Below are 57671 nucleotides of genomic sequence, written 5' to 3'. Positions count from 1 at the left end.
CGACTTCCAGCAGGTTCTGCAGCTCCAGCGCTTCGATACGCGCGGTGTTGAAGGCCTGGGACTTGTCGTTGATCTTGACGTTGGCGATACGCTCGCGCAGGCCAGCCAGTTGCTCGATACCCTTCTGCATGTATTCGCCAGTGCGGAATACACCGAAGTAGTTCTGCATGCAGCTCTGCAGCTCGCGACGCAGGGTAGCCACGTCTTCACCGGTGTTGCGCTCGTTGAGCTTGTTCAGGCGGCTCAGGGCAACATCGATGTCGGTATCGCTGGCGTCGAGGTATTCGATACCGTCGCTCAGCGCTTTTTCCAGGTGCAGGCCGGCAGCACGACCGAAGACCACCAGGTCGAGCAGCGAGTTGCCGCCCAGGCGGTTGGCACCGTGAACCGATACGCACGCCACTTCACCTACCGCGAACAGACCCGGGATGATGTGATCAACGCCATCGGCGTCCTGGGTCATCGCCTGACCATGGATGTTGGTGGCAACGCCGCCCATCATGTAGTGGCAGGTTGGGACAACAGGAACCGGCGCGACCACAGGGTCGACGTGAGCGAAGGTCTTGGACAGTTCACAGATACCTGGCAGGCGGCTGTGCAGCACTTCTTCACCCAGGTGGTCAAGCTTGAGCATCACGTGGTCGCCGTTAGGGCCACAGCCGTTGCCGGCGATGATCTCTTTAACCATGGAACGGGCCACAACGTCACGACCAGCAAGGTCTTTGGCGTTAGGCGCGTAACGTTCCATGAAACGCTCGCCGTGCTTGTTGATCAGGTAACCGCCTTCACCACGGCAACCTTCAGTGACCAGTACACCAGCGCCGGCGATGCCGGTCGGGTGGAACTGCCACATCTCGATATCCTGGACCGGAACGCCTGCACGCAGAGCCATGCCGATACCGTCACCGGTGTTGATCAGGGCATTGGTGGTGGAGGAGTAGATACGGCCTGCACCGCCAGTCGCCAGAACGGTGGCCTTGGCTTTGATGTACAGGGTTTCGCCGGTTTCGATGCAGATTGCAATCACACCGACGAACGCGCCTTCCTGGTTCTTCACCAGGTCAACGGCGTAGTACTCGTTGAGGAAGGTGGTGCCTGCCTTCAAGTTGCCCTGGTACAGGGTGTGCAGCAGCGCGTGACCGGTACGGTCGGAAGCGGCGCAGGTACGGGCGGCCTGGCCACCTTTACCGAAGTCCTTGGACTGACCGCCGAACGGGCGCTGGTAGATACGGCCTTGTTCGGTACGCGAGAACGGCAGACCCATGTGGTCCAGCTCGAACACGGCAGCAGGGCCTTCCTGACACATGTATTCGATAGCGTCCTGGTCACCGATGTAGTCGGAACCCTTGACGGTATCGTACATGTGCCAGCGCCAATCATCGTTCGGGTCGGCCGAAGCGATGGCGCAGGTGATGCCACCCTGGGCCGATACAGTGTGCGAACGGGTCGGGAAGACCTTGGTGATCACGGCAGTCTTGTGACCGCCCTGGGCCAGCTGCAGCGCAGCGCGCATGCCGGCACCGCCGCCACCAATGATGATGGCGTCGAATGTAATCGTAGGAATGTTAGCCATGAATCAGATACCCCAGAGAATCTGCACACCCCAGACGAAGTACGCGAACATCGCGACACCACATACCGCCTGGAACAGGAAACGTACGGCAGTCGCCGACTTGCCCAGCGCCATCGGCGTCAGGTAGTCGGTGGCAATGGTCCACATGCCGACCCAGGCGTGAGCGCCCAGGGCCACAAGGGCCAGCAGACTGAAGATACGCATCGCGTTGTTGGAGAACAGAGCGTGCCACTGGGCAAACTCGATGCCCGGGTGCGCGATCAGGTATCCGATCAGGAAAATGAAATAAGCCGCGAGAACGACCGCAGAAACGCGCTGCGCCATCCAGTCATAGAGGCCCGAACGCGAGAGGTTCGTGACGTTGGTTACCATATCCAAACTCCTGCCAGCACAATCACCACCACGGAAACGGCGATGATAATTTTCGAGCCCAGTCGGCCGCCTTCCAGCGTTTCACCGATGCCCATGTCCATGATCAAGTGGCGCACACCGGCTACCAAGTGATACAGCAAGGCGGACAGGAGGCCCCATGCCACGAACTTGGCCAGCGGACTGGTCAAGCATGCCTTCACCTCGGCGAAACCTTCCTCCGAACCCAGGGATTTGCCCAATGCATAAAGCATGAAGCCAAGGCCCAGGAAGAGGATGATGCCGGAAACACGGTGAAGAAATGACGTAACGCCGGTAATGGGGAGTTTGATGGTCCTTAGGTCTAGGTTTACAGGTCGTTGGCTTTTCACGGCTTTTTTCACACTGAAGAGCCCCTAGCAAGCAGGGCAAAGTTGTTGGTAAGTGTACTGGTCAGGTACCCACCACCCAGGGAGTGACGACCCCAGCAACACGGGCTTGCAAGCCCCTGGCGGTCGGGGGCCGATTATAGACAGTTAGGCTACTAATGACAACGCAGACACCTAGCCCAAATAGCGCATTGCCTTTAATGAACAAAAGGCGTAAACGGGCGGTAATTTCGAGGAAAAACAGCGCCCAAAGCCCTTTACAACCGTGCTTTAGGCAAATTGACATTCGAATTTATCTCACTATAGTGGTGCGGGCCCTGCGTGGGGGGTCTGTCTGATGATTTCAAGCATTAATAGGAGGCCACATGGCTGACAAAAAAGCGCAGTTGGTCATCGAGGGCGCAGCCCCCGTCGAGCTGCCCATTTTAACCGGCACCGTTGGTCCCGATGTTATCGACGTTAGAGGGTTGGGGGCCACGGGTCACTTCACTTTCGACCCTGGTTTCATGGCGACCGCATCCTGCGAGTCGAAGATCACTTATATCGACGGCGACAAGGGTATCCTGCTGCATCGCGGCTATCCGATCGAACAGCTGGCCGAAAAATCCGACTACCTCGAGACCTGCTACCTGCTGCTCAACGGCGAACTGCCGAATGCCGAGCAGAAGGCCCAGTTCGTCAGCACCGTGAAGAACCACACCATGGTGCACGAGCAGTTGAAGTCCTTCTTCAACGGCTTCCGCCGCGACGCTCACCCGATGGCCGTCATGTGCGGCGTGGTTGGCGCCCTGTCGGCGTTCTACCACGACTCGCTGGACATCAATAACCCGCAGCACCGCGAAATCTCCGCGGTTCGCCTGGTCGCCAAGATGCCGACCCTGGCGGCGATGGTGTACAAGTACTCCATGGGCCAACCCATGATGTACCCGCGCAACGACCTGTCGTACGCGGAAAACTTCCTGCACATGATGTTCAACACCCCGTGCGAGATCAAACCGATCAGCCCGGTACTGGCCAAGGCAATGGACCGGATCTTCATCCTCCACGCCGACCACGAGCAGAACGCCTCGACCTCTACCGTCCGTCTGGCAGGCTCCTCCGGCGCCAACCCGTTCGCCTGTATCGCCGCCGGTATCGCTGCACTGTGGGGCCCTGCCCACGGCGGCGCCAACGAAGCGGTGCTGACCATGCTCGATGAAATCGGCGATGTCTCGAACATCGACAAGTTCATCGCCAAGGCCAAGGACAAGAACGATCCGTTCAAACTGATGGGCTTCGGTCACCGCGTTTACAAGAACCGCGACCCGCGCGCCACCGTGATGAAACAGACCTGCGACGAAGTCCTGCGCGAGCTGGGCATCAAGAACGACCCGCAGCTGGAACTGGCCATGCGCCTGGAAGAGATCGCCCTCACCGATCCTTACTTCATCGAGCGCTCGCTGTACCCGAACGTCGACTTCTACTCGGGGATCATCCTCAAGGCGATCGGCATTCCAACCAGCATGTTCACCGTGATCTTCGCCCTGGCGCGGACCGTCGGCTGGATTTCGCACTGGAAAGAAATGCTCTCCAGCCCGTACAAGATCGGCCGCCCTCGCCAGCTGTACACCGGCTACGAGTCGCGCGACATCGTCAAGCTGGAAGACCGCAAGTAAGCCTTTGGGCCGAACACGAAAAAGGCTGCCTTCGGGCAGCCTTTTTTATTGGGGCCTGGGGGGGGGGGGACTCATCGCGGGGCAAGCCCGCTCCTACAGAACCTGTGGGAGCGGGCTTGACCCGCGATAATCTAACAGTTGACCAGCACCCTCACCCACCACAACTGTACTGACTATTTCTCAGCCCTCTCCTTCAATGCCTTCAAGGTATTGAACGGCGCATCCACCACAAACTTGTTGGCCACCATTGACGGCACGCTACCGCCCGGTTCGGTGTGCACCTGGTAAGTTACCTCAGTGCCGCCATCTTTTGGCTGCAGCCTCCAGAAACCATCAACCTTGGCCACCCGCACGAAACCCTTCTCTTCCGGCAGGTATTTCGGCACACCTTCAAGCTTGCGGGTCAGGCTGCCATCGGCGGCCTCGGTAGTGGTGACATGCATGACCGAATCACGCGCAGTGACCGGCCACGGGGTATTGAACTGGGTGTAGGTCCAGCTCTGGTCGCCTTCGGTTTTCAGCAGCTTTTGCGACTTGCACTCATGAATCCAGGCACAGGCACCGACGACATCTTCCTGCAGGGCCCTGACCTTCGCCAGTGGTGCCTTGATAAAGGTGACGCCGCGGTAGGCCTTGTAATCGGAACCGGCAACCTCGCTGAGCTCGACCTTGATCCCGTCCTCGTTCTTGGCCTGCTTCCAGTCCTCGGCATGGGCCAGCGGCACCAGTACCGCGCCAAGCCCCAACACCAGTGCCACTTGTTTAAACGATCCCATTCTCTTGTTCCTTATTGTCGAAGATCCGCGATTCAAGCTGCCGTCATTTGCTCCAGCCACCCCAGGATCCTGATTGCCTCGTCGCGGTCGTTGCCGCAGATTTCGGCCTCTGCCTTGAAACCACCGCACACCGCCGGACGCTCGGGTTTGCCGAACAAGCCACAGAGATTGGCAACCGACAGGTGCAAGCAGCGCTCGCCGGCTGGCTTGCCCTTGGGCATACCCGGTATCGGCGAGCTGATGGAGGGCGCGATGCAGCAGGCGCCACAACCTTCACGGCAGTTCATGACAACAGAATCCTCGGAGTAACAAATGATGAATGAACCCGGATAGTAACCGCTTAAACAGGCGTTTGAAATTACTGACGGGATGAAATATCAGCTGCACATGTGATGACCGAACAGTCAGTTTCGCCCTACTGCTTGAACTCGAACTCGATCGCCGCGCCCTCGACATCCTTGCGGCTTTCGTTTCGCAGCTGCAGCTGCATTTCGTTGCTGATCAGCCGGCCATTGAGCTGGAAGGGGCTGTCGGACGGAGGCTTTTCGCCGAACAGGTAGGGCAACAGCGGCTTGGGCAGCGGCGCCTGTTCCTGGGTATCGGGCTTGAGCTCCTTGACCATGCCGGAGGGCAGGCTCAGGTCCAGCTTGGCCTTGGGCAATGGCTGTGGTGCCGCCTTGACGTTTTTGCGCGTGCTGCGCTGGGCGGCCTTGGTAGTCGCCTTCTTTCTCACCGGTGCCGCTTTCGCCTGCTTTGGCTTGGCGGCAGGCTTGACGCTTTTCGTTGCAGGGGCCTTGCTCGCCGGTGCGGTTTCAGCCACTGCTACCGAGGTACAGGCCAATCCACCCAGCAAACACAGGGACAACCCGATACTACGCAACACTTTCATAGGCACCGACGACTATCCCTGAAAATGCTTATGCTCCCCGTTCCTGACACGACTGGCAAGTCTAGAAAAAAGCGCCCGAGGCAGATTCTTGGCATAACTGGCTGGCCAACATACCCAAGGTCATTACTGCCCGCTCCGCCTCACGGTTCCACGGGATGCCGCAGTTCAGGCGAATGCAGTGGTTGAACTGCTCGGTGTTACTGAAGATCAACCCCGGCGCAATACTGATGCCCTGCTGCAGCGCACGTACATGCAACTCCTGGGTGTTGACCCGCCCCGGCAAGCTGACCCAGAGGATGAAGCCGCCGGTGGGCCGGGTCATCTGCGTACCTTCAGGAAAGTGCTGCTGCACCGCCAACTGATAAGCACTGAGATTCTTCCGATACTCCTGACGGATGTAGCGCAAATGCCGATCGTAGCCGCCGTTCTCCAGATAGGACGCCACCCCCATCTGGGTCACGCTGCAGGCCGAATGGGTAGTGAAGGTCTGCAAGCGCTGGATTTCCGCCTGGTACTTGCCGGCAACCATCCAGCCAATTCGCACCCCTGGCGACAGGGTCTTGGAGAAACTCGAGCAATAGATCACCCGCCCTAGCCGATCGAAGGCCTTGAGGGACTTGGTCTTGCCTTGCTCGAACATCAGCTCGCCGTAGATATCGTCCTCGACGATCTGAATATCGAAGTCCGAGGCCAGGCGCAGCAACTGCTTCTGCCGGTCTTCCGGGATGGTGCCGCCCAGCGGGTTGCTCAGGCGCGCGGTCAACACCAGTGCCTTGATCGACCACTGGTTGGCGGCCAGCTGCAAGGCCTCAAGACTGATGCCGGTGGACGGATCACTGGGAATTTCGATGACTTTCAGGCCGAGCAAATCGGCCAGTTGCAGCAAGCCGTAGTAAGTCGGCGATTCGGCGGCGATCAGGTCGCCCGGGCGGGTCAGCACCCGTAGCGACATCTGCAGGGCATCGACGCAGCCATGGGTGACCACTACTTCGCTGGGGTCGACCACCACACCGGCATCGCGCATGCGAATGGCGATCTGCCGACGCAGGGGCTCAAAGCCCGGGCTGAACATGTAGCTGAAGGCCCGTGGGCTATGAAAGCGGGTGACCTTGGCCAACTGCTGGTGCAGCGCCCGCACCGGCAGGTAATCGACATGGGGTACCGCCGCGCCAAAAGGGAACACCCCGTCGCGCCGAGCCTCGGTCAGCACCTGCTGGATGATGCTGCTGCGCGTGACCAGGCCGGGGCGCTCGACCCGGGCGATATCCGGCGTCTGCGCGGTCAGTGCCGGGGTCTGGTGCACATAGTAGCCGGACTGTGGCCGCGCGCGGATCAAGCCCTGGTCTTCGAGGTTGGCGTAAGCCTGAAGCACCGTGGCATGGCTGACATTGAGCTGCGAGCTCATCTTGCGCACCGACGGCACGCGCTCCCCTGGCTGATACACACCGCGGCGAATATCTTCGGCCAGTTGCTGGGCGATGCGCTGATAAAGCAGCAGGTTGGTCATGATCAGTTCTCGACACGCAGGCAATGTAGTTGTTTTTGTACGGCTGTTTTGAGCAAGAATACCGGAACAGTTGCGAAGTGTACTGGGACAGATTGCAGAATAGTCGACAATACAGTTGCGTGACAGAGGCTGGCGTGTGCCATTTTTCACAACCAGGTGATCGCCCATAAAAAAACCCGGAGCTGTGCGGCCTCCGGGTTTCTTCATCTATTACTCAGCGCGCCGCGCCAAGCTTGCCCTTCTCGTCGGAAAAGACGATCTCGACCCGACGGTTCTGCGCCCTGCCCCGCTCCGAGGCGTTGGCCTCGACCGGATACTGGTCGCCATAGCCTTCGACCTGGATGCGTTTTTCATCGACGCCCAGATCGATCAGCATATCTGCCACCGCCTGCGCCCGATCACGGGAGAGCTTGAGGTTGTCTTCCGGCGTACCGGTGCTGTCGGTGTAGCCCTCGATACGCACGACCCGCTTGGGGTTGAGCTGAAGGAATTGCACCAGCTTGAGCACGGTGCGGCTGGCCGAGTTCTTCAACTCCGCATGCCCGGTATCGAACAGCACGTCGCCCAAGGTCATGACCAGGCCGCGATCGCTCTGCTCGGTGGCCAGGCTGACAATCTGCGCCTCCAGCCACTTGCCCTGCTGCTGCACGCTGGCAAGCTTGGCTTCGCGCAGGGCCAGCTGCAGGCGCTGACGCTCGAGCTCAAGCTTGGCCAGACGTTCCTGATTGAGCACCAGGTTGCTGTGCTCACGGGCGATGTCGCTGTAGCGCTGGCTCAAGTAAGCGTAATGACGCACATCGGCACCGGTGCCCAGATAACTGGACAGGCGCTCGGCACGGGCCAGGGATTCACCGGCACGAATCACGTCACGCGGCGCGCTGCGCAACACGTCGGAATCGTCCTTGACCGTCTGAAACTTGGCCGTAGCCTCATCCAGCGCCACCTCGCTGCGCTGGCTGGCACAACCCTGCAAGCCCACCACGCCGAGCAACAACAGTGCCACCAAAGGTTTGATCGAACTCACCGCTGCTCCCCCAACTGTTTACGCAGGCGATTGACCCGCGACTGCAGCAAGTCCAGCTGCTCCTTGCTCTTGACCGTCAGCACCCGCGCCTCGGCCAGACGCGCATCGAGCTCGGCCTGCTCGGCGCGCATGCGCGCGTCGCGATAGGATTCACTGGTCATGTTGGAACGAGCCCGGGCCAGTTTGTCTTCAGCCAGCTTCAGCTCGGCCACTTCATCGGTGGCACCGACCGCCTTGGCCTGCTCCAGCGCCTGCTCGGACAAGCGCAGCTGTTCATTGGGGGCCGGGTCATTGGCGCACCCGGCCAGGGCCAGCAACGCCAGAACGGCGAATAGTGAATGAGTTCTCACGCAATCTTCCTACTGTTTAGGGGCATCCAGCGGCGCCTGCATCTGCGCTTTCCAGCGTTCGACATTACGTTGCAGTACCGCCTGGGACACGCCGGAGGCCGGCAATTCTGTCAGTTTTTTTGCCAGTTGTCCGCGCAACCAAGCGTCATTGCACGCCGAATTATGCGACAGCGCCAGGTACAACCCCGGACGGTCCAGGGGCAAGCCGCGGGCAATCAACTCGTTGCTCATGCCCAGGGTCTGAGCCATGGCCATGCCGGCGTAGCGACCGGCCAGCACATAGTCGACCTGGCCGAGCAGCAGCTTCTGGAAGGCCTGGGTCAGGTTCTGTGCCGGCGCAAGCTGCAATTGACTCCTGGCATAGGCGGTAAATTCGGGTGTCATCCGCGCCTTTTCCGAGATGCTGCCCTGATGCTCATGCAAATCGGCCAGGGTGTTGTACACCAGCGTCGAATCGTGGCGGGTCCAGACTACATATTCATTGTTCAGCAACGCGGGGTGAACATAGTCGACCGTGGTCAGCTCGGCCACCGCGAAGGGTGAGTCGATCAGCAGGTCGACACGCCCGCTGCGCACCTCTTCCAGCGCCTGGCTGCGGCTGCCGCTGTCGAGGACTTCGACTTTGAGCCCCAACTCGCTGGCGACCTGCTTGAACAAATCAACGTTGGCACCCATCAAGTGCTTGGGATCTTGCGGGTCGCGCCACGAATAAGGCGGGGCATCGGGGCTGCCGGTGGCCACCAGCCGCTCGCACTTACCCACCGCCCAGGCTTGCAACGGCATCAACACCGCAGCGAACACCAGCGCCGTGTTTATCCGGCAACGCCTTCCCATGCAACGACTCCCTGATCTTTTTACCCCGAATGAAAAAGCCCGATCCGACGGGCTGTGCAAGGCAGGCCTGCACAGCCCGAACGGACCGGGCTCTTTTATAAGTGAAGCAGCTGGATTAAACCAGCTTCTCCAGCTCAGGGATGGCTTCGAACAGGTCAGCCACCAGGCCGTAGTCGGCCACCTGGAAGATCGGCGCTTCTTCGTCCTTGTTGATCGCAACGATCACTTTGGAGTCTTTCATGCCGGCCAGGTGCTGGATCGCGCCGGAGATACCGACGGCGATGTACAGCTGTGGTGCAACGATCTTGCCGGTCTGACCGACCTGCATGTCGTTGGGTACGAAACCTGCGTCGACCGCAGCGCGCGAAGCGCCAACGGCAGCGCCGAGCTTGTCGGCCAGGGCGTACAGGTGCTTGAAGTTGTCACCGTTCTGCATGCCGCGACCGCCGGAAACGACGATCTTGGCAGCGGTCAGCTCTGGACGGTCGGACTTGGCCAGCTCTTCGCCAACGAACGCCGACTTGCCCGCGTCGTGGGCAGCAGCGACGGCTTCAACGGCAGCCGAACCACCTTCGGCGGCAACGGCGTCAAAGCCGGTGGCACGTACGGTGATGACCTTGACGGCAGCGTTCGATTGCACGGTGGCAATGGCGTTACCGGCGTAGATCGGACGCTTGAAGGTGTCAGCCGATTCAACCGAGATGATCTCGGAGATCTGGTCGACGTCCAGCAGCGCGGCAACGCGCGGCAGGATGTTCTTGCCGTTGGAGGTGGCAGGTGCCAGCACGTGGCTATAGCCCTTGCCCAGCTCGGCGACCAGTGGCGCAACGTTCTCCGGCAGCTGGTGAGCGTAGGCGGCATTGTCGGCAACCAACACCTTGGCAACGCCGGCGATCTTGGCCGCAGCTTCAGCGACGCCAGCGACGTTTGCGCCTGCGACCAGCACGTGGATGTCACCACCGATCTTGGCGGCAGCAGCAACAGTGTTCAGGGTGGCCGGGGCAACGGCACCGTTTTCGTGTTCAGCGATAACCAGGATAGTCATTTAGATTACCTTCGCCTCGTTCTTCAGTTTCTCGACCAGTTCAGCAACCGACTTGACCTTGATGCCAGCGCTGCGAGCAGCCGGCGCTTCGACTTTCAGGGTCTTGTTGGTGGAGGCGGTGGAAACGCCCAGCGCGTCTGGAGTAACGGTTTCCAGCGGCTTCTTCTTGGCCTTCATGATGTTCGGCAGCGACGCGTAGCGCGGCTCGTTCAGGCGCAGGTCGGTGGTGACGATGGCTGGCAGGTTCAGCGCAACGGTCTGCAGGCCGCCGTCGATTTCACGGGTGACGTTGACCTTGTCGCCAGCGACTTCGACCTTGGAGGCGAAGGTGCCCTGGGCGTAACCGCTCAGTGCCGCCAGCATCTGGCCGGTCTGGTTGTTGTCGCTGTCGATGGCTTGCTTGCCAAGGATCACCAGCTGCGGTTGCTCTTTGTCGACCACTGCTTTGAGCAGCTTGGCCACGGCCAGCGAAGTCAGCTCTTCAGCCGATTCGACCAGGATGGCGCGGTCGGCACCCAGTGCCAGGGCAGTACGCAGTTGCTCCTGGGCAGTGGCCGGGCCGACGGTAACGACGACGATCTCGCTCGCAACGCCCTTTTCTTTCAAGCGCACGGCTTCTTCTACGGCAATTTCGCAGAAGGGGTTCATGGACATCTTGACGTTAGCAAGGTCGACGCCGGAGTTGTCCGCCTTGACGCGAACCTTGACGTTATAGTCGACCACTCGTTTGACAGCTACAAGAACCTTCATGGATTCCTCGTTACTCTCCGGTGAAAAGAATGTCGCCTGGGACAAACCCGGCGATTGCGCGTGGGTACAAGGGCACCTCTAAAAACGATCACAGGTGGACGAATTTAACCCTGACCCAGCAGTCTCGATTCGGCCTGTCAGTTGCAAAACCCGTGGGTCATTATTTGTCGTGGCGTGTAAACTCCACTACAAAGCGGGTTGTGGCGTAACTACCCTGCTTTTCGCCTGGTTTTTAGGGGTGCTCCTGCATCCGGCGGTCAGCCTACGGCGAGCGCAAAACCGCTCGTATCTTGACCGTAACGCCCAATCCGGTCAATACGGCAAACCGGTCAGCTTCAAGCCGCGCTTCTTTGATTTTACTGGGCTGGGGCAAATTCAAACAAACGTTTGTATTGGACCCCGTGAGTGGTGTAGATATAATGCGCGGCCAAGAGAAAGCGGTGTAGTCCGTCATCGCTCGAGCTACAACCCGAGCGTCTGAAAAATGACCGCCTGACACCCGCCAACAAAGAAAAACCGATGAGCCTTGAGTAGGAGAGAACCTGTGGAACGCGAATACATGGAATTCGACGTGGTCATTGTCGGCGCTGGCCCGGCTGGCCTGTCCGCCGCCTGCCGACTGAAGCAGAAGGCCGCCGAAGCCGGTAACGAAATCAGCGTCTGCGTGGTCGAGAAAGGCTCGGAAGTCGGCGCCCACATCCTCTCCGGTGCGGTATTCGAACCGCGCGCCCTGAACGAACTGTTCCCGGACTGGAAAGAGCTCGGCGCGCCGCTCAACACCGAAGTCAAACGCGACGACATCTACGTGCTCAAGGATGCTGGCAGCTCGATCAAGGTCCCCGACCTGTTCGTGCCCAAGACCATGCACAACCAAGGCAACTACATCATCTCCCTGGGCAACCTGTGCCGCTGGCTGGCCCAGCAGGCCGAGAACCTGGGCGTGGAGATCTACCCGGGCTTCGCCGCCCAGGAGGCGCTGTTCGACGAGAACGGCGTGGTCCGCGGGATCATCACCGGCGACCTGGGTGTCGACCGTGAAGGCAACCCCAAAGAAGGCCTGTACACCCCAGGGATGGAACTGCGCGGCAAGTACACCCTGTTCGCCGAAGGCTGCCGTGGCCATATCGGCAAGCAGCTGATCAAGCGCTTCAACCTCGACAGCGAGTCCGACACCCAGCACTACGGCATCGGTCTCAAGGAAATCTGGGAAGTCGATCCGGCCAAGCACGAACAGGGCCTGGTGGTGCACACCGCCGGCTGGCCGCTGGACGTGATGAGCCCCGAAAATACCGGTGGCTCGTTCCTCTACCACCTGGAAAACAACCAGGTAGTGGTCGGGCTGATCGTCGACCTGTCCTACAGCAACGCCTACCTGTCGCCGTTCGATGAGTTCCAGCGCCTCAAGCACCACCCGGTGATCAGCAAGTACCTCGAAGGGGGCAAGCGCATCAGCTACGGCGCCCGCGCCATCAGCAAAGGCGGCCTGAACTCGCTGCCGAAGATGGTCTTCAACGGTGGTGCACTGATCGGTTGCGACCTCGGCACCCTGAACTTTGCCAAGATCAAGGGCAGCCACACCGCGATGAAGTCCGGCATGCTCGCCGCCGAAGCGGTGGCCGATGCCCTGCTGGCCGGCAGCGAAGGCGGCGACCAGCTCAACAGCTACGTCGAAGCGTTCAAGGCCAGCTGGCTGCATGAAGAGCTGTTCGCCAGCCGTAACTTCGGCCCGGCCATGCACAAGTTCGGTCCGATCTTCGGCGCGGCGTTCAACTATGTCGACCAGAACTGGTTCGGCGGCAAGCTGCCGTTCACCCTGCACGACACCAAGCCGGACTATGCCTGCCTGAAGCTGGCCGCCGACTCGAAAAAAATCGACTATCCAAAACCGGATGGCAAGCTGAGCTTCGACAAGCTGAGCTCGGTGTTCCTCTCCAGCACCAACCATGAAGAAGAGCAGCCATGCCACCTGAAACTGGCTGACGCGAGCATCCCGATCGCCACCAACCTGCCGCTGTACGACGAACCGGCGCAGCGCTATTGCCCGGCCGGCGTGTACGAAGTGGTCACCCAGGAAGACGGCAGCAAGCGCTTCCAGATCAACGCCCAGAACTGCGTGCACTGCAAGACCTGTGACATCAAGGACCCTTCGCAGAACATTACCTGGGTCACCCCGGAAGGCGCCGGTGGCCCGACTTACCCGAACATGTAAGTCCGCTGGCAGCTAAAAAAAGCCCCCTCGCCGTTGTGGCCAGGGGGCTTTTTTATGCTTTGCATCAGGCCAATCTGACCTCTGCGAACAACTCAGGGTGCCCGATCAGCGGTCATTCAGCGAGTAACGATTGTCACAGCAGATGAACTCAGCAGCGTACCGCCTGATCTTCGAAGGCCAGCGCCTCGCGTGCGCCGAAGTACATCGCCGTGAGCACACCCACCGCGCCCATGACCAGACAAAAGCCGACACATACCCATGGGCTCCACGGCATCAGGGCAATCAGCAGCAACGGCGTGGTGCTCGCCCACAGGGCGTAGGCAATGTTGTAGGTAAAGGAAATCCCCGACACACGGATCTGGGCCGGGAACAGCCCGACCATCACCGACGGCACCACCCCCACCACCCCACAGGCCAGGCCTGCAAGCGCATAGGCCAGCCCGGTCCAGCCCCAACCACTGACCAGGCTGGCATAGAGACCGGCAATGCCCAGCGGCAGCAACAGGCTGTAGAACATCAGCGCCCGCCAGGCGCCGATACGGTCGACCAGCAAACCCGCCAGCACACAACCGATGTTAAGGAAGACGATACCCATGCTGCTCAAGGCAAAGGTGTGCCCGGCGCTCATGGCAAAACGCTGCTGCATCACCGTCGGGGTGATCACCACCAGCACCACCACCGCCGACGTCAGCACGCACGTCAGCAACGCAGCCGGAATCAATGCGCGGCGATGGTCACGCAGGACGGTACGCAGCGGAAAGGCCGGCGGCTGCGCACGTTGCTCGCGCAAGGCGAGAAACACCGGCGTCTCGCTCAGCCAGCGGCGCAGCCACACACCAATCACGCCAAACACACCGCCGAGCAGGAACGGGTAGCGCCAGGCGTAATCGAGAATTTCCTGCGGGCTGAACAGCTGCGCCAGCGCCGTCGCAGTCAAGGCGCCCAGCAGGTAGCCGAACGTCAGCCCCGCTTGCAGGAAGCCCAGGGCATAGCCGCGCCGCCCGGGCGGCGCATGCTCGGCGACGAAGGTCCAGGCGCTCGGTACCTCGCCGCCCACCGCTGCCCCTTGCAGGATACGCAAGGCCAGCAAGATCAGCGGCGCCGCATAGCCGATATCGGCGTAGGTCGGCATGACACCGATCAGCAGGCACGGCAGGGCCATCATCAGGATGCTCAAGCTGAACACCCGCTTGCGCCCCAGATGATCGGCAAAATGGGCCATCAGGATGCCGCCCAGCGGCCGCGCCAGGTAGCCGGTGACGAAGATCCCGAAGCTCTGCAGCAAGCGCAGCCATTCGGGCATCTGCGGCGGGAAGAACAGCTGGCTCAAGGTCAGGGCGAAGAACACGAAAATGATGAAATCGTAGATCTCCAGCGCCCCGCCCAACGCCGCCAGGCTCAGGGTCTTGTGATCGCGGCGCGACAGCTGCAACGGGCGTGCAGGGTCAGTGGCAGTCATAGAGGTATCCGCAAATGAACAGAAGCCGGCGCGACCGGGCGCCAGGGCAAACGCAAGAGGATAGCAAATGCCGACCGACCGTACCCAGCGCAAAGGCCGGGACAGGCCTAGGACTGACGGGAAAACGCGGTCTGGGCGAAGTTCATCCGCCGCGGGGCATAGCCCTGGTTGGCAGCGCGCTCGGCAACGGCGGGCAAGCGCCCAAGCACCTGCGGCGAATCGATGATGTTCATGAAGGACTGGATGGTTTCGTTGTCCGGGACCTTGGGCAGGCTGACGCTCACTGCCCGGCGCTGGCTGTCAGGAATGGTGGGGATCTTCAAATGCTGCGATTCATACAACAACGCGTGCTGAATCAACGGGTTGACCTGGCAAAAGCGCTCGAGGTCGACCCCGGCATGGCTGGCCAGGTCGATATTGCCCAGCAGCAGGTTGAACGGTTGCAATGCACTTTGCACCAGGCGCTGCAGATCTTCGAAACTCTCGACCGGGGCGATGCGGTAGTAGCCCATGCCATTGAGCATGCGCTCCAGTTGCAGCAACTGCATCGGGTGTTCGTCGGCGATCAGTATTCGCAGCGATTTGTTCGGCATTGTCTATGACCAAGGCAAACAGCGTTAGCGATGTTCCTTGACCATACTGCGCCACTCATCAATTGCAGGCTATTGGCGAGCACCCGCCAGATAAAGGGTCTGTATTGATAGTTGTCGGGAATCGGGCAGAAATCAAGCAACGTCACCACGAATTTTTCACATCCGCCCCGCGCCTGGCCTTACTGCGACTCCCATTCGCGCATCCGCACCCGGCAGTGTTTCATGGCATTGACAATGTGTTTTTCCACCAGACTGCGCGAGACACCCAGGCGCTCGGCAATCTGCGGGTGCGACAGGCCATCGAGCTTGCGCAGCAGGAAACACTCGCGACAAGGCTGGCTGAGCTCGGCCAGGGCACGCTGCATCAGGTCCAGGCGCTGGTTGAGGTCCATGTTCTGGGACGGCGCCGGAGAAAAGAAACGCTCATCGGTATCGAGCACTTCAAGTGGCTCGGCCTGGCGCAGCAGCCCGCGCCGATGACCGTCGATCACCAGGTTCAGGGCCGTACGGTAGAGAAACGCGCGCGGATGCTCTATGTCATTCCCGCCAGTGCGCTCCAGTACCCGGATATAGGCATCGTGGGCAACGTCTTCAGCGGCCTGCCGGTTACCCAGGCGGGCACAAAGGAAACTCACCAGTTCGCGATAGTAGCTTTCCAACACAACACCTGGCCGCGACATCTGCGGGAATTCCCTTGGCTCTGGGTTAAGCGGGTCTGAATGATGGCAGAATGCAATAATACAAATTATAATTATTCTCAGCAAGCACCTCGCACCCCGGTAAATTCCAACGCCTTCACCTCGTTTACCTGGGAGCCTCCCGTGCCTGTCGAGTCATACCGCCAGGGTGAAGTCACGGGCCCTACCTTCTGGCTGGAACCCCTGCATGAGACGTTCTTCCACTCGCCGCCGCGCGGCCCTCTACAGCCTCGGCCTGCTAAGCCTCGGCGCCCTGCTCGCCTGGACAACCCTGCCAGCCGGCAGCGACCCGCTCAGTACCGTGGCCGTCACCCGCGGGGATATCGAAAGCAGCGTCACCGCCCTGGGCACCTTGCAACCCAGGCGCTATGTGGACGTTGGCGCCCAGGCGTCCGGACAGATCCGCAAACTGCATGTGGAGGTTGGCGACCAGGTCAAGGAAGGCCAGTTGCTGGTGGAAATCGACCCTTCGACCCAGCAGGCCAAACTGGATGCCGGGCGTTTTTCGATCGAAAACCTCAACGCCCAGCTCGATGAGCAGAAGGCCCAATACCAGTTGGCCGAGCAACAGTACAAGCGCCAGCGCAACCTTGCCGCTGGCGGGGCAACCCGCGAAGAGGACGTACAAAGTGCCCAGGCCCAACTCAAGGTGACCCAGGCGCGCATCGACATGTATCGCGCACAAATCCGCCAGGCCCAGGCCAACCTGCGCAGCGATGAAGCCGAGCTGGGCTACACGCGCATCTATGCACCGATGTCCGGCACCGTGGTCGCTGTCGATGCTCGCGAAGGCCAGACCCTCAACGCCCAGCAGCAGACCCCGCTGATCCTGCGCATTGCCAAATTGTCGCCCATGACCGTCTGGGCGCAGGTCTCCGAAGCCGATATCGGCCACGTGAAGCCTGGCATGACGGCCTATTTCACCACCCTGGCCGGCGGCAAACGGCGCTGGGCCAGCAGTGTGCGGCAGATTCTACCGGTGCCGCCCAAACCCCTCGATCAAACCAGCCAGGGCGGTGGCAGCCCGGCCAGTGCCAGCGGCAGTGGCGCCAGCAGCAAGGTGGTGCTCTACACCGTGCTGCTGGATGTAGACAACCCGGACAACGCATTGATGGCGCAGATGACCACCCAGGTGTTCTTTGTTGCCGGGCGCGCCAGCAAGGTGCTGACCGTGCCGGTGGCGGCACTGGATGAACACGCCGATGGCAATGACCTGCGCATCGCCCAGGTACTCGACAGCAACGGCACGGTCAACCAGCGCCAGGTGCGCACCGGATTGAGCGACCGCCTGCGGGTACAGGTGCTCGACGGCTTGACCGAAGGCGAGCGCCTGCTGATCGGCGCACCCGCCGCGAGCGGGGGTTGAATGTCCACGCCCCTGATCGAACTGCGCGATATCCGCAAATCCTATGGCGGCATCGATACGCCCAAGGTCGAGGTGGTGCGCGGTATCAGCCTGGCCATCCACCCGGGCGAGTTCGTTGCCATTGTCGGCGCCTCCGGCTCCGGCAAATCAACGCTGATGAACATCCTCGGCTGCCTGGACCGCCCCACCTCAGGCAGCTACTACTTTGCGGGCAAGGACGTTGCCGAGCTCGACACTGACGAACTGGCCTGGCTGCGCCGGGAGGCCTTTGGTTTTGTCTTCCAGGGTTACCACCTGATCGCCTCGGGCTCGGCCCAGGAAAACGTCGAAATGCCAGCGATCTATGCCGGCACCCCCGCCACCGAACGCCACGCCCGCGCCGCCGCCCTGCTCGAGCGCCTGGGCCTGGCCAGCCGCACCGGTAACCGCCCGCACCAGTTGTCCGGCGGCCAGCAGCAACGGGTGTCGATCGCCCGCGCCTTGATGAACGGCGGGCACATCATCCTCGCCGACGAGCCAACCGGCGCGCTGGACAGCCAGAGCGGCGCCGAGGTGATGGCACTGCTCGACGAACTGGCCAGCCAGGGCCATGTGGTGATCCTGATCACCCACGACCGCGAAGTCGCGGCACGGGCCAATCGGGTCATCGAGATTCGCGACGGGCTGGTGCTCAGCGACTCGGCAGCGCAACAGGCCTGCCCCGAACCCGGCACTCGCGGGCTGCGGGCCGAAGACCTGCGCCAGCGCCTGAGCCAGGGCGCGACCCTGAACGGGGCCTGGAAAGGCGAGCTGGTCGAAGCCCTGCAAGCGGCCTGGCGGATCATGTGGATCAACCGCTTGCGCACCGCCCTGACCCTGCTGGGGATCGTCATCGGCGTAGCGTCGGTGGTGGTCATGCTGGCCGTCGGTGAAGGCAGCAAGCGCCAGGTCATGGCGCAGATGGCCGCCTTCGGTTCGAACATTCTTTACCTCAGCGGTAGCGCGCCGACCCTGCGCGAACCTGCCGGGGTCGTAACCCTCAATGATGTCGCCGCAGTCTCCAGCCTGCCTCAGGTGAAGATGATCATGCCAGTGATCGGCAGCAAACTGATGGTGCGCTACGGCAGCAACAACCAACAGTTCTATGTCGGCGGCAACAACACGTATTTTCCCGAGATTTTCAACTGGCCGGTGGTCGAGGGCAGTTTTTTCACCGAAGCCGACGAACAGCACGCCGCAGCCGTCGCCGTGATTGGCCAGAAAGTACGCGAAAAGCTGTTTGGCGCCAGTACCAACCCCATCGGCCACTACATCCTGGTCGAAAACGTGCCCTTCCAGGTGATTGGCATGCTCGCCGGCAAAGGCGCCAGCTCCGGGGACCAGGACAGCGACGCGCGCATCGTGGTGCCCTACTCGGCTGCGGCAATCCGCCTGTTCGGCAGCCGCGACCCGGAGTATGTGACCATCGCCGCCGCCGACTCGCGGCGCGTGGCCGACACTGAAGCGGCCATCGACCGACTGATGCGCAAACTCCACCATGGCAAGCACGACTACGAGCTGACCAACGACGCGGCGCTGATTCAGGCCGAAGCACGGACACAGAACACCTTGTCGCTGATGCTGGGTTCGATCGCCGCCATCTCCTTGCTGGTGGGTGGCATCGGGGTGATGAACATCATGTTGATGACGGTTCGCGAGCGCACCCGCGAGATCGGTATCCGCATGGCCACCGGCGCCCGCCAGCGCGACATCCTGCGTCAGTTCCTCAGTGAAGCGGTGCTTCTGTCGATGGTCGGCGGCGTCACCGGCATTGCCCTGGCGCTGTTGATTGGCGGCGTGTTGCTCCTGGCCGATATTGCCGTGGCCTTCTCCTTGCCCGCCGTGCTCGGCGCCTTTGCCTGTGCAGTGATCACCGGCGTGGTGTTTGGTTTCATGCCGGCCCGCAAAGCCGCCCGCCTCGACCCGGTCAAAGCCCTAACCAGCGAATAATCCATGAACCTGCCCTGCCGTCTCAGTTTCCTCTCGATCAGTTTGGTGCTTGCCGCCTGCACGTCGACCGCCCCTACACTTTCAAGCGGCCTGCAGGCGCCAGCGCAGTGGCAAGGCCAGGCGACCAGCACCCCGCTGCCCCACGAGAACTGGTGGCGGCAGTTCTCCAGCCCCGCGCTTGATCAACTGATCGAACAGGCCAGGCGCAACAGCTTCAACCTGGCCGCTGCCGCAGCGCGTATTCGCCAGGCCCAGGCTTCGGCGGTCATTGCCGGCGCGCCGTTGTTGCCCGAGCTCAAGTTCGGCCTCGATGCCAGACGCCAACGCCTGCTGCATGGCAACGGCTTCGACCAGCTCGATGCCAGCAGCCGCGAACGCACCAGCACCTCGTTCGGCACCCGCTTGAGCGCCAGCTACGAAGTGGACTTCTGGGGCGGCAAGACTGCCGCACGCGACAGCGCCCTGTTCAACCTGGATGCCAGCCGTTTCGATCGCCAGACCGTCGAACTGACCCTGCTCAGCGGCGTCGCCAACAGCTACCTGCAGAGCCTGGCCCTGCGAGAGCAGGTGCATATTGCCCGCCTCAATCTGAGTAATGCCGAGGATGTCCTGCGCCTGGTCGAAACCCGCTATCAATCCGGCTCGGCCACCGCCCTGGAACTAGCCCAGCAACGCAGCCTGGTTGCCGGCCAGCAACGCCAGGTACCACTGTTCGAGCAGCAGTTGCAGGAGGCGCGCATCACCCTGGCGACCTTGCTCGGCGAGCCAGTGCAGGCGCTGCCCGCCCTTGAAGAATCGATCACCCGCCTGAACTGGCCGCAAATCGGCAGCGGCGTGCCCAGCGAGCTGCTTAGCCGCCGTCCGGATATCGCCACTGCCGAAGCCAGCCTGGCCGCTGCCCAGGCAGACGTACGGGTAGCCCGCGCGGCGATGCTGCCGAGCCTGACCCTGGGCGCCGACCTGGGTTCAGGCGCCGATACCTTTACCCAGGTGATGCGTAGCCCCTACTACACCTTGAGTGCCGGGTTGGCTGCGCCGATCTTCAACAACGGCCGCTTGCGCGCCGAACGCGACAAAGCCCGCGCTAAGCAGGATGAACTGCTGGAGAATTACCGCAGCAGCATCATCAACGGCTTTGCCGATGTCGAAAGGGCCATCAATGGCATCAGTGGCGTCGACCAGCAGCGCCAGTCGCAGGATGAGGAAGTGGAGCAGGCGCAGATCGCTTTCAGACTGTCTGAGCGCCGCTACCAGGCGGGTGCCGAGACCCTGCTGACAGTACTGGAAACCCAACGCACGCTGTATCAAGCCCAGGACCAGCAGGTACAACTGCGCCTGGCCCGGTTGCAAGGCAGCGTGGCGCTGTACAAGGCATTGGGTGGCGGATGGCAGGTGGTTCGCTAAATCATTGGCCTGCCTGCACAAACCCTGTGGGAGCCGGCCTTGCCGGCGATGGCCTGCAAAGCAGGCCCAATACAAGGAATCAGGAAACAATCCCGCGCAATGACAGATGCCGCGCATACCAGGGCCGTTGCGGTACCCGGCGGACCAGGTCGCCAATCTTGTCGTCCTCACCAAAAGTGATACGCAAGGCCAGCTTCATGGTCTCTACATCCATTTCCACCGACTTGCCGGGGAACATCCCTGGCGTGGTACTGCAACCATGGGTCACTGGCCCCAGCCACGGGTCATCGACTTCGACCCAGCGTCCCGGGGCAAACCACTGCACCCCATTGACCTCAAGACGCCGTACTTGCCCGGGGTTGTAGCGCTCGTGGGCCCGGAACCAGTCCTCGATGCGGTCATCGATCCAGCCGTGAAAGCCCCAGAACACCGGATTCACATGGGACGAGAACGGGTCGCCGAGAAAGTCGTTTTCTGCTCCGAACCAACGCCCGGCAAAATCGGCCGGATCACGCGCAAAGGGAACCGGAGCACCGTTGACCGGGTCACGTGGCACCGAGGCCCAGCCCATGTGCAGCCAGTCGTGCAGGTTCATCTCCAGCTCCGAACCGAACGTGCCAAGGGTCAGCTTCGACAGGTACAGCGGGTCCTGGTACTGCGACTCCCAGACCTGAAAGTTACTGCAGAACGTCTCCCCGGCCTTGATCGCCGAGACCCACTGGCCATAAGCCTCATCGCCCGGCGCCCGCCACCCGGGCGGCACGCAGTAGCCATCGTGGTTATCGTAGTAGCGGGCAAAGCCCTGGCGGTCGTGCTCGACACTGGGTTGCGGCAAGGGGAAATGCCTCCAGGAAGGCAGGTCCTGCATGGAGCGGGCAGTGCCCAGCATGTGTCGGTGCATGAACAAAAAGTCCACCCCCGAGCCATTGCGATGCTTGCGCGGACCTCGGGCATCACGCTCCCGCTCGCGCGGGCCAGGCTGCCAGCCCAGGCCGCGCAAGGCACCGTGCTTTTCTTTCGGCAAGCGGTGCCACTTGTCACGGGTGGCATGCCAGAGTTGATGGAACAACCGGTGTTCGGGGCTGATCAGCCAGGCCTGCAATTGCGGTGTATAGGGCAACCGCTCACGGGCCTCGGGAAACAGACGTTTGACGGCGACGAAACGGCTGTCGGCCAGGGGCAACGCCATAGAACGATCCAGCGGCTGCAAGCGGCCACTGAGGGTACCGCTGCCGGCATTGCCGAAGTTGCCCCAGACTTCATCCAGGCTCGCCGAACATTCGTAGCCCGGCCCACCCAGGTTGCTCATCAGTCGCCAGCGCACCGTGGCCGTAGAGGCCGCCAGCAAGTCACCCAGCACCCGGTAAGCTGCCGGCCCATCACTGCGCAGGACGCTTTCGCGATCGACATATCCGCGCAGGCCACGGCCCTTGGTGGCGACGTCCAGGTACATCAGCACGCCTTCGCGAGGTAAGCCGGCCAGGCCGCCATCGACACCGTCAAAGCGCAGCTCCCAGACCCCACGCAACTGATCGGCCAATTGCTGGCCAGCGCTGTCGGCCAGCTCGACGCTGGCCTCGCCGGGGGTCACGATATCGTCCTCGGGATCATGGGTCAGTTGCTTGTGCGCATAGTAGGCGGCTGGCACCGTCGCGCCCGCCACTGCCAGACCAGCTATGAATCCTCGTCGCGAAATCGTCATCGTCCTACCCGTATCAGCCATGAAGCAGGCTTTATCCAAGCTAGGACGTATCCTGAAAGGGTAAATTTAAGGTTCTTCACGGAATCCTGGGGGGCTAGGATCCTTGGCTTGGCTTGGCTTGTTCCGGCTGCGAGCTTATCCATTTGCTGTGGCGCCGCTGCCAGCAGCGGCGCCACACCGAATGGATAAGCCCACAACCTCAGCATCCCAACCCAGGACTCCGTTAAGAACCATAAAAAAGCCCGGTGCACTGCACCTGGCTTTTTTCCATAACGGAGGTTTACAAGCTCGCCACCGCCGCGCCGACGGCACGGGCAAACCGTCCGGCCACTTCATCGACTTGCTCAGCGGTGATGATCAGCGGCGGCAGGAAGCGCACCACCGCCCCCTGACGGCCACCCAATTCGAGGATCAAACCGCGCTTGAGGCATTCACACTGCACCAGCGGTGCCAGACGCGGGCAGACTGGCGGATGCCCTTGGGTATCGAGCCGGCCATTGGGATCGACCAGCTCGACACCCAGCATCAAGCCACGGCCACGGATGTCGCCCAACTGCGGGAAGTCTTGCTGCAGACGCCGCAGATGGCCGGCTAGACGCTCACCCATTTCCTCGGCGTGCGCACACAGGTCATGCGCCTTGAGGAAATTGATCACCGCCGAGCCTGCGGCCATGGCCATCTGGTTACCCCGGAAGGTGCCGGCATGCGCCCCTGGCTGCCAGGTGTCCAGCCATTGGCGGTAAACCACCACCGCCAGCGGCAGGCTACCGCCAATGGCCTTGGACAGCACCACGACGTCAGGGGTGATGCCCGCGTGCTCGAATGCGAACATCTTGCCAGTGCGGGCAAAGCCGCTCTGAATCTCATCGACGATAAGCGCTACACCGGCTTTTTCAGTGATACGCCGCACACCGCGTAGCCACTCGATATCCGCCGGAATCACCCCGCCTTCGCCCTGGACCACTTCAACGATCACCGCCGCCGGCAATTGCACGCCGCTTTCCGGGTCGCTCAGCAGGTTTTCCAGGTAGTGCAGGTTGACCTTCACACCCGCCTCGCCGCCCAAGCCAAAAGGGCAACGGTAGTCATAAGGGTACGGCAGGAACTGCACGCCATTGGCCAGCAGGGCCGCCAGCGGTTTCTTCGGCCCCAGGCTCCCCATCAGGCTCAGCGCCCCTTGGGACATGCCATGGTAGCCACCCTGGAACGACAGTACGGTGTTGCGCCCGGTGGCGGTGCGGACCAGTTTCAGCGCCGCTTCCACCGCATCGGTGCCGGTCGGCCCGCAGAACTGGATTTTCGCTTCGCTGCGCAGTTGCTCCGGCAGCAGGCTGAACAGGTCCTGGACGAACTGGTCCTTGACCGGCGTAGTCAGGTCCAGGGTATGCAGCGGCAGTTCATCGGCCAGCACTTGCTGGATCGCTTCGATCACCACCGGGTGGTTGTGGCCCAGGGCCAGGGTGCCGGCACCGGCCAGGCAGTCGATGAACTGACGCCCTTCGACGTCCTCGACATAGAGGCCACGGGCACGCTTGAGCGCCAGCGGGATACGCCGCGGGTAGCTGCGGGCATTGGATTCCTGCTGGTTCTGTCGGGCCAGTAACGGCGATTCGTCGAATGCGTAAAGTGTTTCAGGAGCCAGGGTGTCCGAAGACACCGGGTGCGCCTGGGCAAGGCTGATAGCGACTGACATCGGGGAAAACCCTCGCAAGCAAGCGGATGTGCCCGTCACGCGCCTGTTACCAGATGGGTGCGGGTTGTTATCGCTTGAAAAACGCTTCAGCGCCGCGAGGATTTAGCCGCTTGGCTGTCACCGCTGAGGTTTTTTTCTGGCCCGCAGTACACAGCCCCTCATTGCGCGCGTGTGCGCAATGGAATCTGCAGCAGTACCCGCAAGCCATCGCTGCGGCTGTCAAAGCGCAAGCTGCCGGCGCAGCGCTGGACGATCGCCTGGACGATGGCCAGGCCCAGCCCGCAACCGCCACTCTGGCTGTTGCGCCAGAAGCGTTCGGTCAGGTGCTCAAGGTCCTGGTCGGCAATGCCCGGGCCGTGATCGCGGACCAGGAACGCCACCCGGTCCTGCTCCACCTGCACCGCCAACTCCACGGGTGCGCTTGCGCGGGTATGCCGCAGGGCGTTGTCGAGCAGGTTGCGCAAGGCCGTCACCGCCAGCGGCGTGGGCATGCCGAGGTAGACTAGGGCCGCACCGGGTGCCAACTGCAGATCAATACGCCGGGCGTTGTCGATGCCGGTGTCCTGAATCGCCTGGCGAGCGATCTGCTCGGCATTGCATTGCAGGCCATCTTCGAACGACAGGCGACCTTCCACCCGCGCCAGCAGGAGCAATTGCTCAAGCGTCCGATGCAGGCGATCAGCGCCCTGTTCGGCATGCTCCAGCGCCTGCTCGCGGACCTCGCCGTCGGTCATCCGGGCCACCTGCAGGTGGGTCTTGATCGCGGTCAGCGGGCTGCGCAGCTCATGGGCGGCATCATCGGTCAGCCGCCGTTCGCGCTCGATGGTCTGGCCGATGCGCAGGAACAGCTGGTTCTGGGTTTCCAGCAACGGTTGCAGCTCACTGGGCAGGCCGCGCACCTGCAGCGGCTCAAGGGAATCCGGGCTGCGCCGGCGCAAGGCATCGCGCATGCGGTTGAGCGGCGCCAGGCCCTTGCCAACCCCCATCCACAGCAAACCGAGACTGCCGAGCAAGGCCATCAGCACCGGCGCCGAGGCCGCCAGCAGGATCGAACGGTTCAGGGCCTCGCGCTCCTGGTGGCGGTCGGCGGTGGTGATGCGTACATCGCCATGGGCATAGGTGAAACTGCGCCAGCGCGCACCATCGATGGTCTGGTCGTGAAAACCGCTGCGCTGGTCGTCGAGGGTCTGTTCGTTGTTGTGGCTGCGGGCGAGGATTTCACCCCGCAGCGAGCTGACCTGGCAGGCCATGCCGTCGACGCTCAGTTGATCAGCGCTCAGGCGCGTGCCCTCGCCCTTGCTCGACAACGGCTGCGGCAACTGGTCGACGAGACCTGCGACCATGCGCGCCGAGGCCACCAGGCGTTGATCGAGGGAGAACATCATCTGCATGCGCAGGTCGCGCAGCATCCACGCCGCCGCCAGCACCCAGATGACGATGAAGGCGGTACCCAGGATCAGGGTCAGGCGCAAACGCAGGGTCATGGTTGCGGCTCCTGCGGCAATTGCGCCGGCCCCAGGCGATAACCCAGGCCACGCACCGTTTCGACGATACCGTTGCCCAGCTTGCGCCGCAGGTGATGGATATGCACGTTCAGGGCATTGCTCTCGACCTCGTCACCAAAGCCGTAGACGCTGTCCTTGAGCTGCTCGCTGGACAACACCCGGCCACGGTTGTGCAACAGCGCCTGCAACAGCGCCTGCTCGCGGCGCGAGAGGTCGACCGGCTGGCCGCCCAGGCAGGTTTCACGGCTGCTGGGGTCGTAGCTGAGCGGGCCGTGTTCGATGACGTTCACCGCCCGCCCGGCCGCACGGCGCAACAAGGTGTGCAGGCGTGCGGCGAGCTCGCGCAGGTCGAAGGGTTTGAGCAGGTAGTCGTCGCCACCGGCTTGCAGGCCCTCGACCCGATCGGTGACCGCATCGCGGGCGGTGAGGATCAGTACCGGCAATGAATGACCCTGCTGACGCAAGCGCTGCAGCAGCTTGAGGCCGTCTTCGTCGGGCAGGCCCAGGTCGAGCACCATGACATCGAATGCTGCGGCCTGGAGCATGGCCTGGGCCGCGCTGGCGCTGGCCACCCGGTCGACGGTCATGCCCTGGGCGGTCAGGCCGGCGCTGATGCCGCTGGCGATCAGGTCATCATCCTCGCAGAGCAATACGTGCATGGTCGGGTCTCGGTCATGAAAGGCCTTATTCAAGCCCAGGCGGATTAACCGAGGATTATGCCGCGCCAGGCCACAGCCGTCGCGGCCTTGGCGACAATCGTCAGGCGCCGGGTTAACTTTCGGTTAATCGGGCTGGGCCAAGCTTGGCCCTTCATCGCATTGCCAAGGCGTCGACATGCGCGTTTTTCTGTTTGCCCTGATGTTCCTGCTAAGCGGCCTGAGCCAGGCCAACCCGTTTGCCCAGAGCGACTTCCTGCCGGTCAACAAGGCCTTCGTGTTCAGCAGCGAACGCCTGGAGACCGGGCAGATGCGCCTGCACTGGCAGATCACCGACGGCTACTACCTGTACCAGAAACGCCTGAAATTCGACGGCCTGGCGCCGAAGCAGCAGCCCGAATTGCCCGCCGCCCTGCCCCACAGCGACGAGTATTTTGGTGAAACCCAGGTATACCGTGGCGAGCTGGAACTGATCCTGCCCGCCAGCGCCAGCGGTGAACTGCGCATGGGCTGGCAGGGCTGCGCCGATGCCGGCCTGTGCTACCCGCCACAAACCAGCCTGGTCAGCCTGGGCGGCACGACCGTCGACACGCAAGCCAGCGACCAGGCCCTGGCCGGTGGCCTGCAGCAGTCCACTCTGGCCTGGAGCCTGCTGGCCTTCCTCGGCCTGGGCCTGCTGCTGGCCTTCACCCCGTGCTCCCTGCCGATGCTGCCGATTCTCGCCGGGCTGGTCCTGGGCAGCGGTGCCAGTGCCCGCCGCGGCTGGTTGCTGGCCAGTGTCTATGTGCTGAGCATGGCCCTGGTGTATGCCGCCCTGGGCGTGGTTGCCGCGCTGCTGGGGGCCAGCTTTCAGGCCTGGCTGCAGCAACCCTGGCTGCTGGGCACCCTGGCCGGTTTGTTCGTGCTGCTGGCCCTGCCGATGTTCGGCGCCTTCGAGCTGCAGCTGCCGGTGTGGATTCGTGACCGCCTGGAGCGGGCCGGGCACGGCACCCGTGGCGGCAACCTGTATGGCGCCGCCTTGCTCGGGGCCTTGTCGGGCCTGCTGATGGGCCCGTGCATGACCGCACCACTGGCCGGCGCCCTGCTGTACATCGCCCAGAGCGGCAACGCCGTGCATGGCGGCCTGGTGCTGTTCACCCTGGGCGTGGGCATGGGCTTGCCGCTGCTGTTGCTGGTGACCCTGGGCAACCGCTACCTGCCACGCCCGGGCGCCTGGATGAACCGGGTCAAGGGCCTGTTCGGCTTCGTCTTCCTGGCCATGGCGCTGTATACCTTGCGCGCGGTGCTGGAGCCGTCGCTGTGGCTCGGCCTTGCCGGCGCCTGGCTGATCGCCCTGGCCTGGGCCGCGTGGCCGGCGTTGCAGGCACTGCGAGCGCTGCGCGCAGCGTCGCTGCTGCTGGGGTTCTGGGGCAGCCTGTTGATCGTTGGCGCTGCCGCCGGTGGCAATGACCCGTGGCAACCGCTGCAGCCGTTTACCGCCGGCAACGGCCCGGCAACCCTCGCCGAGCACCGCGATGCCTTCACCACCGTGAGCCAGCCAGCCGACCTGCAGCGTGAGTTGGAGGCGGCCAAGGCCCAGGGCCAGTGGGTGATGCTCGACTACTATGCTGACTGGTGCGTGTCGTGCAAGGTCATGGAAAAACAGGTCTTCGCCCGTGCCGACGTGCTGGCGGCACTGAGCGGCGTGCGCCTGCTGCGCCTGGATGTAACCGCTGATGCAGCGTCCAGCCGCGAGTTGCTGCTGCGCTACCAGGTCCCGGGCCCGCCCAGCCTGATCTGGATCGGCCCGGAGGGCAGCGAACGCCGGGCCCGACGCATCACCGGTGAAATCGATGCGGCGAACTTTCTCCAACACTGGGCCGCCACCCGGAGCCAAGGATGATGCTGACTGTCGCGCTCGGGCCGCTGACCATGGCCCTGAACCACCTGCTGCTGATCTGTGCCCTGGCCCTGGCCAGCCTGGTCGGCTGGCGCGTCGCCAAGCGTGGTGGCGACAACCCGGAATCAGTGCTGTTCGGCCTGTTCTTGCTGGGCCTGTTCAGTGCTCGCGTGGGTTTTGTCATCCGCTACTGGTCAATGTACCAAGGGGACCTGCTGCAGATCATCGACCTGCGCGACGGCGGCTTCCTGCTCTGGCCAGGCCTGCTCGCGGTCGCCATCGGAGCGTTCTGCCTGGCTTATCGCCGGCCGGCCCTGCGCCGGCCGCTGGGCTGGGGACTGCTCAGTGGCGGCCTGTTCTGGCTGCTCGGCAGCCTGGCCAGCCATCTCTATGACCAGGGCACACAACTGCCCGACATGAGCCTGCGCAAGGCCAACGGCCAGGCCATACAATTGGCCGAGTACCGCGGCAAGCCGCTGGTGATCAACCTCTGGGCCACCTGGTGCCCGCCGTGCCGGCGCGAGATGCCGGTGTTGCAACAGGCCCAGGGCGACTACCCGGACATCACCTTCCTGTTCGTCAACCAGGGCGAGGCGCCACAAACCGTGGTCACCTTCCTCGCGACCACGGGCCTGAACCTTTCCCACGTATTGTTCGACAGTGGCGGCCAACTGGCACAGAAAGTCGGCTCCATGGCCCTGCCCACGACCTTGTTCTACAACGCCGAGGGCCGCCTGGTCGGCAGCCACCTGGGCGAACTGTCGCGTGCCAGCCTCAGCCACGCCCTGCAATCTTTCGAGCGCGCGCCCGCGCCTGCCGCCCCATCCCCCACAAGGAACGTCGCATGCGATCTCTGCTAAAACTGCCCCTCACGCTGGCCCTGGGCCTGATAACCAGCCCACTGGTGCTGGCCGAAGACTTGCCCAAGGCCGTCCAGCAGCTGGAAGCCAAAGGCGCGAAAATCAAAGGCAGCTTCGATGCCCCCAACGGCCTGCGCGGCTATGCCGCCGAGTACCAGAACCGCGGCTTGGCGCTGTACCTGACCGCCGATGGCAAGCACGTGCTGGTGGGTAGCCTGTTCGACGAGCAGGGCCAGGACCTGAGCCAGGCGCCGCTGGAAAAACTGGTGTATGCGCCGATGGCCAAAGAGGTCTGGGCGAAGATGGAAAAAACCGCCTGGATCGCCGACGGCAAGGCCGATGCACCGCGTATCGTCTACCTGTTCAGCGACCCCAACTGCCCGTACTGCAATATGTTCTGGCAGCAGGCGCGGCCCTGGGTCGAGTCCGGCAAGGTGCAATTGCGCCATATCATGGTCGGCATCATTCGCGAAGACAGCCCGGGTAAATCCGCCACATTGCTGGCCAGCCATGACCCGGCCAAGGCCCTGGCGCAACATGAGCAGGCCGGCAAGGCTAGCACCCTCAAGGCCCTGGAGAAGATTCCCGAAGCCGTACAAAGCAAGCTCGACGCCAACCTGGCGGTGATGGAAGAGCTCGGTCTGTCAGCAACGCCGGCCATTTTCTACCTGGACGACCAGCAACAGCTGCAAACCCAACAGGGCGCACCGCGACCGGAGCTGCTCGGCAAGATCCTCGGCAAACGTTGAACAGCCGGCGGATGTAACAACAGGGCGGTCACGGCGTCTGGAGAATACCTGCCTCATCCAACCACAGGACCTCGCCATGACCCGCCCTGCCTGCCTTGACCGTTTCCTCCACTCCTCCCTCGACATCCAGCTGCTGCGCTGGAGCCTGATCCTGATCTTCTTCGGCTTTGGCTATACCAAGTGGTTCGACTACGAAGCCCAGGCGCTGATCCCGCTGATCGATAACAGCCCGCTGTTGTCCTGGCTGCACCTGGCCTTTGGCATCCAAGGCGCCAGCTATGCACTGGGCGTAGCAGAATGGGCGACTGGCGCGGCGTTGCTGGCCGGTATCTGGCAACCGCGGGTGGCAGTGATCGGAGCACTGGGTTCAGTGCTCACCTACACCACCACCCTGACCCTGATCATCACTACCCCGGGCGGCTGGGAGAACAGCGCCGGGGGCTTTCCGGCCATGGGTGGGGCGACGTCCTTCCTGATCAAGGACGCCGTATTGCTTGCCGCATCGGTCGCCTTGCTCAAGCACGACCTGCTGCGTACCCGCCCCGCCCCGGCCTGAAGCCCTACAGCGCTTCCAGCTCGGCCATCAGGTCACTGAGGCGGTCGACCTTGTCGTCGCTCAGCTCACTGGCCTTCAGGCCCTCGACATAGGTCGCCAGTTCCTCGACGGTACTGCACTCGAACATGGCCCGCAGCGGCACGTTCAGTTGCAGCACCTTCTGCACCCGCGAAGCGATCTGGGTGGCCAGCAATGAATGCCCGCCCAACTCGAAGAAGTTGTCGCGTACCCCGACCCGCTCAGCCTTGAGCACCTCGGCCCAGATACCGGCCAGGGTCGCTTCCAGTTCGCTGCGCGGTGCCAGGTAGGCCTGACTGTGCTGGGCGCCGATGTCGATGGCCGGCAAGGCCTTGCGGTCGAGCTTGCCGTTGGTATTGAGCGGCAGTTGCTGGAGCCAGGCCCAGTGTAGCGGCACCATGTACTCCGGCAGCTCGGCACGCAGACGCTGCTTGACCTGTTCCAGCAACACGCTGGTATCGGCACCCGCAGTGCTGGCCACCAGATAGCCGACCAGATGCTTGCCATTGACCCCGTCCTGAACCCCGACCGCCGCATCGCGAATCGCGCTCTGCTCATGCAGGCGCGCTTCGATCTCGCCCAGCTCGATGCGATAGCCGCGGATCTTCACCTGATGGTCGATACGCCCGACGTACTCGAGCACACCGTCGGTACGTCGACGCGCCAGGTCGCCAGTGCGATACAAACGTTCGCCAGGCGCACCGAACGGATGCGGGATAAAGGCTTGCGCAGTACGCACCGGGTCACCGACATAGCCACGGCCGACGCCGGTACCGGCAACGCACAGCTCACCTACGGCACCCAGCGGCACCAGTTGCTGATCGTCGCCAAGCAGGTACAGGCGGTTGTTGTCGGTCGGCGTGCCGATCGGCAGGTAGCTGCCCCGGGTCGAGGCGGCATCGACGCGGAAGAACGCCACGTCATCCGAGCACTCGGCCGGGCCATAGGCATTGACCAGGCCAATGTGCGGATAACGCTGCAGCCACTGCGACGCCAGTTCCGGCGGCATCGCCTCACCGGTCGGGAGCATCCAGCGCAAGCCATCGAGCTGTTGGTGGTCGTTGGCAAGCATGCCCTGGATCAGCGACGGCACGCTCTCCAGCACGCTGATGCCGGTAGCCTGCACATGCAGCAGCAAGCCCTGCGGGTCGTGGGCAATGGCATTCGGCACAATCGCCACCTGGGCACCAAACAGCGGTGCGGCGAGGAACTGCCAGACCGAAATATCGAAGCTCTGCGAGGCGGTCTGGGCAATCACGTCCTGCTCGTCCAGTTGCAGGTACGGCACCTTGCTCAACTGGTTATTGAGCATGCCGCGCTGCTCGACCATCACCCCTTTGGGCAGCCCGGTGGAGCCGGAGGTGTAGATCACATAGGCGAGGTTGTCCGGCCCGCTGTAGATGCCCGGGTTGCCATCCGGCCCGGCAGTTGCCTGGATCTGCTCCCAGATCAGCAGTTTCGGCCGCCCGGCACAGCTCAACTCGTCGAGCAAGGCACGCCCCTGCTCGGCACAGGCTTCACTGCACACCAGCACCGGTGTGCGGCTCAGTTCAACGATCCGTTGCAGGCGCGCACCGGGCAGGCCAGGGTCCAGCGGCAGGTAACCGGCGCCGGCCTTGAAGCAGCCGACGATCATGCCGAGCAATGGCAAGTCGCGTTCGGCCAGCAACGCCACTGGCTGATCGACCGCCACACCGGCGCCCACCAGGGCATGGCCCAGGCGGTTGGCCTGGCGGTTGAGCTCGGCATAGCTCAGCGTCTGCTCCAGGCAACGCGCGGCAATACGCTGCGGATGCGCCGCCACCCGCGCCTCGAACAGTTCGGCGTAGCTCTGCTCCAGGCTGTAGGCCTGCTCGCTGCGGTTGCAGTCATCGAGCAGGAAACGCCGCTCGGCTTCACCGAGCAACGGCAGTTCGCTGACATCGCCCTGGAAGCCCTCGGCCAGGGCCAGCAGCAAGCGCTTGAACTCGGCCAGCAAGCGCTCGACCGTGGCAGTATCGAAGTAACGCTGGTCGAACGACAGGTGCAGCCCCAGGTCGTCGCCTGGATAACAGACGGCGGTCAACGGGAAGTTGGTGTGGGTGCGCCCGGAATCGGAGCTGGCGTTAAGGCTCTGCGCTCGATCAAGTACGGCAACCTCCACCGGCGCATTCTCGAACACGAACAGGCTGTCGAACAGCGGCTGGCCCTTGGGCAGCTCGCTGCACTCCTGGATGCTCACCAACGGCAGGTACTCGTACTCGCGCAGTTCCATGTTGCGTTCCAGCAGTCCTTGCAGCCACTGGCGCACGCTGCAGCGCTCACCCGCTGCGGGCAGTTTCACCCGCAGGGCGATACTGTTGATGAACAGCCCGACGGTGCGCTGCATCTGCGGCATGCTCACCGGCCGGCCGGCCACGGTAACGCCGAAGACCACGTCGCGCTCACCACTGTAACGGCTCAGCACCAGCGCCCAGGCGGCTTGGGCAAAGGTGTTGATGGTCAGCTGATGAGCCTGGGCCAACTCGCGCAGGCGGGCACCATCGACGGCATCGAGGCGGGTGTAGCAATCGCCGACGACCATGCCGGCATTCTCCACCGCGTGGTCACGCAGCAATGGCCGGTCGCTGGGCACCGCGGTGCTGCGCTCGAAGCCTTCGAGGTTGTTGCGCCACCACTGGCGCGCCTCGTCCAGGTCCTGATGCTGCAACCAGCCGATGTAGTCGCGGTAGCGCGGCGGCACCGGCAACTGCGCCTGACGGCCCTCGCCCATGGCCAGGTAGATCTCGAAGAAGTCGTTCATCAGCAGCGAACGGCACCAGGCATCGATGAGGATGTGGTGGTTGCTCATCATGAACCAGTAGCGGTCCGCGCCCACCCGCACCAGGCGCAGGTGGAACGGCGCCTGCCGGAGCAAGTCGAAACCGGCTTCGCGCTCCTGCTTGTGCAACGCTTGCAGGCGCGCTTCCTGTTCAGCTTCGGGAATAGCGGACCAGTCCTGATAGTCGACCGGCGTCGCCCCCGGCTTGTGAATGATCTGCAGCATGGCCTCGCCCGCATTCCAGCAGAACGAAGCGCGCAAGGCCTCGTGACGGCCGACCACCGCTTGCCAGGCTGCGGCGAAACGCTGCGGGTCGAGGGCGCTGTTGATCCGGTAGCGGTCCTGCATGTAGTAGATGCCGGTGCCCGGTTCCAGCAGGGTATGCAGCAGTAGCCCCTCCTGCATCGGCGTCAGCGGGTAGACATCCTCGATCTGCGCAGCGGCGACCGGCAAGGCATCGATCTGCTCCTGGCTCAACTGCGCCAGGGGGAAGTCCGAGGGTGTGAAGCTGCCGGCGTCCGGGCTCAGGCAATGCTCGATCAGGCCGATCAGTTCCAGGCGGTAGGCCTCGACCAGGGTTTCGATGGTCTGCAGGTCGTAACGCTCGCAGCTGAAGGTCCAGCGCAGTTGCAGCTCACCGCCATAGACCTGGCCATCAACGCTCAGCCAATTAGGCAGCGGCGCCTCCAGGTCGTGGGCCAGCCCGGTACTTTCATCCACCGGCTGGTACAGCGCGCCGGCCTGGAACTGCTGGTCGAACTGGCCCAGGTAGTTGAAGGTGATACGCGCCTGCGGCAGCGCGGCCATGGCTTCGCGCACCGGGGTGTCGGCCAGGTAGCGCAGCACCCCGTAGCCCACACCCTTGTGCGGCACAGTGCGCAGTTGCTCCTTGATGGCCTTGATCGAAACGCCCTGCTCCGCAGCCCCTTCGACGTTCAACGGGCTCAGGCTCAGCGGATAGGCACTGGTGAACCAGCCGACGCTGCGGGTCAGGTCCATGTCCTCGAACAGGTTCTCGCGGCCGTGGCCTTCCAGTTGCACCAGCACCGAACTGTCGCCGCTCCAACGGCACAGCACGCGGGCCAGGGCGGTCAGCAGCAGGTCGTTGACCTGGGTGTGATAGGCACCGGGTGCCTCCTGCAACAGTTGCCGGGTGCGGGTCGCGTCCAGGCGCACGCTGAGGGTTTGCGCCTGCTGGTGCAGATTGGCCCCTTGCGGATGATCACAGGGCAGTTCGCGGCTGGCGGTACTCAACTGTGCCTGCCACCAGGTTTGCTCGTCACGCAACGAATCACTGCCGGCATAGGCCACCAGCCGCGCGGCCCAGTCGCTCATGGCGCGGGTCTTGGCCGCCAGCGACTGACCGCGGTACAGCGCCTGCAAGTCTTCCAGCAATACGCGCCAGGAAACGCCGTCGACCACCAGGTGGTGGATCGCCAGCAACAGGCGCTGGCGCCCCTCGCCGTCCTCAACCAGTAAGGCGCGCAGCAGCGGCCCCTGCGCCAGATCGAGGCTGCGCTGCACATCGCTGTACAGGGCCTGGCAGTCAGCCAGATCGGTCACCGACGCTTGCCAGAGCAACTCGCGGTGGTCGGCCTGGGCGTATTCGCCCTGCCATTGCCCGTCGGCCGGGGTGAAGCGCAAGCGCAAGGCATCATGCTGCTGCAGCAACTGCTGCAACGCCTGCTCCAGGTTCTTGCCATGCAAGCGTTCGACCGGCGCCAGCAGGACTGCCTGGTTCCAGTGCTGGGGTTGCGGCACATCGCTGTCGAAGAACCAGTGCTGGATCGGCGTCAACGCCGCGCGTCCGCTCAGCGGGCCCTGATCGACCTGAGTGGTTTCACTGCGACTGACCACCGTGGCCAAAGTCTGGACGGTCTGATGCTGGAACAGGTCGCGCGGGGTGAAGTGCAGCCCGGCCTGACGCCCACGGCTGACCACCTGGATCGACAGGATCGAGTCGCCACCCAGTTCGAAGAAGTTGTCCTGCAGACCGACCTGCTGGACATTCAGTACTTCACGCCAGATCGCCGCCAACTGCTGTTCCAGCTCGCTGCGCGGCGCTTCATAGTGCTGGCGGCCCTGCTCCAGGTCCGGCGCCGGCAACGCGCGGCGATCGAGCTTGCCATTGCCGGTGAGCGGCATTTGCGCCAGCAGCACCAGGTGGGTCGGCACCATGTAGTCCGGCAGGTGCAGGCGCAACTGCGCCTTGAGTGCGTCGCGCAGCTCGGCCTGCCCGGCGGCATCGGCCTGGGCCTGGTCGCACACTAGATAAGCGGCCAGTTGCTTGCCGCCAGGCATGTCCAGGGCCAGCACCACCGCCTCGCGCACCGCCGGGTGTTCGAGCAGGCGGGTTTCGATCTCGCCCAGTTCGATACGGAAGCCACGAATCTTCACCTGATGGTCGATACGCCCGACATACTCGACCAAACCGTCGGCACGTTGGCGCACCAGGTCGCCGGTACGGTACAGGCGCCCGCCGTTGTCGCTGAACGGGTCAGCGACAAAACGCTCGGCGCTCAAACCCGGGCGTTCGTGGTAACCCTGGGCCAGGCCGGCGCCACCGACGTACAGCTCGCCAATGCCACCTTGCGGCAACAGGGCCAGGTCGGCATCGAGGATGTACGCCGTGCGGGCCCCGACCACGCGGCCGATCGGCACACTGCCGGCGCCGGCTTCAAGTTGCTCGGGAGCCAGGCACGCCAGGGGCATGACCACGGTTTCGGTCGGGCCATAGGCGTTGTAGAACTGCTGCGGCGTGAACGCCTGGCGAATTCGCTGCAGGTGCTCGCCGGTCAAGGCCTCGCCACCGGTAATCACCAGGCGCACCGGCAGGCTTTCATTGCGGCTGGCCAGCCACTGGGCGAGCTGGCTGCCATAGCTGGGCGTAAAGCCTAAGATCGACACCTGCTGCTCGCGGATCAAGCTGCAAATCTCTTGCGCCCCCCACTGCCCTTGCCCACGCAAAACTACCCGTGCACCACAGAGCAACGGCACCAGCAAGCGCTCGGTGGCAGCGTCGAAGTTGATCGAATAAAAATGCAGCTCGCAGTCGTTGCTGCGCATGCCAAAACGCTCGATCACCGCCTGGCAGTGCATGGCGATTTCACCATGGCTGACCACCACGCCCTTGGGCTTGCCGGTGGAGCCAGAGGTGTAGATCAGGTAGGCCTGATGACCCGGCAAGGTCAGCGCTGGCAAGGCTTCGCGACTGTAGGCGGCAAGCGCATCGCGGTCCTCTTCCAGGCACCAGCGGCCGACCTCGACGGGCAACGCCCCGAGGGCCTCGAACAGTGCACGCTGGCCCAGCAGCAACGCAATGCCGCTGTCCTCGATCATGTAATGCAGGCGTTCCAGCGGGTACTCCGGGTCCAGTGGCACATAAGCGCCCCCGGCCTTGAGGATCGCCAGCAGGCCAACCACCAACTCCAGCGAGCGCTCCAGCGCCAGGCCGACGCGCACCTGCGGGCCGACGCCGCGCTCACGCAGCACGCGGGCCAACTGGTTGGCGCGGGCGTCGAGCTCAGCGTAGCTCAGGTGCTCACCGGCAAAGGTCAGGGCCAGGGCATCCGGCTGACGTGCTGCTTGTTCACTGAACAGCTGGTGAATGTTCCGCCCCAGCGCCAGGGCGCTGTCGCCCTTGAGCGAATCGCACAAGGCCCTTTGCTCGACCGCCGCCAGCAACGGCAACTCGCCCAGGCGTTGCTCGGGATCACCCAGCAGTGCCACCAGCAGGTTCTGCCAGTGGGCGGCCATTTGCGCGATGCGCGGCGCGTCGAACAGGTCGCGGCTGTAGGTCAGGCAGCAACCCAGGCGGCGGTCGAGGTCGGTGACTTCCAGGTTGAGGTCGAACTTGGTCGCGCGGGCGTCGTTGACCAGGTACTCGACCTGCATCCCGGCCAACTCGCGGCTTTGCTGGAATTCCCAGCGCTGGACGTTGCACATCACCTGGAACAGCGGGTTGTAGGCACTGCTGCGAGGCGGTTGCAGGGCCTCGACCAGTTGATCGAACGGCAGGTCCTGATGGGACTGGCCATCGATCACGGTCTGGCGCACCTGCTCGATCAACTCAGCGACGCGCATTTGCCCGTCGAGCTGGCAACGCAGCACCTGGGTATTGAGGAAGGCGCCGATCAGGCCCTCGCTTTCCGGACGAATACGATTGGCCACCGGCGCACCGATACGCAGGTCGGTCTGGCCACTGTAGCGGTACAGCAACACCGCCAGCGTGGCGGTCATGGTCATGAACAGGGTCAGACCGTGCTCGGCATTGAAGGCGCGTACCCGCGCGGCCAGCTCCGGGCTCAGGTCGAAGCGATAGAGCTCACCGCGATGGCTCTGCAGCGCCGGGCGCGGACGATCGGCAGGCAGTTCGAGCACCGGATGCTCATCGCCCAGCTGGGCTTGCCAGTATTCCAGCTGACGCTGGCGCTCGCCGTTTTCCAGCCACTGGCGCTGCCACACGCTGTAGTCCAGGTACTGCACCGGCAACGGTGGCAGCGGCGATTCGCGCTCGTCGACAAAGGCCTCGTAAAGCTCGCCCAGCTCGCGGGCGAAAATATCCATGGCCCAGCCTTCGGTAACGATGTGGTGCAGGGTCAGCACGAAATAGTGCTCTCGCTCGCCAGCCTTGACCAGGCAGGCGCGCAGCAGTGGCCCGCGCTCCAGGTCGAAGGGCTGGTGCGCCTGCTCGTCGGCGAACGCCTGCAGGCGTTGCTCGCGAACCTTCGCTGTGGCACTGGAGAAATCCAGCCAGCTCATCTGCAGGTTGCTGTCCTCGGCCACGCACTGATACGGCACGCCGTCGATGCTCGGGAAGGTCGTGCGCAGGGTTTCGTGGCGCACGATCAGCGCTTGCAGCGCCTGCTCGAAACGGCTGACATCCAGCACCCCGCTCAGGCGCGCCATGCCGCCGACGTTATAGGCCGGGCTGTCCGGCTCCATTTGCCAGAGGAACCACATGCGCTGCTGGGAGTAGGACAGCGGCACCGCCTGGCGACGGTCGATGCGCTGGATCTCGCCTTGCAGGTTGTGCGCACCGCTGCGCTGGATTGCCTCCACTGCCGCGGCAAAGGCGCCCAGCTCGCTGGCCTCGAACAAGGTGCGCAGCGGCAACTCGACGTTGCAGGCCTGGCGGGTACGGGAAATGATCTGGGTGGCCAGCAGCGAGTGGCCGCCCAGGGCAAAGAAATCGTCCTGCAAGCCGACCCGCTGGATACCCAGCACCTCGCGCCAGATCGCGGCAATCTGTTGCTGCAGGGCGGTACCCGGTTCGATGTGTTCACGCGATTGCCATTGCGGCTCGGGCAAGGCCTTGCGCTCGATCTTGCCGCTCGGGCCCAGCGGCATCTGCGCCAGGTGAACCAGTTGCGCTGGCACCATGTAGGCGGGCAGTTGCTCGGCCAGGGCTGCCAGCAACTGCGCGCTCGCGTCGATACCGCTGTAGTAGCCAACCAGCTGCGGGCCGGCGGCGCTGTCGCGAATCATCACCAGCGCCTGCTCGACGCCGGCCTGCTTCAATAGGCAAGCCTCGACTTCTTCGGGCTCGACCCGGAAGCCACGCAGCTTGACCTGCTGATCGAGGCGGCCAAGGTACTCCAGCGCCCCCAGGTCAGCCAGCCAGCGCGCCCGGTCGCCACTGCGGTACAGGCGCTGGCCGTCGCCATCGGGCTGCGGCACGAACCGTTCAGCGGTAAGCCCCGCACGCCCCAGGTAACCCCGCGCCAGGCCGGCACCGCCCAGGTACAGCTCACCCGGTACGCCAGGCGGCGTCGGTTCCAGCTCGGCATCGAGCACCCGGCACAGCACATTGGCCAACGGCCGGCCGATCGGCGAGCGCGTGCCGTCGGCAGCGCTGCATTGCCAGTGAGTGACGTTGATGGCGGTTTCGGTCGGGCCGTAGCGGTTGTGCAGGGCCACCTGCGGCAATACCTGCTGCACCCGCTCGCGCAGGTTTGCCGACAGTGCCTCACCGCCAGAGAACAACCGGCGCAGGCTGCTGCACTGTGCGGCCAGCGGTTCCTGGACAAACACCTGGAGCAAGGCCGGAACGAAATGCAAGGTGGTCACGCCATGCTCGCGCACCAGCTCGGCGATGCGTTGCGGGTCGCGGTGCTCGCCAGGGCCGGCGAGCACCAGCTGGCAACCGTTGGCCAGCGGCCAGAAGCATTCCCACACCGACACGTCGAAGCTGATCGGCGCCTTTTGCATCAGCACGTCGCTGTCACTCAATGCATAGCGCTCCTGCATCCACTGCAGGCGCTCGGCCAGTGCCGCATGGGTGTTGCCAACGCCTTTGGGTTGGCCGGTGGAGCCGGAGGTGTAGATCACATAGGCAAGATTGTCACCGTGCAGGTGCAGGCCCGGCGGCTGGCTTGGCCAGCTGTCGAGCTTGAGGCGGTCCATGGCAATGGCGCTGACCTCGGCCGGCAGGCTCAGGCGCTCGAGCACGTCGCTGTGACTGAGCAGCAGGCTCGCGCCACTGTCGGCGAGCATGTAGGCCAGACGCTCGGCTGGATAATCGACATCCAGCGGCACATAGGCCCCCCCGGCCTTGAGAATGGCCAACAAGCCAATCAGCAGTTGCGGCGAACGCTCGGCGGCAATGGCCACGCACACATCCGGGCCGACGCCCTTGTCACGCAGGTAATGGGCCAGACGGTTGGCTTGCTGGTGCAGGCTGGCGTAGTCGAGACAGCCGCCCTGCCACACCAGGGCGGTACGCTCCGGGGTCTTGCGTGCCTGTTCGTTGAGCTGCTCGACCAGCCAATGCTGCGCCTGCGGTGCCGGGGCCTGGCCCCACTCGAGCAACCGCGCGCGGCCCTCGGCATCGAGCAATTGCAGCGCGCCAAGGGTGACGTCAGGTTGCGCGCAGACCTGTTCCAGCAAGCCGGTCAACTGTTCGATCAGGCGCTGCACGGTCGCCGCTTCGAACAGTTCCACGGCGTAGTCGAACGACAGCGTCAGCCTGCCCTGATGGTCCTCTTCACTGTGCAGTTGCAGGTCGAACTTGGCCTCGCGGCTGTGCCAGGGCAGTTCTTCGGCGAGCACCCCCGGGAGGCGGCGCAAGGCGCTGAGGTCGCGCTGCTGATGGTTGAACATGACCTGGAACAGGCCCTGCTCGCGCGCTTCGGGGAAGGCCTCGAGCAGTTGTTCGAACGGCAGGTCCTGGTGGGCCTGGGCCTCCAAGGTGGTGTGGCGCACCTGGGCCAGCAACTGCTTGAACGGCAAGCGGCCATCAAGCTGTGCGCGCAGCACCTGGGTATTGATGAAAAAGCCCACCAGGCCCTGGGTTTCCAGGCGCGGCCGATTGGCGTTGGGCACCCCGACACGGATGTCGGTTTGCCCGCTGTAACGGTGCAACAGGCTCTGGAAACCGGCAAGCAAGACCATGAACAGCGTGGCGTCATGAGCGCGCGCGAGGCTGCGCAAGGCTTCGGCCAGGCTCGGCTGCAGGCGCACGCTCAAGCGCGCGGCGGCATTGCTTTGGCGGTTTGAACGTGGGTAGTCGGTGGCAAGATCGAGCACCGCCTGCTGCTCACCGAGCCGATCCTTCCAGTACGCCAGTTGCCGGGCGCTTTCGCCCTGGGCCAGCCATTGGCGCTGCCAGCTGCCGTAGTCGGCATAGTCCAGGTGCAAAGCCGCCAGCTTGGCCTCCTGGCCCTGGCAATGAGCCGCATACAGGCGCGAGAACTCGTCGATGAGAATGTTCATCGACCAGCCGTCGGCGATGATGTGGTGCAACGTCACCCACAGCTGATGGTCGTCGCAGTCCAGCCGCACCAGGGTCACGCGCAGCAGCGGGCCCTGGTGCAGATCGAAAGGTTGCATGGCTTCGGCTTCGCGCTGCGCCAGCACTTCCTGGTCACTGGCGCCAGACAGATCCAGGCGCTGCACGCTAAACGCCAGGCTCGGCAGGATGCGTTGCAGTGCCTGGCCATCCTCCTCGGCGAACACCGTGCGCAGGGACTCGTGACGCTCGACCAGGGCCTGGAAGCTGGCCTGCAACGCCGCTTCGTCCAGTTCGCCACGCAGGCGCAGGGCACCGGGTATGTTGTATGCCGCGCTATGCGGCTCAAGCTGCCAGGTCAGCCACAGGCGGTTTTGCGCCAGCGACTGCGGCAGGGCCTGCTCGCGGCCGAGGCGGCTGATGGCACCCCGGGCGACACCGCCATCGTTCTGCAACGCCGTCACCGCGGCGCTGAAGTCGGCCAGGGTCGGCGCCTCGAACAGCACCCGTACGCCCAACTCAAGCCCCAGTTCATCACCCAGGCGCGCACAGACCTGGGTGGCGGCAATCGAGTTGCCGCCGAGCAGGAAGAAGTGATCGTCCGCGGCAATCTGCTCCACGCCCAACTGCTCACGCCACAGACGGCCGATCCGGGCCTGCATGCCGGTCGCCGACGCATCTTGCTCGGCCACGGCCGCCGCCTGCTGATCGGGGAAGCGCGCATAGCAATCGAGGCTGCCGTCGTCCATGCGCAAACGGCAGGCCGAACGCTGCAGCTTGCCGCTGGACGTCTTCGGCAATGCGCCCGGGTTGAGCAGCAGCACCACCGCCGGGGCTTGCTGGCAGGCATCGGCGATCACCTGACGCAGGGTCTTGATCAGGCTCGCCGGGGTCATGATCTTCTGCACGTTGCGGCTGATCTCGACGGCGACGCCAATACCCTCCTCGCCATTGTCATCGACCGCGAATACTGCCACACGCCCTTTGCGCAGGACCTCGACCTCGCGCTCCAGGGTCTTTTCCAGGTCCTGCGGGTAGAGGTTGTGCCCGCGCACGATCAGCAGGTCCTTGAGGCGACCGGTAACGAACAGCTCGCCGTCGCGCAAAAAGCCCAGGTCGCCGGTGCGCAGCCAGGTACGCCCGCTCTGTTCGACGAAGGTGGCGGCGGTGGCCTCAGGGTTGCGCCAGTAGCCTTTGGCAATGCTCGGACCGCTGGCCCAGATCTCGCCCACCTGGTTATCGGCCAGCACGGCCAGGCTGTGCGGCTCGACAACCTGCAGCGCATGCTCGGGCTGGCTGCGCCCGCAGCTCATCTGCAGCGAGCCGTTGCCTGGCGCTGCCCGGTTGCATGCCAAGGCCTGGGTATCCAGCTCAAGCGCTCCAATCCCCTGGCCACGGGTGCTGCCGCTGACAAACAGGGTGGCCTCGGCCAGCCCGTAACTGGCGAAAAAGTGCTCCGCGACGAATCCGCAGGGCGCGAACTTGTCGGCAAAGGCCTGCAGGCTGTCCTGGCGGATCGGCTCGGAGCCGGAATAGGCCACCCGCCATTTGCTCAGGTCGAGGCTGGCCATTGCCGCGGCACTGACCCGTTCGCTGCACAGCCGATAGGCGAAATCCGGCCCACCGCTGATGGTGCCACCGTGATCGCTGATCGCCTGCAGCCAGCGCTGCGGCCGCGCCAGAAAATACGCCGGGGCCATCAACACACAAGGCACGCCGCTGAAGATCGGTTGCAGCAGACCACCGATCAGGCCCATGTCGTGGTACAGCGGCAGCCAGCTGACAATCACGTCGTCCGGGTTTGCATCGATACCAAAGCCATGGCGAATCAACACTTCGTTGGCCACCAGGTTGCCGTGGCTGACTTGCACGCCCTTGGGCAAGGCAGTAGAGCCGGAGGTGTACTGCAGGAAGGCAATGTCATCGGCCTGCAAGGTCGGCGCCTGCCAACCGCCAGCCAGCTTCGCTGCCAGGCTATCGACCGCCAGCAATTGCGGCGCCGCGGGGTCGGCCAGCACGTCGAGGGCCTGCAGGCTGTTCTGCAAGGCGCTAATGGTCAGCAACAGGCGTGGCTCGGCATCGTCGATGATCGACAACAGGCGCTCCTGATGGTGGCGTCGTGAAGACTCCGGCGGGTAGGCCGGCACAGCAATCACGCCGGCATACAAGCAGCCGAAGAACGCCGCGACGTAGTCCGGGCCACTGGGAAACAACAGGATCGCCCGATCCCCCACTGCAGTGCGCGCCTGCAAGGCAGCGGCGATGGTCCGCGCTCGCAGGTCAAGGTCGCGATAGGAAAGCACGGCTTCATCGCGCGGGTCTTCGGCCAGAAAGCGCAAGGCAACCCGATCCGGGCTGAGCGCTGCACGTTGAGCCAGTGCCTGGACCAGCGTAACCGGGAGTTCGAAGGCGTCCGTCATGGGGGTTCCTGCCAGAGTCTGTACATGAAATCAGGTCTCGGTTGGCGCGCCGGGCGGGCTTCCAGGCAGCGAAGTGCGCCTTGCCAGAGCCGAGGATGTACACAGAGGAACGGATGGCCGGAGGAAATAATTAAGCGGCGGGAACGGCGGGGGCAGCGGCGAAAAAGTGCGGAGTTTGAAGCCGGTCACAAAGCGCGAGCTTAGAACCAAAAGACATAGATACTTATTAACTTTCGCATTTGACAATAATTATCATTAAGAATAGCTTGTCGCACGTCGTAGGAAGCCTCCGATTCTGGAGACTTCCACTTCCCTCTTAGAGATAAGGTGATTTCCATGGCGGAACAACTATCCACAAGTAAGTGCGATTCACCGTTACTCCAGGCGTTTGTCGACAACCGCAGTATCCTGGTCAAGATTGCCGCACGCATCACCGGCTGCCGCTCGCGGGCCGAAGACGTGGTTCAGGATGCGTTCTTCCGGCTCGGCTCGGCGCCGCAGATCACGTCCTCGTTCAAGGCCCAGCTTAGCTACCTGTTCCAGATCGTGCGCAACCTGGCCATCGACCACTACCGCAAGCAGGCCATGGAGCTGAAGTACTCCGGCAGCGAAGAGGAAGGCCTGAACGTGGTGATCCAGGGGGCTTCGCCAGAAACCACGCACATCAACTTCGCCACCCTTGAACACATCGCCGATGCCTTGAACGACCTGCCGCAACGCACCCGCTATGCCTTCGAAATGTACCGCCTGCACGGCGTGCCACAGAAAGACATCGCCAAGGAGCTCGGCGTCTCGCCGACCCTGGTCAACTTCATGATTCGCGATGCCCTGGTGCATTGTCGGAAAGTCTCAAGCCAGAGGGCTTGAGAGCGACAAGCTGCAAGCTTCAAGCGGCAAGTGGGTGGTGATGCCGCTTGCCGCTTGAGGGTCAGAGCAACCTGCAACCTTCGAAGAACCGCTCCCGCCCCAGAATCATCAATGCCGCACGCTTGTGCGGAAAGTCGAATTCCTTCTCGCAATGAAAACACTGCTCGTGCATGTAGCCGATCATCTTGCCGTTGTCCGCTCGCGGCTCGGCCACCACCCGCTGCGTGCGCGGATCATCCAGGAACAGGTAGTGCACCAGCGCTGACAGCCAACTGGCAACCTTGTGCGGCCCGCGATGCTGCTCTTCCCCCACCAGCATGTGGATGCCGCGGTCGTAATCATCCACCGCATAGAACGGCGCGATACGGTCTTCCTTGGCCCAGTAGGCCTCGAAGTAGGCGAAGGGCTGATCATCGAAACAACCGATCAGGGTCAGGCTGTGCGGATCGGCCTCAAGCTTGCCGAGGTAGTCACGGTGTTGTTCGAGGCTGCCGCCCTCCTGCCAGAAGTTGAGCACCCGCGGGTTGTTCTGCCAGCGATTGAACCGCTCCAGGTCCTGGTCGATTTCCAGGGTGCGTAACGACACCCACGCGCCCAGCCGCGCATCGAAGCGTCGATACACCTCGCCGCGCGGCTTGGGTGCGCGCCGGGGGTGGCGCTTGCCTTCACTGATCTGCATCTGTTGCGGGTAGACGCCCGCGAACGGCTGGCCGAGCCAGGGTTGAGGCAACTGCCAGAACAAGCTGCGCTCACACAGGTACTGGCCCTGGCGCGCGGTGCTGACCAACAGGCCACTGTTCAACGCCTGCGGTGGCGGCTGATCCAGCTGCCAGGTCAGGCGCTGACAACCGGGGTCACGGGCGAACAACCAGTAGCAAACGGCCCACAGGGCTTGTTGCACACGGTCGCGGGCACAGTCTTCAAGCTGAACCTGCAAGGTCTCGCCACGTTGCAGGCGCACACGCACCAACGGGCTGCCTTCCAGCACCAGGCTCAGATGGCAATCGCCTTCATCGGCGCTGAGGCTACGCCAGCGAGGCAAGGACAAAGTCGTCGAAGCGGAATCGAATGGCATGATCTTGGCTCACAAGGGAATGATCGGCTCACCCTGGTGAACGTCGCCAACACAGACAAATTTAGTCAGCCTTGGGTGTGCTGACAGTGATGCGATAAGGCTGGAAGATTTTCAGCAACTCGCCATTGGCCCGCAAGGACTGCAACAAACCGGCAAATGCCGGGCCACTGATGGGGGCGCCGGGCCGCAACAGGGCGTAATGATGGTAGACCTGGTCAACGCGATCGGACGCCAGCAACTGCTCGGCGCTTTGCGGATTGCGCACCAGGAAGTCACTGAAATAGGAACGGGTGACCAGGGCAACCTCGGCGCGGCCGCGCTGGACCATCAGCAGGTTACTGTCATGGGAATAGGTCAGGGTCGCATTGTAGGTGTCGGCCAGGTACTTGGGGTCGGCGTTGAAATCGGCAAAGGCGTAGTGATAGCCACTGTACAGTGCCAGGCGCTTGCCCTTGAGGTCGCTGAAGTAAGCCTGGTCGCGGCCGGGCTGGCGATGAGCGACGAAGACCTCGGCGTCTTCCAGGCCCATGTCGACACTCTCATGGGGAATCTGCTGCCAGCCCCACGCGGGGTTCTCGAAGATCGCCATGTCGGTGCGCCCCTGCTGGAAGTCACCGAAGCGCCGTTGAATCGAAGTCGGCACCAGGACGAAACGATAACGTTGCTGGACGTTGTTCAGCGCCTCGACCAGTTGCGGCAGCAGGCCGGTGTCGGCGCCTTGCTCCGGGCGCACGGTGTAGGGCGGGAAGTGTGCGGCCCCGACTTTGACCTCGATCTCTGCTGCCGCCCAAGCCGAGGGGGCCAGCCATATCGCGGCAAGCATTAACAACAAGGGCACCGTCTGTGGCATGGGCGCTGGACTCAAAGCAACACACTCTTTGCGGGATTAAACCGGAATCTAGCTAAGCTAGGCGTTTTCAAGGCGTTGCACAACTGTCGGTTACGCCAAGCGCAGCAGGCAAAATGCCAGGGGATACCCGGTTGGTCCGAGTTTGGCTACGCTCTTAGCAGTCTTGCATGGGAGCCTACTATGGGCCATTGGCTGGTGATCGACCTTGAAGCAACCACCGACGATGGTGGCTGGCCGGTCACAGATATGGAAATCATCGAAATCGGTGCGGCGCTGGTTGACCGCAAGGGCCGCGAAGTTGGTCATTTTCAGCGTTTCGTGCGCCCCAGGCGACGGCCGCAACTGACCCCGTTCTGCCGTGAACTGACGCACATCAGCCAGGCCAATGTCGATACTGCGGCGACCTTCGCCCAGGTGTGGGCGCAGTTCGAGCGCTGGCTCGAGCATCACGCCGGGCACCTTGAGGGTTGGGTCAGCTGGGGTGACTACGACCGCAAACAACTGTTGCAGGAATGGCAGCAGTACCAGGTCCACAGCTTGCTCGCCGAGTTGCCGCACATCAACCTCAAGCAACGCTTCGCCAAAGCCCGCCAGTTGCAACGGCCGCTGGGACTCAATGGCGCGTTGCAACTCGCCGGCCTGCAATTCAGTGGGCGCCAGCACCGGGCCCTGGAAGACGCCCGCAATACGGCCCGTCTGCTGCCCCTGTCGCTGCCGGCCAACGGCACCTGAAAGCGGATGACGACGCTGCGGGCCTTGGGCATACTGGCCTGCCTTTTTAGCCCCTTTTCAGGAGTCGCCCATGTTTAAAGTCAACGAGTACTTTGATGGCACGGTCAAGTCGATCGCCTTCGGCACCGCTGAAGGTCCGGCCACGGTTGGCGTGATGGCCCCGGGCGAATACGAGTTCGGCACTGCCCAGCGCGAAATCATGCACGTGGTGTCGGGTGCCCTGACCGTCAAACTGCCCGACAGCGACAACTGGGAAACCTTCAGCGCCGGTAGCCAGTTCAATGTCCCGGCCAACAGCAAGTTCCAACTCAAGGTAGCGGTTGATACTGCCTACCTGTGCGAGTATCGCGGCTAAGCCTGAATCAGGCGCCGACCCCATCGCTGGCAAGCCAGCTCCCACAAGTTGTTCACTGCAACCCTTGTGGGAGCTGGCTTGCCAGCGATGGGCTGCGCAGCAGCCCCCTCACTTCAGAAACGCGACAATCCTGTCCGCCGCCGTCGCCAGATGCTCGCCATGGCTGAACCCGGAAGCCTTCAGCGGCTTCAAGTCATGATCCCCCGCCTGCAGCCAGCACAGCTCAATCGCTGACGACAGCTCATAGCCTTCCACCGTTTGCCGATTGCCCAGGGCATCGCGCTCGCCCTGAACGATCAGGGTCGGTGTCTTCAGCCCAGCCAGGTGCGCCACCCGCGGCTTCTCCGGTTTGCCGGCGGCATAAAACGGATAACCCAGGCACACCAGCGCATCGGCGCCCAACTCGTCGGCCAGCAAACTCGCCATGCGCCCGCCCATGGACTTGCCGCCGATGGCCAACGCCCCAGTGACCAATGGTCGCACCTGCGCATACACCTCACGCCAGCAGTCCAGCAATTGGGCCTGCGGATTTGGCGGCCTTTTGCCACCATCGATGCGCCGCTGGGCCATGTAGGGGAACTCGAAGCGCAGCACCCCCAGCCCTTGCTCCGCCAGCCTTTGCGCGATTTCCTGCATGAACCCGCTGTCCATCGGCGCCCCCGCGCCATGGGCCAGGATCAGGCACCGCGATTGCTGGCCATCCCCCTGATTTTGCGGGGCATTCCACCGCCAGCCGCGGCTTTCGACCAGCCGCGCCCATTGATCCCCGTCAATACCGGCCAGTTGCCCATTACTCATGCTTGCCTCGCTGTTTAGTCTGCCTATAACCGTGGATGGGAACCCATACATGAACACAACCAGCAGTACCGCCTACAACTACAAGGTGGTCCGCCAATTCGCCATTATGACGGTGGTGTGGGGAATCGTCGGGATGGGGCTCGGCGTTTTTCTCGCCGCGCAACTCGTCTGGCCTTCGCTCAACTTCGACCTCCCCTGGACCAGCTTCGGCCGCCTGCGACCGCTGCACACCAACGCGGTGATCTTCGCCTTCGGTGGTTGCGCACTGTTCGCCGCTTCCTACTATTCGGTCCAGCGCACCTGCCAGACCACCCTGTTCTCGCCACGCCTGGCAGCTTTCACCTTCTGGGCCTGGCAACTGGTGATTCTGCTGGCTGCGATCAGCCTGCCGCTGGGTTATACCAGCTCCAAGGAATACGCCGAACTGGAATGGCCGATCGACATTCTCATCACCATTGTCTGGGTGGCCTATGCCGTGGTGTTCTTCGGCACCCTGATGAAGCGCACCACCAAGCACATTTATGTGGGTAACTGGTTCTTCGGCGCGTTCATCATCACCGTGGCGATCCTGCACATCGTCAACAACCTGGAAGTGCCAGTCAGCCTGACCAAGTCCTACTCGCTGTACGGTGGCGCCACCGACGCCATGGTCCAGTGGTGGTACGGTCACAACGCCGTGGGCTTCTTCCTGACTGCCGGCTTCCTGGGCATGATGTACTACTTCGTGCCAAAACAGGCCGAACGTCCGGTGTATTCCTATCGCCTGTCGATCGTGCACTTCTGGGCGCTGATCACCCTGTACATCTGGGCAGGTCCCCACCACCTGCACTACACCGCCCTGCCCGACTGGGCACAATCGCTGGGCATGATCATGTCGCTGGTCCTCCTGGCGCCAAGCTGGGGCGGCATGATCAACGGCATGATGACCCTCTCGGGCGCCTGGCATAAGCTGCGCAGCGACCCGATCCTGCGCTTCCTCGTGGTCTCCCTGGCGTTCTACGGCATGTCGACCTTCGAAGGCCCGATGATGGCGATCAAGACCGTCAACGCCCTGTCGCACTACACCGACTGGACCATCGGCCACGTACACGCCGGTGCGTTGGGCTGGGTGGCGATGATCTCGATCGGCGCCCTGTACCACATGATCCCGAAAATCTTCGGCCGCGAGCAGATGTACAGCCTCGGCCTGATCAACGCGCACTTCTGGCTGGCAACCATCGGCACCGTGCTCTACATCGCCTCGATGTGGGTCAACGGCATCGCCCAGGGCCTGATGTGGCGCGCAGTCAACGAAGACGGCACGCTGACCTACTCCTTCGTCGAAACCCTGGTGGCCAGCCACCCAGGCTTCATCGTGCGCTTCGTCGGCGGGGCGATCTTCCTTACCGGCATGCTGCTGATGGCGTACAACACCTGGCGCACCGTGCGTGCCCCGGTGGCCGCGACTGCCCCTGCCGCCGCGCAGCTGGCCTGAGGAGACCCTGATGAAACACGAAGTAATCGAGAAGAACGTCTTCCTGCTGGTGCTGTTGATGGTGTTTGCCGTCAGCATCGGCGGCTTGACCCAGATCGTCCCGCTGTTCTTCCAGGACGTCACCAACAAGCCGGTCGAAGGCATGAAGCCCTACACCGCGCTGCAACTGGAAGGCCGCGACGTCTACATCCGTGAAGGCTGCGTGCAGTGCCACTCGCAGATGATCCGTCCGTTCCGCGCCGAAACCGAACGCTACGGCCACTACTCGGTCGCCGGTGAAAGCGTCTGGGACCATCCGTTCCTCTGGGGCTCCAAGCGTACCGGCCCGGACCTGGCCCGCGTTGGCGGCCGCTACTCCGATGACTGGCACCGTGCGCACCTGTACAACCCGCGCAACGTCGTGCCCGAGTCGAAGATGCCGGCCTACCCATGGCTGGTCGCCAACCCAGTCGACAGCAGCCACACCGAGACCAAGCTGCGCACCATGCGCACCCTCGGCGTGCCGTACACCGATGCCGACATCGGCGGCGCGGTGGAGTCGCTCAAGGGCAAGACCGAAATGGACGCGCTGGTCGCCTACCTGCAGGTGCTCGGCACCGCGATCAAGAACAAGAGGTAAGCGCCATGGACTTCACACTGGATATCGGCCAATTGCGAGGCCTGGGCACCCTGCTGGTGGCCATCGCCTTCATCGGCCTGTCGCTGTGGGTGTTCAACGGCCGGCGTGACCGTGAATTCGCCGAAGCCAGCCTGCTGCCGTTCGCCGACGACCGCCTGGCACCTGCCGCCAACGAACCCGAACCGAGGAGTAACGGGCAATGACCACCTTCTGGAGTACGTACATCAGCGTACTGACCATCGGCAGCCTGATCGGCCTGACCTGGCTGCTGCTGGGCACCCGCAAGGGTGAAACCAAAGGCACCACCGACCAGACCATGGGCCACAGCTTCGACGGCATCGAGGAGTACGACAACCCGCTGCCCAAGTGGTGGTTCTGGCTGTTCGTCGGCACCCTGGTGTTTTCGGTCGGCTACCTGATCCTCTATCCGGGCCTGGGCAACTGGAAAGGCATCCTGCCGGGCTATGAAGACGGCTGGACCCAGACCAACGAATGGCAAAAGGAAATGAACAAGGCCGACGCCAAGTTCGGACCGATCTTCGCCAAATTCGCCGCCATGCCGGTGGAAGAAGTGGCCAAGGATCCGCAGGCGCTGAAAATGGGCGGCCGTCTGTTCGCCTCCAACTGCGCGGTGTGCCACGGCTCGGATGCCAAGGGTGCCTACGGCTTCCCTAACCTCACCGACAAGGACTGGCGCTGGGGCGGCGAGCCGGAAACCATCAAGGCTTCGATCATGGGCGGTCGTCACGGGGTAATGCCGGCCTGGGCCGAAGTGATTGGCGAACAAGGCGTTGCCGACGTGGCCGCGTTCGTGCTGACCAACCTCGATGGCCGCAGCCTGCCGCAAGACGCCAAGGCCGACCCTGCCAACGGCGAGAAGCTGTTCGCCACCAACTGCGTAGCCTGCCACGGCCCGCAAGGCAAGGGCACCCCGGCCATGGGCGCACCGGACCTGACCCACCCGACCGCGTTCATCTACGGTTCGAGCTTCGCCCAACTGCAGCAGACCATCCGTTATGGCCGCCAGGGCCAGATGCCTGCCCAGGAAGCGATCCAGGGCAACGACAAGGTCCACCTGCTGGCCGCCTATGTCTACAGCCTGTCCCAGGAGGAACCTGCACAAGGCGAAACCCTGTCTGCCAAGTAAAACGATTGAGTAACTGAGCCTTGACTCAAACCGCCGCATCGGCACCCGATGCGGCGGTTCCCTTCGCCCCTTGCGACCAAGTGTCGCACCCCGCCCTGCCCCCGCCTTGCACCCCCCTCGATCACAACTAAGCTTGTTGCCACAGCGACTGAAACAGCCGGCGCGCTTGCACCTTTTTGGGGCATTTTTCGTCAGCGGTTCTGCGCAAAGGCTGATGGGGCCGACTCAAGCGCCGATGTGCGAGTGATCAACGGCACTGAGCAAGCGTTCGGCAGAAGCCTTTGCCTTAGACGAAAAATCAAATTTTGGTACACATATCAATTAATTAATTGTGTACAATTTTCCCGCCGAAAAGGCTCGAAACCGCTGTGGGGCAGGCGTTGGCAAGGATCGGCGCGGGCGCCATCGCGTTGCAATAACCACACGGTTTATACATACTTGCGCCGATTTTTACCCTATAAAAACACCCAAACCGTGGAACCTTAGAATGAGCACAGCAATCAGTCCGACTGCTTATAACTATAAGGTCGTCCGCCAGTTCGCCATCATGACGGTGGTCTGGGGGATCCTTGGCATGGGGCTTGGTGTCTTCATCGCCTCGCAACTGGTCTGGCCCCAGCTTAACCTGGACCTGCCGTGGACGAGCTTCGGACGCCTTCGCCCGCTGCACACCAACCTGGTGATCTTCGCCTTCGGTGGTTGTGCACTGTTTGCCACTTCCTACTATGTCGTGCAGCGAACCTGCCAGACGCGACTGATTTCCGACAGCCTTGCGGCCTTCACCTTCTGGGGTTGGCAAGCGGTGATCGTCGGTGCGCTCATTACCTTGCCGCTGGGCTACACCACGACCAAGGAATACGCCGAGCTGGAATGGCCGATCGCCGTTTTGCTGGCCATTGTCTGGGTCACCTACGGTGTGGTGTTCTTCGGTACCATCGTCAAGCGCAAGACCAAGCACATCTATGTGGGCAACTGGTTCTACGGCGCCTTCATCGTCGTCACCGCGATGCTGCACATCGTCAACCACGCCTCCTTGCCGGTCAGCCTGTTCAAGTCCTACTCGGCTTATTCGGGTGCCACCGACGCAATGATCCAGTGGTGGTACGGCCACAACGCCGTGGGCTTCTTCCTGACCACCGGCTTCCTGGGCATGATGTACTACTTCGTGCCAAAACAGGCCGAGCGTCCGATCTACTCCTATCGCCTGTCGATCGTGCACTTCTGGGCACTGATCACCCTGTACATCTGGGCAGGTCCCCACCACCTGCATTACACCGCCCTGCCGGACTGGGCGCAGTCGCTGGGCATGGCCATGTCGATCATCCTCCTGGCGCCAAGCTGGGGCGGCATGATCAACGGCATGATGACCCTCTCGGGCGCCTGGCATAAGCTGCGCACCGACCCAATCCTGCGCTTCCTGGTGGTCTCCCTGGCCTTCTACGGCATGTCGACCTTCGAAGGTCCGATGATGGCGATCAAGACCGTCAACTCGCTGTCGCACTACACCGACTGGACCGTGGGCCACGTCCACGCCGGCGCCCTGGGCTGGGTCGCGATGATCTCGATCGGCGCCCTGTACCACATGATTCCGAAGGTCTACGGCCGCGAGCAGATGCACAGCACCGGCCTGATCAACGCGCACTTCTGGCTGGCGACCATCGGTACCGTGCTGTACATCTCCTCGATGTGGGTCAACGGCATCACCCAGGGCCTGATGTGGCGTGCAATCAACGACGACGGCACCCTCACCTACTCCTTCGTCGAAGCCCTGCAAGCCAGCCATCCGGGCTTTATCGTCCGCGCCCTGGGCGGTGCGTTCTTCGCCTCCGGCATGCTGCTGATGGCGTACAACGTTTTCCGTACCGTACGCGCCTCGAAGCCGGCCGAAGCTGAAGCCGCCGCTCAGATCGCTGTAGTTGGAGCTCACTGATGAAGCATGAAGTAGTCGAGAAGAATATCGGCCTGCTGGCCTTCTTCATGGTCATCGCCGTGAGCATCGGCGGCCTGACCCAGATCGTCCCGCTGTTCTTCCAGGACGTCACCAACAAGCCGGTCGAGGGCATGAAGCCGCGTACCGCGCTGGAGCTCGAAGGCCGCGACATCTACATCCGCGAAGGCTGCGTGCAGTGCCACTCGCAGATGATCCGTCCGTTCCGCGCCGAAACCGAACGCTACGGCCACTACTCGGTCGCCGGTGAAAGCGTCTGGGATCACCCGTTCCTGTGGGGTTCCAAGCGTACCGGCCCGGACCTGGCCCGCGTTGGCGGCCGTTACTCCGACGACTGGCACCGTGCTCACCTGTACAACCCGCGCAACGTCGTGCCCGAGTCGAAGATGCCGGCCTACCCATGGCTGGTGGAGAACAAGCTCGACGGCAAGGATACGGTGAAGAAGATGGAAGTCTTGCGCACCCTCGGCACGCCGTACACCGATGAAGACATCGCCGGTGCCCGCGACGCGGTCAAGGGCAAGACTGAAATGGACGCCCTGGTTGCCTACCTGCAAGGCCTGGGCACCATCATCAAAAGCAAACGGTGACATTGATGGATATCGGGATGATTCGTGGCCTGGGCACCGTCGTGGTGATGGTGGCCTTTATCGGCCTGGCGTTGTGGGTGTTCAGTTCTCGGCGCAAGTCAGAGTTCGACGAAGCGACCATGCTGCCCTTCGCGGATGATCCCGAAGCCAGCAAGCACGTCGAGCAAGCGCAAGCGAAAGCGTCTAGGAGTAACAACGAATGACTACCTTCTGGAGTCTGTACGTCACCGTTTTGAGTCTGGGCACCATCTTCGCCCTGACCTGGCTGCTGCTGTCCACCCGCAAGGGCCAGCGCAGCGAAACCACCGAAGAAACCGTGGGCCACGCCTACGACGGCATCGAGGAATACGACAACCCGCTGCCCAAATGGTGGTTCATGCTGTTCGTCGGCACCATCGTTTTTGCCCTGGGCTACCTGGTGCTGTACCCCGGCCTGGGTAACTGGAAAGGCCTGCTGCCGGGCTACCAGTACCTGGACAACGACAAGAAAACCGAGTTCGCCAACGGCCAGGCCGGCTGGACCGGCGTGCACGAGTGGGAGAAGGAAATGGCCCGCTCGGACGCCAAGTTCGGGCCGATCTTCGCCAAATTCGCCTCGATGCCTATCGAAGAAGTCGCCAAGGACCCGCAAGCGCTGAAGATGGGCGGCCGTCTGTTCGCCTCCAACTGCGCGGTGTGCCACGGCTCGGACGCCAAGGGCTCCTACGGCTTCCCCAACCTCACCGACAACGACTGGCGCTGGGGCGGCGAGCCGGAAACCATCAAGGCCACCATCATGGGTGGTCGTCACGGGGTGATGCCGGCCTGGGCCGAAGTGATTGGCGAGCAAGGCGTTGCCGACGTGGCCGCGTACGTGCTGACCAACCTCGATGGCCGCAGCCTGCCCAAGGACGCCAAGGCCGATCCAGCCAACGGCCAGAAGCTGTTTGCCACCAACTGCGTGGCCTGCCACGGCCCTGAAGGCAAGGGCACCCCGGCCATGGGTGCGCCAAACCTGACCCACCCGACCGCGTTCATCTATGGTTCGAGCTTCGCTCAACTGCAGCAGACCATCCGTTACGGCCGCCAGGGCCAGATGCCTGCCCAGGAAGCGATCCAGGGCAACGACAAGGTCCACCTGCTGGCTGCCTATGTCTACAGCCTGTCGCACCAGCCTGAGAAGACTGCTGAAGCGAAGTAATTCGCGAGTGTAGCAAAAGGCCCCGTCAGTGCAGACTGGCGGGGCTTTTTTTCGAGCGCTATGCGCTCGATCGCCGGCAAGCCGGCTCCCACAAAGGACTCGCGCGCCCCTGTGGAGGCGGCTTGCCGGCGATGAGCCCGTGCGGATCACGCCTGTGCATGACCCATGTCAATTGACACGGGCCAATACACTATTACCCGCAATTCCCCAACGCGGCCAAAAGTCGCACCCCTCCCCCCTACCCGCAGGACAGGCGTATCATGCGCCCTAGAGCAGCAAGCTTCCGACTGCGGCCGGCAGGTACTGGCCGCGGCACTTCTCCACTGCCGTGGGACTCAATGATGAGCAAGCAGATTCCGGTACATGACGTCACCCCGCCTGCCAGTAAAGACAACAGCAGCGTCGACCTCTACGCCTCGCGTGAAAAGATCTACACCCGCGCCTTCACCGGCGTGTTCCGTAACCTGCGCATGGTCGGCGGCGCCGTCCTGTTCCTGCTGTACTTCGGTACGGTGTGGCTGAACTGGAGTGGCCACCAGGCCGTGTGGTGGAACCTGCCGGAGCGCAAGTTCTACATTTTCGGCACCACCATCTGGCCTCAGGATTTCATCCTGCTCTCGGGGTTGTTGATCGTCGCCGCCTTCGGCCTGTTCTTTATCACCGTGTACGCCGGCCGCGTATGGTGCGGCTATACCTGCCCGCAAAGTGTGTGGACCTGGATCTTCATGTGGTGCGAGAAAGTCACCGAAGGTGACCGCAACCAACGCATGAAACTCGACAAGGCGCCGATGAGCGGCAACAAGTTTCTGCGCAAGCTGGCCAAGCACAGCCTGTGGCTGAGCATCGGCTTTGTCACCGGCATGACCTTTGTCGGCTACTTCTCGCCGATCCGCGAGCTGGCGATTGAGTTCTTTACCGGCCAGGCCGACGGCTGGGCGTACTTCTGGGTTGGTTTCTTCACCCTGGCCACCTACGGCAACGCCGGCTGGCTGCGCGAGCAGGTATGCGTGTACATGTGCCCCTATGCGCGCTTCCAGAGCGTGATGTTCGACAAGGACACCCTGATCGTTTCCTACGACCCGCGCCGCGGCGAAACCCGCGGCCCGCGCAAGAAAGACCTGGACTACAAGGCCAAGGGCCTTGGCGACTGCATCGACTGCACCATGTGCGTTCAGGTGTGCCCGACCGGCATCGACATCCGCGACGGCCTGCAGATCGAGTGCATCGGCTGCGCCGCCTGCATCGATGCCTGCGACACCATCATGGACAAGATGAACTACCCCAAAGGCCTGATCAGCTACACCACCGAGCACAACCTCTCAGGGCAGAAGACCCACATGGTGCGCCCGCGCCTGGTCGGCTATGCCGTCGTGTTGCTGACCATGATCGGCCTGCTTGCCAGCGCCTTCGTCATGCGCTCGCTGGTCGGTTTCGACGTCAGCAAGGACCGCGTGCTGTACCGCGAGAACGCCCAGGGGCGGATCGAGAACGTCTACAGCCTGAAGGTCATGAACAAGGACCAGCGCGATCACGTCTACGTGCTCGACGCTGGCGGCCTGCCCGACCTCAAGCTTGAAGGCGCACGGGAAATACGCGTCGCTGCCGGCGACATTGTCAGCCTGCCGGTACAACTGTCGATGGCGCCGGAACAACTGCCGTCGACCACCAACGAAGTCATCTTCACCCTCAAGGACGCTGACGACAGCGCCACCCAGGTTGAAGCCAAGAGCCGCTTCATCGGCCCGCAAATTCGATAAGAGACTGAGCCCATGCCTTCTGCAACTGCCGCTAGCCCCTGGTACAAGCACCTCTGGCCGTGGATCATCATCGGTGTACTGGCCACCTCGGTGACCCTCAGCCTGACCATGGTGACCATTGCGGTGAACAACCCGGACAACCTGGTCAACGATAACTACTACGAGGCCGGCAAAGGCATCAACCGCTCGCTGGACCGCGAGCTGCTGGCCCAGACCCTCAACCTCAAGGCCAGCGTGCACCTGGATGAGCTGACCGGCGAAGTCGACGTGCGCCTGACCGGCAACAGCCAGCCGCAGACCCTGGAGCTGAACCTGATCTCGCCGACCCAGCCGCAAAAGGACCGCAAGATCGCCCTGACCCGCAGCGACAGCGAAGCCGGCCGTTACCTTGGCCAACTCAGCGACAAGGTCGAAGGCCGTCGTTTCGTCGAGCTGCTGGGCAGCCAGGACCAGCATGTCTGGCGCCTGTTCGAGGAAGAAGAAGTCGCCCACGACAAGACCCTGGTACTCGGGGACGAGGCGCTGCAAGGGGCTGAACACCTCGAGAAATGAGTCGCCCCTATCGCTGGCAAGCCAGCGCCCACAGGTTGCACTATCCCTGTGGGAGCTGGCTTGCCAGCGATGCGGCCACCCTAAAAACCTGCGACGACTACCATGACCAGCCCCACGCCCTGCTACCACTGCGCCCTGCCCGTGCCTGCCGGCAGCCACTTCACCGCCCAGGTGCTCGGCCAGCCACGGGCGTTCTGCTGCCCTGGCTGCCAGGCAGTGGCCGAAGCCATCGTCGCCGGCAACCTGGAAAGCTATTACCAGCACCGCAGTGAAGCCAGCGCCAACCCCGACGCCCTGCCCCAGCAACTGGTCGACGAACTGGC

The 57671-nt window shown here is 63.0% G+C and carries 46 protein-coding genes (2 of these 46 cut by a window edge); 23 read left to right on the top strand and 23 right to left on the bottom strand.

What is annotated here, in order from left to right:
- The 3 genes in view from sdhA to sdhC are tightly spaced (at most 3 nt apart) and all read right to left on the bottom strand, a layout consistent with a single transcriptional unit that may run on beyond the window.
- On the bottom strand, positions 1-1573 hold the 5' portion of the coding sequence (sdhA, locus tag KHO53_RS18960; RefSeq protein ID WP_010224679.1) for a succinate dehydrogenase flavoprotein subunit. The gene continues 200 nt to the left of window position 1, outside the view; only the first 1573 of its 1773 coding nucleotides appear in the window; the start codon lies at positions 1571-1573; its stop codon lies off the left edge, out of view.
- A gap of 3 nt (positions 1574-1576) precedes the next feature.
- Positions 1577-1945: a succinate dehydrogenase, hydrophobic membrane anchor protein gene (sdhD, locus tag KHO53_RS18955; protein WP_010224681.1), complete on the bottom strand. Its 369-nt coding sequence runs from the start codon at positions 1943-1945 to the stop codon at positions 1577-1579.
- Positions 1939-2325, bottom strand: coding sequence for a succinate dehydrogenase, cytochrome b556 subunit (gene sdhC / locus KHO53_RS18950; RefSeq protein WP_174242293.1), 387 nt, complete (start codon positions 2323-2325; stop codon positions 1939-1941). The genes sdhD and sdhC overlap by 7 nt, the downstream gene beginning before the upstream one ends.
- 350 nt (positions 2326-2675) lie before the next feature.
- Between sdhC and gltA the strand changes: the two genes are divergently transcribed.
- Positions 2676-3965, top strand: coding sequence for a citrate synthase (gene gltA / locus KHO53_RS18945; RefSeq protein ID WP_010224685.1), 1290 nt, complete (start codon positions 2676-2678; stop codon positions 3963-3965).
- A gap of 173 nt (positions 3966-4138) precedes the next feature.
- Here gltA and KHO53_RS18940 read toward each other — a convergent pair whose 3' ends face one another.
- The 9 genes from KHO53_RS18940 to KHO53_RS18900 all read right to left on the bottom strand — a co-directional run bounded on the left by KHO53_RS18940 (position 4139) and on the right by KHO53_RS18900 (position 11140).
- A complete protein-coding gene (locus KHO53_RS18940; protein ID WP_010224688.1) occupies positions 4139-4741 on the bottom strand; it encodes an START domain-containing protein in 603 nt (200 codons plus the stop codon).
- A gap of 32 nt (positions 4742-4773) precedes the next feature.
- Positions 4774-5028 carry a YkgJ family cysteine cluster protein gene (locus KHO53_RS18935; protein ID WP_010224690.1) on the bottom strand — a complete coding sequence of 85 codons (255 nt, stop codon included), beginning with the start codon at positions 5026-5028 and terminating at the stop codon, positions 4774-4776.
- A gap of 128 nt (positions 5029-5156) precedes the next feature.
- The gene (locus KHO53_RS18930) at positions 5157-5474 is read right to left on the bottom strand and encodes a translation initiation factor 2 (RefSeq protein WP_374045240.1); all 318 of its coding nucleotides are present in this window, start codon (positions 5472-5474) and stop codon (positions 5157-5159) included.
- 217 nt (positions 5475-5691) lie between these two features.
- A complete protein-coding gene (locus KHO53_RS18925; protein WP_010224694.1) occupies positions 5692-7137 on the bottom strand; it encodes an aminotransferase-like domain-containing protein in 1446 nt (481 codons plus the stop codon).
- 214 nt (positions 7138-7351) lie between these two features.
- Positions 7352-8161, bottom strand: a complete 810-nt coding sequence (locus KHO53_RS18920) for an OmpA family protein (protein ID WP_036994404.1) — start codon at positions 8159-8161, stop codon at positions 7352-7354.
- Complete coding sequence (locus tag KHO53_RS18915) at positions 8158-8511, bottom strand: DUF4398 domain-containing protein (RefSeq protein ID WP_010224697.1); 354 nt, start codon at positions 8509-8511, stop codon at positions 8158-8160. Before KHO53_RS18915 ends, KHO53_RS18920 begins: the two co-directional genes overlap by 4 nt.
- Positions 8512-8520: 9 nt before the next feature.
- Positions 8521-9345 carry a substrate-binding periplasmic protein gene (locus KHO53_RS18910; RefSeq protein WP_213570659.1) on the bottom strand — a complete coding sequence of 275 codons (825 nt, stop codon included), beginning with the start codon at positions 9343-9345 and terminating at the stop codon, positions 8521-8523.
- A gap of 115 nt (positions 9346-9460) precedes the next feature.
- Positions 9461-10390 (bottom strand): electron transfer flavoprotein subunit alpha/FixB family protein, encoded by a 930-nt coding sequence (locus tag KHO53_RS18905; RefSeq protein WP_010224701.1) that lies wholly within the window; start codon positions 10388-10390, stop codon positions 9461-9463.
- Positions 10391-11140, bottom strand: coding sequence for an electron transfer flavoprotein subunit beta/FixA family protein (locus KHO53_RS18900; RefSeq protein WP_010224703.1), 750 nt, complete (start codon positions 11138-11140; stop codon positions 10391-10393). It lies immediately after the preceding gene.
- 544 nt (positions 11141-11684) lie between these two features.
- On the opposite strand from KHO53_RS18900, the gene KHO53_RS18895 reads away from it, so the two are divergent.
- Complete coding sequence (locus KHO53_RS18895; protein WP_036994401.1) at positions 11685-13349, top strand: electron transfer flavoprotein-ubiquinone oxidoreductase; 1665 nt, start codon at positions 11685-11687, stop codon at positions 13347-13349.
- A gap of 148 nt (positions 13350-13497) precedes the next feature.
- Here KHO53_RS18895 and KHO53_RS18890 read toward each other — a convergent pair whose 3' ends face one another.
- The 3 genes from KHO53_RS18890 to KHO53_RS18880 all read right to left on the bottom strand — a co-directional run bounded on the left by KHO53_RS18890 (position 13498) and on the right by KHO53_RS18880 (position 16060).
- Positions 13498-14808, bottom strand: coding sequence for an MFS transporter (locus tag KHO53_RS18890; RefSeq protein WP_213570658.1), 1311 nt, complete (start codon positions 14806-14808; stop codon positions 13498-13500).
- A gap of 107 nt (positions 14809-14915) precedes the next feature.
- Complete coding sequence (locus KHO53_RS18885) at positions 14916-15401, bottom strand: histidine kinase (RefSeq protein WP_213570657.1); 486 nt, start codon at positions 15399-15401, stop codon at positions 14916-14918.
- 179 nt (positions 15402-15580) lie between these two features.
- Positions 15581-16060, bottom strand: coding sequence for a sigma-70 family RNA polymerase sigma factor (locus tag KHO53_RS18880; RefSeq protein WP_213570656.1), 480 nt, complete (start codon positions 16058-16060; stop codon positions 15581-15583).
- Between the two features lie 226 nt (positions 16061-16286).
- On the opposite strand from KHO53_RS18880, the gene KHO53_RS18875 reads away from it, so the two are divergent.
- The 3 genes from KHO53_RS18875 to KHO53_RS18865 are packed head-to-tail and all read left to right on the top strand — an operon-like array spanning position 16287 to position 20837.
- A complete protein-coding gene (locus KHO53_RS18875) occupies positions 16287-17465 on the top strand; it encodes an efflux RND transporter periplasmic adaptor subunit (RefSeq protein WP_010224709.1) in 1179 nt (392 codons plus the stop codon).
- Positions 17466-19433 carry a MacB family efflux pump subunit gene (locus tag KHO53_RS18870; RefSeq protein ID WP_036994396.1) on the top strand — a complete coding sequence of 656 codons (1968 nt, stop codon included), beginning with the start codon at positions 17466-17468 and terminating at the stop codon, positions 19431-19433.
- Between the two features lie 3 nt (positions 19434-19436).
- Positions 19437-20837: an efflux transporter outer membrane subunit gene (locus KHO53_RS18865; protein WP_213570655.1), complete on the top strand. Its 1401-nt coding sequence runs from the start codon at positions 19437-19439 to the stop codon at positions 20835-20837.
- A 79-nt stretch (positions 20838-20916) separates the two neighbouring features.
- Here the strand turns inward: KHO53_RS18865 and pvdP are convergent, their stop codons facing one another.
- From pvdP to KHO53_RS18845, 4 genes are all read right to left on the bottom strand, one after another.
- Positions 20917-22539 carry a pyoverdine maturation tyrosinase PvdP gene (pvdP, locus tag KHO53_RS18860; protein ID WP_026001406.1) on the bottom strand — a complete coding sequence of 541 codons (1623 nt, stop codon included), beginning with the start codon at positions 22537-22539 and terminating at the stop codon, positions 20917-20919.
- Between the two features lie 280 nt (positions 22540-22819).
- A complete protein-coding gene (locus tag KHO53_RS18855; protein WP_213570654.1) occupies positions 22820-24232 on the bottom strand; it encodes an aspartate aminotransferase family protein in 1413 nt (470 codons plus the stop codon).
- A 158-nt stretch (positions 24233-24390) separates the two neighbouring features.
- Positions 24391-25716 (bottom strand): ATP-binding protein, encoded by a 1326-nt coding sequence (locus tag KHO53_RS18850; protein WP_213570653.1) that lies wholly within the window; start codon positions 25714-25716, stop codon positions 24391-24393.
- Positions 25713-26396, bottom strand: coding sequence for a response regulator (locus KHO53_RS18845; RefSeq protein WP_010225961.1), 684 nt, complete (start codon positions 26394-26396; stop codon positions 25713-25715). Before KHO53_RS18845 ends, KHO53_RS18850 begins: the two co-directional genes overlap by 4 nt.
- Before the next feature lie 175 nt (positions 26397-26571).
- On the opposite strand from KHO53_RS18845, the gene dsbD reads away from it, so the two are divergent.
- From dsbD to KHO53_RS18825, 4 genes are all read left to right on the top strand, one after another.
- Positions 26572-28275 (top strand): protein-disulfide reductase DsbD, encoded by a 1704-nt coding sequence (gene dsbD / locus KHO53_RS18840; RefSeq protein ID WP_213570652.1) that lies wholly within the window; start codon positions 26572-26574, stop codon positions 28273-28275.
- Entirely contained in the window at positions 28275-29132 is an 858-nt protein-coding gene (locus KHO53_RS18835; RefSeq protein WP_100782978.1) for a TlpA family protein disulfide reductase, read from the top strand. The genes dsbD and KHO53_RS18835 overlap by 1 nt, the downstream gene beginning before the upstream one ends.
- Positions 29117-29881 carry a thiol:disulfide interchange protein DsbG gene (gene dsbG, locus KHO53_RS18830; RefSeq protein ID WP_010225966.1) on the top strand — a complete coding sequence of 255 codons (765 nt, stop codon included), beginning with the start codon at positions 29117-29119 and terminating at the stop codon, positions 29879-29881. The genes KHO53_RS18835 and dsbG overlap by 16 nt, the downstream gene beginning before the upstream one ends.
- Positions 29882-29957: 76 nt before the next feature.
- Positions 29958-30437: a YkgB family protein gene (locus tag KHO53_RS18825; protein WP_036994392.1), complete on the top strand. Its 480-nt coding sequence runs from the start codon at positions 29958-29960 to the stop codon at positions 30435-30437.
- A gap of 4 nt (positions 30438-30441) precedes the next feature.
- Here KHO53_RS18825 and KHO53_RS18820 read toward each other — a convergent pair whose 3' ends face one another.
- Positions 30442-43404 carry a non-ribosomal peptide synthetase gene (locus KHO53_RS18820; protein WP_213570651.1) on the bottom strand — a complete coding sequence of 4321 codons (12963 nt, stop codon included), beginning with the start codon at positions 43402-43404 and terminating at the stop codon, positions 30442-30444.
- Positions 43405-43740: 336 nt separating this feature from the next.
- On the opposite strand from KHO53_RS18820, the gene KHO53_RS18815 reads away from it, so the two are divergent.
- Positions 43741-44271, top strand: a complete 531-nt coding sequence (locus tag KHO53_RS18815) for an RNA polymerase factor sigma-70 (protein WP_010225972.1) — start codon at positions 43741-43743, stop codon at positions 44269-44271.
- A 61-nt stretch (positions 44272-44332) separates the two neighbouring features.
- Here KHO53_RS18815 and KHO53_RS18810 read toward each other — a convergent pair whose 3' ends face one another.
- Positions 44333-45346 carry a GNAT family N-acetyltransferase gene (locus tag KHO53_RS18810; RefSeq protein ID WP_213570650.1) on the bottom strand — a complete coding sequence of 338 codons (1014 nt, stop codon included), beginning with the start codon at positions 45344-45346 and terminating at the stop codon, positions 44333-44335.
- 61 nt (positions 45347-45407) lie between these two features.
- On the bottom strand, positions 45408-46211 hold the full coding sequence (locus KHO53_RS18805; RefSeq protein ID WP_026001475.1) for a substrate-binding periplasmic protein: 804 nt from the start codon (positions 46209-46211) through the stop codon (positions 45408-45410).
- A gap of 165 nt (positions 46212-46376) precedes the next feature.
- Between KHO53_RS18805 and KHO53_RS18800 the strand changes: the two genes are divergently transcribed.
- A complete protein-coding gene (locus tag KHO53_RS18800; protein ID WP_010225978.1) occupies positions 46377-46928 on the top strand; it encodes a 3'-5' exonuclease in 552 nt (183 codons plus the stop codon).
- A gap of 70 nt (positions 46929-46998) precedes the next feature.
- Positions 46999-47283, top strand: a complete 285-nt coding sequence (gene ppnP / locus KHO53_RS18795) for a pyrimidine/purine nucleoside phosphorylase (protein WP_010225980.1) — start codon at positions 46999-47001, stop codon at positions 47281-47283.
- Positions 47284-47391: 108 nt separating this feature from the next.
- Here ppnP and KHO53_RS18790 read toward each other — a convergent pair whose 3' ends face one another.
- Positions 47392-48081, bottom strand: a complete 690-nt coding sequence (locus KHO53_RS18790) for an alpha/beta family hydrolase (RefSeq protein ID WP_010225982.1) — start codon at positions 48079-48081, stop codon at positions 47392-47394.
- 49 nt (positions 48082-48130) lie between these two features.
- Between KHO53_RS18790 and ccoN (KHO53_RS18785) the strand changes: the two genes are divergently transcribed.
- From ccoN (KHO53_RS18785) to KHO53_RS18735, 11 genes are all read left to right on the top strand, one after another.
- Positions 48131-49555 (top strand): cytochrome-c oxidase, cbb3-type subunit I, encoded by a 1425-nt coding sequence (gene ccoN / locus KHO53_RS18785; protein WP_036994388.1) that lies wholly within the window; start codon positions 48131-48133, stop codon positions 49553-49555.
- 10 nt (positions 49556-49565) lie between these two features.
- Positions 49566-50174, top strand: coding sequence for a cytochrome-c oxidase, cbb3-type subunit II (gene ccoO / locus KHO53_RS18780; protein WP_010225986.1), 609 nt, complete (start codon positions 49566-49568; stop codon positions 50172-50174).
- Between the two features lie 5 nt (positions 50175-50179).
- Entirely contained in the window at positions 50180-50377 is a 198-nt protein-coding gene (locus KHO53_RS18775; protein WP_010225988.1) for a cbb3-type cytochrome oxidase subunit 3, read from the top strand.
- The gene (gene ccoP, locus KHO53_RS18770) at positions 50374-51321 is read left to right on the top strand and encodes a cytochrome-c oxidase, cbb3-type subunit III (protein WP_010225989.1); all 948 of its coding nucleotides are present in this window, start codon (positions 50374-50376) and stop codon (positions 51319-51321) included. The genes KHO53_RS18775 and ccoP (KHO53_RS18770) overlap by 4 nt, the downstream gene beginning before the upstream one ends.
- A gap of 487 nt (positions 51322-51808) precedes the next feature.
- A complete protein-coding gene (gene ccoN / locus KHO53_RS18765) occupies positions 51809-53251 on the top strand; it encodes a cytochrome-c oxidase, cbb3-type subunit I (protein WP_010225990.1) in 1443 nt (480 codons plus the stop codon).
- Positions 53251-53859, top strand: coding sequence for a cytochrome-c oxidase, cbb3-type subunit II (gene ccoO / locus KHO53_RS18760; RefSeq protein ID WP_036994387.1), 609 nt, complete (start codon positions 53251-53253; stop codon positions 53857-53859). The genes ccoN (KHO53_RS18765) and ccoO (KHO53_RS18760) overlap by 1 nt, the downstream gene beginning before the upstream one ends.
- 5 nt (positions 53860-53864) lie before the next feature.
- The gene (locus KHO53_RS18755) at positions 53865-54062 is read left to right on the top strand and encodes a CcoQ/FixQ family Cbb3-type cytochrome c oxidase assembly chaperone (protein ID WP_010225992.1); all 198 of its coding nucleotides are present in this window, start codon (positions 53865-53867) and stop codon (positions 54060-54062) included.
- Positions 54059-55039 (top strand): cytochrome-c oxidase, cbb3-type subunit III, encoded by a 981-nt coding sequence (gene ccoP, locus KHO53_RS18750; protein WP_010225993.1) that lies wholly within the window; start codon positions 54059-54061, stop codon positions 55037-55039. The genes KHO53_RS18755 and ccoP (KHO53_RS18750) overlap by 4 nt, the downstream gene beginning before the upstream one ends.
- 341 nt (positions 55040-55380) lie before the next feature.
- Positions 55381-56796, top strand: a complete 1416-nt coding sequence (gene ccoG, locus KHO53_RS18745) for a cytochrome c oxidase accessory protein CcoG (protein ID WP_213570649.1) — start codon at positions 55381-55383, stop codon at positions 56794-56796.
- A gap of 12 nt (positions 56797-56808) precedes the next feature.
- On the top strand, positions 56809-57348 hold the full coding sequence (locus tag KHO53_RS18740; protein ID WP_036994385.1) for a FixH family protein: 540 nt from the start codon (positions 56809-56811) through the stop codon (positions 57346-57348).
- A gap of 102 nt (positions 57349-57450) precedes the next feature.
- Positions 57451-57671 carry the beginning of a heavy metal translocating P-type ATPase gene (locus KHO53_RS18735; protein ID WP_213570648.1) on the top strand. The gene runs 2233 nt beyond the window's last position, so only the first 221 of its 2454 coding nucleotides appear in the window; it begins with the start codon at positions 57451-57453; its stop codon lies off the right edge, out of view.

Source organism: Pseudomonas sp. RC2C2 (genome assembly GCF_018390435.1).
GTDB lineage: Bacteria > Pseudomonadota > Gammaproteobacteria > Pseudomonadales > Pseudomonadaceae > Aquipseudomonas > Aquipseudomonas donghuensis.
Note: the sequence above shows the minus strand (reverse complement) of the source record. Positions and strands in the feature narration are given on the sequence as shown.

Coding starts and splice junctions, on each gene's coding strand:
- KHO53_RS18820 (WP_213570651.1), bottom strand. CDS start 43,404: ATGACGGACGCCTTCGAACTCCCGGTTACGCTGGTCCAGGCACTGGCT.
- KHO53_RS18885 (WP_213570657.1), bottom strand. CDS start 15,401: ATGCCGAACAAATCGCTGCGAATACTGATCGCCGACGAACACCCGATG.
- dsbD (WP_213570652.1), top strand. CDS start 26,572: ATGCGCGTTTTTCTGTTTGCCCTGATGTTCCTGCTAAGCGGCCTGAGC.
- KHO53_RS18925 (WP_010224694.1), bottom strand. CDS start 7,137: ATGACCAACCTGCTGCTTTATCAGCGCATCGCCCAGCAACTGGCCGAA.
- KHO53_RS18790 (WP_010225982.1), bottom strand. CDS start 48,081: ATGAGTAATGGGCAACTGGCCGGTATTGACGGGGATCAATGGGCGCGG.
- ccoN (WP_010225990.1), top strand. CDS start 51,809: ATGAGCACAGCAATCAGTCCGACTGCTTATAACTATAAGGTCGTCCGC.
- ccoN (WP_036994388.1), top strand. CDS start 48,131: ATGAACACAACCAGCAGTACCGCCTACAACTACAAGGTGGTCCGCCAA.
- KHO53_RS18910 (WP_213570659.1), bottom strand. CDS start 9,345: ATGGGAAGGCGTTGCCGGATAAACACGGCGCTGGTGTTCGCTGCGGTG.
- ccoP (WP_010225989.1), top strand. CDS start 50,374: ATGACCACCTTCTGGAGTACGTACATCAGCGTACTGACCATCGGCAGC.
- pvdP (WP_026001406.1), bottom strand. CDS start 22,539: ATGACGATTTCGCGACGAGGATTCATAGCTGGTCTGGCAGTGGCGGGC.
- ppnP (WP_010225980.1), top strand. CDS start 46,999: ATGTTTAAAGTCAACGAGTACTTTGATGGCACGGTCAAGTCGATCGCC.
- KHO53_RS18800 (WP_010225978.1), top strand. CDS start 46,377: ATGGGCCATTGGCTGGTGATCGACCTTGAAGCAACCACCGACGATGGT.
- KHO53_RS18905 (WP_010224701.1), bottom strand. CDS start 10,390: ATGACTATCCTGGTTATCGCTGAACACGAAAACGGTGCCGTTGCCCCG.
- KHO53_RS18855 (WP_213570654.1), bottom strand. CDS start 24,232: ATGTCAGTCGCTATCAGCCTTGCCCAGGCGCACCCGGTGTCTTCGGAC.
- KHO53_RS18900 (WP_010224703.1), bottom strand. CDS start 11,140: ATGAAGGTTCTTGTAGCTGTCAAACGAGTGGTCGACTATAACGTCAAG.
- KHO53_RS18755 (WP_010225992.1), top strand. CDS start 53,865: ATGGATATCGGGATGATTCGTGGCCTGGGCACCGTCGTGGTGATGGTG.
- KHO53_RS18845 (WP_010225961.1), bottom strand. CDS start 26,396: ATGCACGTATTGCTCTGCGAGGATGATGACCTGATCGCCAGCGGCATC.
- KHO53_RS18740 (WP_036994385.1), top strand. CDS start 56,809: ATGCCTTCTGCAACTGCCGCTAGCCCCTGGTACAAGCACCTCTGGCCG.
- ccoG (WP_213570649.1), top strand. CDS start 55,381: ATGAGCAAGCAGATTCCGGTACATGACGTCACCCCGCCTGCCAGTAAA.
- KHO53_RS18815 (WP_010225972.1), top strand. CDS start 43,741: ATGGCGGAACAACTATCCACAAGTAAGTGCGATTCACCGTTACTCCAG.
- KHO53_RS18875 (WP_010224709.1), top strand. CDS start 16,287: ATGAGACGTTCTTCCACTCGCCGCCGCGCGGCCCTCTACAGCCTCGGC.
- sdhD (WP_010224681.1), bottom strand. CDS start 1,945: ATGGTAACCAACGTCACGAACCTCTCGCGTTCGGGCCTCTATGACTGG.
- KHO53_RS18810 (WP_213570650.1), bottom strand. CDS start 45,346: ATGCCATTCGATTCCGCTTCGACGACTTTGTCCTTGCCTCGCTGGCGT.
- KHO53_RS18825 (WP_036994392.1), top strand. CDS start 29,958: ATGACCCGCCCTGCCTGCCTTGACCGTTTCCTCCACTCCTCCCTCGAC.
- KHO53_RS18775 (WP_010225988.1), top strand. CDS start 50,180: ATGGACTTCACACTGGATATCGGCCAATTGCGAGGCCTGGGCACCCTG.
- KHO53_RS18865 (WP_213570655.1), top strand. CDS start 19,437: ATGAACCTGCCCTGCCGTCTCAGTTTCCTCTCGATCAGTTTGGTGCTT.
- KHO53_RS18850 (WP_213570653.1), bottom strand. CDS start 25,716: ATGACCCTGCGTTTGCGCCTGACCCTGATCCTGGGTACCGCCTTCATC.
- dsbG (WP_010225966.1), top strand. CDS start 29,117: ATGCGATCTCTGCTAAAACTGCCCCTCACGCTGGCCCTGGGCCTGATA.
- gltA (WP_010224685.1), top strand. CDS start 2,676: ATGGCTGACAAAAAAGCGCAGTTGGTCATCGAGGGCGCAGCCCCCGTC.
- KHO53_RS18935 (WP_010224690.1), bottom strand. CDS start 5,028: ATGAACTGCCGTGAAGGTTGTGGCGCCTGCTGCATCGCGCCCTCCATC.
- ccoO (WP_010225986.1), top strand. CDS start 49,566: ATGAAACACGAAGTAATCGAGAAGAACGTCTTCCTGCTGGTGCTGTTG.
- ccoO (WP_036994387.1), top strand. CDS start 53,251: ATGAAGCATGAAGTAGTCGAGAAGAATATCGGCCTGCTGGCCTTCTTC.
- ccoP (WP_010225993.1), top strand. CDS start 54,059: ATGACTACCTTCTGGAGTCTGTACGTCACCGTTTTGAGTCTGGGCACC.
- KHO53_RS18940 (WP_010224688.1), bottom strand. CDS start 4,741: ATGGGATCGTTTAAACAAGTGGCACTGGTGTTGGGGCTTGGCGCGGTA.
- KHO53_RS18835 (WP_100782978.1), top strand. CDS start 28,275: ATGCTGACTGTCGCGCTCGGGCCGCTGACCATGGCCCTGAACCACCTG.
- KHO53_RS18890 (WP_213570658.1), bottom strand. CDS start 14,808: ATGACTGCCACTGACCCTGCACGCCCGTTGCAGCTGTCGCGCCGCGAT.
- KHO53_RS18870 (WP_036994396.1), top strand. CDS start 17,466: ATGTCCACGCCCCTGATCGAACTGCGCGATATCCGCAAATCCTATGGC.